The organism is Bradyrhizobium sp. HKCCYLRH3099, assembly GCF_051167855.1.
GTDB lineage: Bacteria > Pseudomonadota > Alphaproteobacteria > Rhizobiales > Xanthobacteraceae > Bradyrhizobium.
This window is the reverse complement of record NZ_JBNPTW010000002.1, coordinates 499,439-554,987: the sequence shown is the minus strand read 5'-3', so window position 1 is coordinate 554,987 and position 55,549 is coordinate 499,439. Positions and strand designations below refer to the sequence as shown.

General features: G+C 63.4%; 54 protein-coding genes (2 of these 54 cut by a window edge). 20 read left to right on the top strand and 34 right to left on the bottom strand.

The features are described 5' to 3' along the window. Together ACQR1Y_RS07990 and ACQR1Y_RS07985 are read left to right on the top strand one after the other, a co-directional pair. Positions 1–399: the 3' end of an SDR family oxidoreductase gene (locus ACQR1Y_RS07990; protein ID WP_434876390.1), read on the top strand. 606 nt of this gene lie to the left of the window's left edge; only the last 399 of its 1,005 coding nucleotides appear in the window; its start codon lies beyond the left edge, outside the window; it ends in the stop codon at positions 397–399. A gap of 87 nt (positions 400–486) precedes the next feature. After that, complete coding sequence (locus ACQR1Y_RS07985; RefSeq protein ID WP_434876391.1) at positions 487–849, top strand: VOC family protein; 363 nt, start codon at positions 487–489, stop codon at positions 847–849. A 1-nt stretch (position 850) separates the two neighbouring features. Here ACQR1Y_RS07985 and ACQR1Y_RS07980 read toward each other — a convergent pair whose 3' ends face one another. The 6 genes from ACQR1Y_RS07980 to ACQR1Y_RS07955 form a co-directional block, all read right to left on the bottom strand. Beyond that, positions 851–1,720 carry a GNAT family N-acetyltransferase gene (locus tag ACQR1Y_RS07980; protein WP_434876392.1) on the bottom strand — a complete coding sequence of 290 codons (870 nt, stop codon included), beginning with the start codon at positions 1,718–1,720 and terminating at the stop codon, positions 851–853. Positions 1,721–2,442: 722 nt separating this feature from the next. Then, complete coding sequence (locus tag ACQR1Y_RS07975; protein ID WP_434859404.1) at positions 2,443–3,222, bottom strand: enoyl-CoA hydratase/isomerase family protein; 780 nt, start codon at positions 3,220–3,222, stop codon at positions 2,443–2,445. A gap of 72 nt (positions 3,223–3,294) precedes the next feature. Further along, positions 3,295–4,032 (bottom strand): esterase/lipase family protein, encoded by a 738-nt coding sequence (locus ACQR1Y_RS07970; RefSeq protein WP_434859403.1) that lies wholly within the window; start codon positions 4,030–4,032, stop codon positions 3,295–3,297. Next, positions 4,032–7,457 (bottom strand): acyl-[ACP]--phospholipid O-acyltransferase, encoded by a 3,426-nt coding sequence (locus ACQR1Y_RS07965; protein ID WP_434876393.1) that lies wholly within the window; start codon positions 7,455–7,457, stop codon positions 4,032–4,034. The genes ACQR1Y_RS07970 and ACQR1Y_RS07965 overlap by 1 nt, the downstream gene beginning before the upstream one ends. A gap of 386 nt (positions 7,458–7,843) precedes the next feature. Continuing rightward, entirely contained in the window at positions 7,844–8,110 is a 267-nt protein-coding gene (locus ACQR1Y_RS07960) for a hypothetical protein (RefSeq protein WP_434876394.1), read from the bottom strand. Positions 8,111–8,280: 170 nt separating this feature from the next. Beyond that, the gene (locus tag ACQR1Y_RS07955; RefSeq protein ID WP_434876395.1) at positions 8,281–10,368 is read right to left on the bottom strand and encodes a molybdopterin oxidoreductase family protein; all 2,088 of its coding nucleotides are present in this window, start codon (positions 10,366–10,368) and stop codon (positions 8,281–8,283) included. Between the two features lie 341 nt (positions 10,369–10,709). Between ACQR1Y_RS07955 and ACQR1Y_RS07950 the strand changes: the two genes are divergently transcribed. Then, on the top strand, positions 10,710–11,396 hold the full coding sequence (locus ACQR1Y_RS07950; protein ID WP_434859398.1) for a GntR family transcriptional regulator: 687 nt from the start codon (positions 10,710–10,712) through the stop codon (positions 11,394–11,396). 14 nt (positions 11,397–11,410) lie between these two features. Beyond that, positions 11,411–12,454: a TRAP transporter substrate-binding protein gene (locus tag ACQR1Y_RS07945; RefSeq protein WP_434876396.1), complete on the top strand. Its 1,044-nt coding sequence runs from the start codon at positions 11,411–11,413 to the stop codon at positions 12,452–12,454. A 77-nt stretch (positions 12,455–12,531) separates the two neighbouring features. Here the strand turns inward: ACQR1Y_RS07945 and ACQR1Y_RS07940 are convergent, their stop codons facing one another. Further along, positions 12,532–13,263, bottom strand: coding sequence for a Crp/Fnr family transcriptional regulator (locus tag ACQR1Y_RS07940; protein WP_434859396.1), 732 nt, complete (start codon positions 13,261–13,263; stop codon positions 12,532–12,534). A 551-nt stretch (positions 13,264–13,814) separates the two neighbouring features. Next, positions 13,815–14,528 (bottom strand): helix-turn-helix domain-containing protein, encoded by a 714-nt coding sequence (locus ACQR1Y_RS07935; protein ID WP_434859395.1) that lies wholly within the window; start codon positions 14,526–14,528, stop codon positions 13,815–13,817. A 144-nt stretch (positions 14,529–14,672) separates the two neighbouring features. Between ACQR1Y_RS07935 and ACQR1Y_RS07930 the strand changes: the two genes are divergently transcribed. Beyond that, positions 14,673–14,990 carry a c-type cytochrome gene (locus ACQR1Y_RS07930; protein WP_434876397.1) on the top strand — a complete coding sequence of 106 codons (318 nt, stop codon included), beginning with the start codon at positions 14,673–14,675 and terminating at the stop codon, positions 14,988–14,990. A gap of 19 nt (positions 14,991–15,009) precedes the next feature. On the opposite strand, the gene ACQR1Y_RS07925 is transcribed toward ACQR1Y_RS07930, so the two are convergent. The 3 genes from ACQR1Y_RS07925 to ACQR1Y_RS07915 are packed head-to-tail and all read right to left on the bottom strand — an operon-like array spanning position 15,010 to position 18,033. Then, positions 15,010–16,110, bottom strand: coding sequence for an ABC-type transport auxiliary lipoprotein family protein (locus ACQR1Y_RS07925; RefSeq protein ID WP_434876398.1), 1,101 nt, complete (start codon positions 16,108–16,110; stop codon positions 15,010–15,012). A 3-nt stretch (positions 16,111–16,113) separates the two neighbouring features. Beyond that, complete coding sequence (locus tag ACQR1Y_RS07920; RefSeq protein ID WP_434876399.1) at positions 16,114–16,893, bottom strand: ABC transporter ATP-binding protein; 780 nt, start codon at positions 16,891–16,893, stop codon at positions 16,114–16,116. Positions 16,894–16,896: 3 nt separating this feature from the next. After that, positions 16,897–18,033: an MlaE family lipid ABC transporter permease subunit gene (locus ACQR1Y_RS07915; RefSeq protein WP_434876400.1), complete on the bottom strand. Its 1,137-nt coding sequence runs from the start codon at positions 18,031–18,033 to the stop codon at positions 16,897–16,899. 160 nt (positions 18,034–18,193) lie between these two features. On the opposite strand from ACQR1Y_RS07915, the gene ACQR1Y_RS07910 reads away from it, so the two are divergent. Then, positions 18,194–18,457, top strand: a complete 264-nt coding sequence (locus ACQR1Y_RS07910; RefSeq protein WP_434876401.1) for a hypothetical protein — start codon at positions 18,194–18,196, stop codon at positions 18,455–18,457. Then, on the top strand, positions 18,458–18,958 hold the full coding sequence (locus tag ACQR1Y_RS07905; RefSeq protein WP_434876402.1) for a phage holin family protein: 501 nt from the start codon (positions 18,458–18,460) through the stop codon (positions 18,956–18,958). Between the two features lie 25 nt (positions 18,959–18,983). Here the strand turns inward: ACQR1Y_RS07905 and ACQR1Y_RS07900 are convergent, their stop codons facing one another. Beyond that, entirely contained in the window at positions 18,984–21,677 is a 2,694-nt protein-coding gene (locus tag ACQR1Y_RS07900; protein WP_434876403.1) for a bifunctional acetate--CoA ligase family protein/GNAT family N-acetyltransferase, read from the bottom strand. Between the two features lie 229 nt (positions 21,678–21,906). Here ACQR1Y_RS07900 and ACQR1Y_RS07895 point away from each other — a divergent pair, with 229 nt between their 5' ends. After that, positions 21,907–22,896: a zinc-dependent alcohol dehydrogenase family protein gene (locus ACQR1Y_RS07895; protein ID WP_434876404.1), complete on the top strand. Its 990-nt coding sequence runs from the start codon at positions 21,907–21,909 to the stop codon at positions 22,894–22,896. A 25-nt stretch (positions 22,897–22,921) separates the two neighbouring features. Continuing rightward, positions 22,922–24,466, top strand: a complete 1,545-nt coding sequence (locus tag ACQR1Y_RS07890; protein ID WP_434876405.1) for an AAA family ATPase — start codon at positions 22,922–22,924, stop codon at positions 24,464–24,466. Positions 24,467–24,511: 45 nt separating this feature from the next. Here the strand turns inward: ACQR1Y_RS07890 and ACQR1Y_RS07885 are convergent, their stop codons facing one another. Together ACQR1Y_RS07885 and ACQR1Y_RS07880 are read right to left on the bottom strand one after the other, a co-directional pair. Further along, positions 24,512–26,185 (bottom strand): PHA/PHB synthase family protein, encoded by a 1,674-nt coding sequence (locus ACQR1Y_RS07885; RefSeq protein WP_434876664.1) that lies wholly within the window; start codon positions 26,183–26,185, stop codon positions 24,512–24,514. A 212-nt stretch (positions 26,186–26,397) separates the two neighbouring features. Continuing rightward, the gene (locus tag ACQR1Y_RS07880) at positions 26,398–26,760 is read right to left on the bottom strand and encodes a hypothetical protein (RefSeq protein WP_434876406.1); all 363 of its coding nucleotides are present in this window, start codon (positions 26,758–26,760) and stop codon (positions 26,398–26,400) included. A gap of 160 nt (positions 26,761–26,920) precedes the next feature. Here ACQR1Y_RS07880 and ACQR1Y_RS07875 point away from each other — a divergent pair, with 160 nt between their 5' ends. Then, entirely contained in the window at positions 26,921–27,649 is a 729-nt protein-coding gene (locus ACQR1Y_RS07875; RefSeq protein ID WP_434876665.1) for a CBS domain-containing protein, read from the top strand. 57 nt (positions 27,650–27,706) lie between these two features. Here the strand turns inward: ACQR1Y_RS07875 and ACQR1Y_RS07870 are convergent, their stop codons facing one another. The 5 genes from ACQR1Y_RS07870 to ACQR1Y_RS07850 form a co-directional block, all read right to left on the bottom strand. Continuing rightward, the gene (locus tag ACQR1Y_RS07870) at positions 27,707–28,168 is read right to left on the bottom strand and encodes a CoA transferase (RefSeq protein WP_434876407.1); all 462 of its coding nucleotides are present in this window, start codon (positions 28,166–28,168) and stop codon (positions 27,707–27,709) included. A 4-nt stretch (positions 28,169–28,172) separates the two neighbouring features. Then, on the bottom strand, positions 28,173–28,613 hold the full coding sequence (locus tag ACQR1Y_RS07865; RefSeq protein ID WP_434876408.1) for an SU10 major capsid protein: 441 nt from the start codon (positions 28,611–28,613) through the stop codon (positions 28,173–28,175). A gap of 432 nt (positions 28,614–29,045) precedes the next feature. Beyond that, positions 29,046–29,495, bottom strand: a complete 450-nt coding sequence (locus tag ACQR1Y_RS07860) for a hypothetical protein (protein WP_434876409.1) — start codon at positions 29,493–29,495, stop codon at positions 29,046–29,048. Between the two features lie 492 nt (positions 29,496–29,987). Further along, on the bottom strand, positions 29,988–30,287 hold the full coding sequence (locus ACQR1Y_RS07855; protein ID WP_434859360.1) for a hypothetical protein: 300 nt from the start codon (positions 30,285–30,287) through the stop codon (positions 29,988–29,990). After that, positions 30,280–31,914: a portal protein gene (locus tag ACQR1Y_RS07850; RefSeq protein WP_434876666.1), complete on the bottom strand. Its 1,635-nt coding sequence runs from the start codon at positions 31,912–31,914 to the stop codon at positions 30,280–30,282. Before ACQR1Y_RS07850 ends, ACQR1Y_RS07855 begins: the two co-directional genes overlap by 8 nt. 135 nt (positions 31,915–32,049) lie before the next feature. On the opposite strand from ACQR1Y_RS07850, the gene ACQR1Y_RS07845 reads away from it, so the two are divergent. Next, complete coding sequence (locus tag ACQR1Y_RS07845; protein WP_434876410.1) at positions 32,050–32,355, top strand: hypothetical protein; 306 nt, start codon at positions 32,050–32,052, stop codon at positions 32,353–32,355. A gap of 92 nt (positions 32,356–32,447) precedes the next feature. On the opposite strand, the gene ACQR1Y_RS07840 is transcribed toward ACQR1Y_RS07845, so the two are convergent. Further along, positions 32,448–33,062 (bottom strand): hypothetical protein, encoded by a 615-nt coding sequence (locus tag ACQR1Y_RS07840; protein WP_434876411.1) that lies wholly within the window; start codon positions 33,060–33,062, stop codon positions 32,448–32,450. 244 nt (positions 33,063–33,306) lie between these two features. Between ACQR1Y_RS07840 and ACQR1Y_RS07835 the strand changes: the two genes are divergently transcribed. Continuing rightward, complete coding sequence (locus ACQR1Y_RS07835) at positions 33,307–33,615, top strand: hypothetical protein (RefSeq protein WP_434859357.1); 309 nt, start codon at positions 33,307–33,309, stop codon at positions 33,613–33,615. Positions 33,616–33,830: 215 nt separating this feature from the next. On the opposite strand, the gene ACQR1Y_RS07830 is transcribed toward ACQR1Y_RS07835, so the two are convergent. The 7 genes from ACQR1Y_RS07830 to ACQR1Y_RS07800 form a co-directional block, all read right to left on the bottom strand. After that, on the bottom strand, positions 33,831–34,430 hold the full coding sequence (locus ACQR1Y_RS07830; RefSeq protein ID WP_434876412.1) for a portal protein: 600 nt from the start codon (positions 34,428–34,430) through the stop codon (positions 33,831–33,833). A 118-nt stretch (positions 34,431–34,548) separates the two neighbouring features. Further along, entirely contained in the window at positions 34,549–35,847 is a 1,299-nt protein-coding gene (locus ACQR1Y_RS07825; protein ID WP_434876413.1) for a hypothetical protein, read from the bottom strand. Between the two features lie 9 nt (positions 35,848–35,856). Next, positions 35,857–36,318, bottom strand: a complete 462-nt coding sequence (locus ACQR1Y_RS07820) for a hypothetical protein (RefSeq protein ID WP_434876414.1) — start codon at positions 36,316–36,318, stop codon at positions 35,857–35,859. A 189-nt stretch (positions 36,319–36,507) separates the two neighbouring features. Beyond that, positions 36,508–37,794: a PBSX family phage terminase large subunit gene (locus ACQR1Y_RS07815; protein WP_434876415.1), complete on the bottom strand. Its 1,287-nt coding sequence runs from the start codon at positions 37,792–37,794 to the stop codon at positions 36,508–36,510. Between the two features lie 309 nt (positions 37,795–38,103). Next, complete coding sequence (locus tag ACQR1Y_RS07810; protein WP_434859352.1) at positions 38,104–38,712, bottom strand: hypothetical protein; 609 nt, start codon at positions 38,710–38,712, stop codon at positions 38,104–38,106. A gap of 40 nt (positions 38,713–38,752) precedes the next feature. Further along, a complete protein-coding gene (locus tag ACQR1Y_RS07805) occupies positions 38,753–39,217 on the bottom strand; it encodes a hypothetical protein (RefSeq protein ID WP_434876416.1) in 465 nt (154 codons plus the stop codon). Positions 39,218–39,534: 317 nt separating this feature from the next. After that, positions 39,535–39,798, bottom strand: coding sequence for a hypothetical protein (locus tag ACQR1Y_RS07800; RefSeq protein WP_434876417.1), 264 nt, complete (start codon positions 39,796–39,798; stop codon positions 39,535–39,537). 656 nt (positions 39,799–40,454) lie between these two features. On the opposite strand from ACQR1Y_RS07800, the gene ACQR1Y_RS07795 reads away from it, so the two are divergent. After that, positions 40,455–40,640, top strand: coding sequence for a hypothetical protein (locus ACQR1Y_RS07795; RefSeq protein WP_434859349.1), 186 nt, complete (start codon positions 40,455–40,457; stop codon positions 40,638–40,640). A gap of 21 nt (positions 40,641–40,661) precedes the next feature. On the opposite strand, the gene ACQR1Y_RS07790 is transcribed toward ACQR1Y_RS07795, so the two are convergent. After that, on the bottom strand, positions 40,662–41,600 hold the full coding sequence (locus ACQR1Y_RS07790) for a hypothetical protein (protein WP_434876418.1): 939 nt from the start codon (positions 41,598–41,600) through the stop codon (positions 40,662–40,664). A gap of 99 nt (positions 41,601–41,699) precedes the next feature. Beyond that, positions 41,700–45,494, bottom strand: a complete 3,795-nt coding sequence (locus tag ACQR1Y_RS07785; protein WP_434876419.1) for an ATP-binding protein — start codon at positions 45,492–45,494, stop codon at positions 41,700–41,702. Positions 45,495–45,714: 220 nt separating this feature from the next. On the opposite strand from ACQR1Y_RS07785, the gene ACQR1Y_RS07780 reads away from it, so the two are divergent. Together ACQR1Y_RS07780 and ACQR1Y_RS07775 are read left to right on the top strand one after the other, a co-directional pair. After that, entirely contained in the window at positions 45,715–47,019 is a 1,305-nt protein-coding gene (locus tag ACQR1Y_RS07780) for an NRAMP family divalent metal transporter (protein ID WP_434876420.1), read from the top strand. A 190-nt stretch (positions 47,020–47,209) separates the two neighbouring features. After that, entirely contained in the window at positions 47,210–48,841 is a 1,632-nt protein-coding gene (locus ACQR1Y_RS07775) for an NAD-dependent malic enzyme (protein ID WP_434876667.1), read from the top strand. A 58-nt stretch (positions 48,842–48,899) separates the two neighbouring features. On the opposite strand, the gene rocF is transcribed toward ACQR1Y_RS07775, so the two are convergent. After that, positions 48,900–49,874: an arginase gene (rocF, locus tag ACQR1Y_RS07770; protein ID WP_434876421.1), complete on the bottom strand. Its 975-nt coding sequence runs from the start codon at positions 49,872–49,874 to the stop codon at positions 48,900–48,902. 210 nt (positions 49,875–50,084) lie between these two features. Here rocF and ACQR1Y_RS07765 point away from each other — a divergent pair, with 210 nt between their 5' ends. After that, a complete protein-coding gene (locus ACQR1Y_RS07765) occupies positions 50,085–50,345 on the top strand; it encodes a hypothetical protein (protein ID WP_434876422.1) in 261 nt (86 codons plus the stop codon). 5 nt (positions 50,346–50,350) lie between these two features. Here ACQR1Y_RS07765 and ACQR1Y_RS07760 read toward each other — a convergent pair whose 3' ends face one another. After that, entirely contained in the window at positions 50,351–51,505 is a 1,155-nt protein-coding gene (locus tag ACQR1Y_RS07760; protein WP_434876423.1) for an OpgC domain-containing protein, read from the bottom strand. A 375-nt stretch (positions 51,506–51,880) separates the two neighbouring features. Here ACQR1Y_RS07760 and ACQR1Y_RS07755 point away from each other — a divergent pair, with 375 nt between their 5' ends. The 3 genes from ACQR1Y_RS07755 (at position 51,881) to ACQR1Y_RS07745 (ending at position 52,964) form a co-directional block, all read left to right on the top strand. Beyond that, entirely contained in the window at positions 51,881–52,126 is a 246-nt protein-coding gene (locus ACQR1Y_RS07755) for a hypothetical protein (RefSeq protein WP_434859595.1), read from the top strand. Positions 52,127–52,408: 282 nt separating this feature from the next. After that, positions 52,409–52,543 carry a hypothetical protein gene (locus ACQR1Y_RS07750; RefSeq protein WP_434876424.1) on the top strand — a complete coding sequence of 45 codons (135 nt, stop codon included), beginning with the start codon at positions 52,409–52,411 and terminating at the stop codon, positions 52,541–52,543. A gap of 106 nt (positions 52,544–52,649) precedes the next feature. Next, positions 52,650–52,964, top strand: a complete 315-nt coding sequence (locus ACQR1Y_RS07745; RefSeq protein WP_434859341.1) for a c-type cytochrome — start codon at positions 52,650–52,652, stop codon at positions 52,962–52,964. 89 nt (positions 52,965–53,053) lie between these two features. Here the strand turns inward: ACQR1Y_RS07745 and ACQR1Y_RS07740 are convergent, their stop codons facing one another. From ACQR1Y_RS07740 to ACQR1Y_RS07730, 3 genes are all read right to left on the bottom strand, one after another. Then, complete coding sequence (locus ACQR1Y_RS07740; protein WP_434876425.1) at positions 53,054–53,407, bottom strand: phasin; 354 nt, start codon at positions 53,405–53,407, stop codon at positions 53,054–53,056. An 89-nt stretch (positions 53,408–53,496) separates the two neighbouring features. Further along, positions 53,497–53,796 carry a hypothetical protein gene (locus tag ACQR1Y_RS07735; RefSeq protein WP_434859339.1) on the bottom strand — a complete coding sequence of 100 codons (300 nt, stop codon included), beginning with the start codon at positions 53,794–53,796 and terminating at the stop codon, positions 53,497–53,499. A gap of 202 nt (positions 53,797–53,998) precedes the next feature. Then, on the bottom strand, positions 53,999–55,018 hold the full coding sequence (locus ACQR1Y_RS07730) for a GlxA family transcriptional regulator (protein WP_434859338.1): 1,020 nt from the start codon (positions 55,016–55,018) through the stop codon (positions 53,999–54,001). A 64-nt stretch (positions 55,019–55,082) separates the two neighbouring features. On the opposite strand from ACQR1Y_RS07730, the gene ACQR1Y_RS07725 reads away from it, so the two are divergent. Further along, a protein-coding gene (locus tag ACQR1Y_RS07725) for a hypothetical protein (protein ID WP_434876426.1) crosses the window boundary here: on the top strand, positions 55,083–55,549 show its 5' portion. 241 nt of this gene lie beyond the right edge of the window; the window shows 467 of its 708 coding nt (coding positions 1–467); the start codon lies at positions 55,083–55,085; its stop codon lies off the right edge, out of view.

The following is a 55,549-nucleotide window of genomic DNA, read 5'->3' as shown; positions in this document are numbered from 1 at the left end:
GCGCACACGCCGCGGCCGATGGGACGGCCGGTCGAACCCGAGGTGATCGCGGACGCCGTCTACCGCGTCGCCGATGGCGGCTTTCGCGAATATTGGATCGGCTGGCCCACACTGCTCACGATCCTCGGCAATGCCGTCGCGCCCGCTTTGCTCGACCGCTATCTTGCCGCCAAGGCGATCGCCGGGCAGCAGACCGATGTGCCGCTGGTGCCCGACCGCACCGACAATCTCGACCACACGGTCACGCGCCTGCACCGCACCCGCGGGTCGTTCAGCCAGGGTGCGGCCCAGCAGGCGATGCTCGTGCCGGGCGACGTCGCGCGGGCCGCGACGGTCGCGATCGGGGCCGCGATCTTCTTCGCGCTCGGGGCCACAATGACCCGGCGGCGGTGGCGTTAGGCCACGTGCCGCAATGCTGCCCTTGCGCGACCCCAGTCAAATGCGTTTCTCTGTTCCGCGGCTTCAAGTCCGGTCCGGAGAGTCTCCATGACCATCGAGAGCATCAGCGCGATCACCATCGCCACCCACGACATGGCCCGCGCGGTCGCCTTTTATCGCGCGCTCGGCTTCGACGATATCCCCTATGGCGGCGCGGAGTCGCCGTTCACGACCTTCCGCGTCGGCGCGGGTTATCTCAACCTGATCACGATGCCGGAGGACAAGCAGTGGAGCTGGTGGGGCCGCATCATCTTCCATGTCTGGGACGTCGACGCCATCTATGCCAAGGCGCTGGCGGCCGGCTTCGCACCCTCGACCACACCGCGCGATGCGGAATGGGGCGAGCGCTATTTCCACCTCACCGATCCCGACGCTCACGAGCTGAGCTTCGCGCGTCCACTCGGCACATGAGTTAGCCGAGCTCGAACGTCGTTACGCCGAACACCCGCTCGATCCGCAGCGGCGCGATCGGCCCGGTGTACATGCGCGCGGTCTCGAACACCGGCTTGAGCCCGAGGCCTTCGGCGAGAGCCACTGCCTCCGCATTGATTGCGGGCACGTCGAGGAACACCTCACCCTCGCCCGTCGTGTGCAGCAGCGCAGCAACGACAGTCTCGGCATCGCTGCGACGATCCGCAACCAGCGGACCAATCTTGTAGCCTGTGCGACAGGGGCGGATCACGCCCCACGCCACCAGCTCACCGCCCCTGACCAACGCCCGACCGACGTGCTGGGGCGTGCCGATCCAGGTCTGCAGGAACGCGCGTCGCTGCGCCGGAAACACGGTCGCGTCCGAGGCTTCGATCTGCGACATCGGCACGTCCGCCAGCGCGACGAGATCTGGCCCGACCGTGGCCGGTCTGGCGGAGGGCCGCCCGCCACAGCGGATGTTGGCATAGGCGTAGCCGAAGCCTGACTTGCGATAATTGTCCTGCTGAGCGATCACGCCGTCGAGGCCAACGACCCGCGCCCCCGCATGCGCCATCGCCGCCTGCCACAGCCGCAGACCGTATCCCCGCCCGCGCATGTCCGAACGGACGATGTAGAAGCCGAGAAAGGCAAAGCGATCGTCATAGTTCACACAGGACACGGTCGCCACCGGCTCGCCCCTGAGCTCGGCGACGAGGAAGCCCTGCGGATCGACCGCCGCGAAGCAGGCCGCGTCGGAGAGACCCGGATTCCAGCCTTCGGCCGCAGCCCAGTCGACCGCGAGAGCAATCTCGTCGGCGCGCATAGGGCGAATGGCTAGGCCATCGCCGTCGAATGCAAGATGTGAGGTCATGGCGTCATGGTAGTCCCGCCCCACGCAATCCGCAGCAGGAAATGCTCACGCAGTGAGACTTTGCCCGTCGGGTTACTATGTCGCACCCTCCGGGCCGTTGTGTCGTCGGGCAAATCAGGCGCACATTTTCCGCTGTCACGGCCCACGAGAGGGGCGCCTCGCGATCGTCACGAGCGTTGGACCGTTGATGCGATGGCCGTCGCGGCATCAGGCGCGTTTGCGCAAGACGACTGGTGACGTGGCGGACGGCGAAATCGTGTGGTCCTGACATCCCGACGCTGATGTCAACTCACGACGAAGCTTGGCTTCGCGCGAGGATGGTGGCCAGAAAGCCCGGCGCACCAGGGAGATCACGTATAAGCCGTAAGCCCATCGCGCAGGGAAGGCCGGAAGTTGCGGCCAAACCTGTGGTGACTGCCGCCTGCTTTTCTTCCTGCAGGCGGGCCATGGGGGCGGCGAGCTCCCGGCCTTCCCTGCGCCCTCTTCTTCAGAGGGCGGATGTCAGATCAACAACTCGGGCGCGACGCGCCGCGAGATCGCGGATGTATGTGTTCAGTTTGACGACAGCAAAGATGTTGGGAACGCTCGGGCATCTCAACCGGCGTCATTCCGGGACGCGCCTGAAAGGCGCGGGCCCGGAATCCATAACCACGATCGGGCGTATGGTTTCCGGGCTCGCGCTGCGCGCGCCCCGGAATGACGCCGAATTGATAGTGGCGAGACTACTTACCCGGCCAGACCGGCTTGCGCTTCTCGGCAAACGCCTTCAGCCCTTCCTTGGCGTCCTCGGTCATCGCGAGCAGCGCGATCTGGCTTTCGAGATAGGCGATGGACTCGTCGAACGACATCGAGGCGATCGCGCGCATCGCATATTTGCCGCGGCGGATCGCCGTCGGCGATTTGTCGACGATGCGGCCGATCAGCCAATCGACCTTGGCGTCGAGCTCGGCGGCCGGGACGACGTGATTGAGCAGACCTGCGGACTGAGCGGCCTTGGCGTCGAACGGCTCACCCGTCAGCGCCCATTCGTTGACGAGCCGCGGCGGCGCCATGCTCTGCAGCAGGCTCAGCACCTGCATCGGGAATACGCCCACCTTCACTTCCGGCAGGCCGAAGATGACGTGATCGGCAGCGACCGCCATGTCGGTCATGCACAGAAGGCCCATGCCGCCCGCCATGCAGACGCCGCCGACGCGCGCGATCGCCGGCTTGGTGGCGTTCTGCGACAGCCTGAGCAGATCGGCATAGTCGACATTGGGGCGCGAGAAATCCATCGCGAAGGCCGCGCCCGAGTTCTGCAGGTCGGCGCCGGCACAGAAGGCCTTGTCCCCTGCCCCCGTCAGCACGATGACGCGTATCTCAGGGTCCTCATGCGCCTGGCGATAGCCGCGCGAGATCCCGGCGATGACGTCACCGTTGAGGGCATTGCGTTTCTCCGGACGGTTGATGGTGATCCAGAGGGCCTGCCCGCGCTTGTCGAGAATCACGCTGTTATCGGTCATCGCCTTGCCTGTCGCTTGCTGTCGAATGCGAGATTGTCGCGGGATAGCGGCGGGGAGCAAGGAAAACTTGCGTCAGGAGGCCGCGCGGCGGCCGATCTCGGCGATGGCGTCGCGCAGCAGCGGGCGCACCGGTTCGAACTGGCCGTCGCGCAGGAACGCGATCGTCTGCCGGACCGAGGTGGGGTGCACCAGCAGGCCCATATGCGACGCCTTGATCACCGTGTAGTCGGTCATCTCGGCGAGCTTGCAGCTCTCGACCGAGACGCGGCCGTCATTGGGCCATGGCAGCAGAAACAGTCCGGAGATCGGATCGAGGAAGCGGCTTCCGGCGATCACGCCGATCTCGTAGTCCGCCGGCGGCAGCGATGCGAGCGCTGCGCTTTTTGTCGTCACCAACTGCAGGCCTGCAGGACCGAAATAGGCGCGGTAGAGCCCGACATTCTGCAGCCGGTCGGCGAGTTCGCTACCGCCATTGGGCGTGCCCAGCATGACGACGCGGCCGAGCCGCCGTGGACGGTGATGGGCGATGGTGACGCGCGCCAGCAGCCCGCCCATCGAATGGGTCACGAAATGGATCGGTCCGTCGAGGCTGTGGGCAAAGTCGCTGATGGCGGGATGGATGTCCTCAGCCAGTTCCTCCAGCGGCTTCTTGCGGCTCTCATAGTCGAGGTTCAGCGTGGCGAAGCCCGCGCGCTGCAGTCGCTTTTCCAGCGGGCGCAGCATCAATGAGCGGCCGGCGATGCCATGCAGCAGGACGACCCCCGCGTCGCGGGGGCCATGCTCCTGGCGAAATCGGCGCGGCGATGCCATCACGCCACTTCTCGTTCCTCGGGCTCGCGTTCCGGAGCCGCGGCCTTGGCAGTCTCTTCGGCCAGCGCCTTGGCGCCGACATAGTCGGTCTTGCCCGAGCCGAGCAGCGGAATCTTGTCGACCACCATGACGACCGCCGGAACTGCAAGCTCGGGCGCGCCCTGCGCCTTGGCCTGGCGCTGCATCGCCGCGCGCTCGGCGTCCTTTTGCGTCGTGATCAGTACGATGCGCTCGCCCTTGCGCTCGTCGGGGATCGACACCGCGACGGAGGCGGCCTGCGGCCACAAATTCGCGGCGATCTGCTCGACCACCGTGAGCGAGACCATCTCGCCGGCGATCTTGGCGAAACGCTTGGCGCGGCCCTTGATCGTGATGAAGCCCTGCTCGTCGATGGTGACGATATCGCCGGTGTCGTGCCAGCCCTCGGGCAACGCTTCGAGCACGCCGGGATTTTCGGCACGGACATAACCGAGCATGACGTTGGGACCGCGGACCGACAGCCGGCCGCCCTCTTCGATGCCCGGCACCTTGTCGAGCCGGTACTCCATCAGCGGCGACAGGCGGCCGACGGTTCCGACGCGGTTGGCCATCGGCGTGTTCATCGCCAGCACCGGCGCCGTCTCGGTGACGCCATAGCCTTCGAGAACACGGATGCCATAGCGCTCCATGTAGATCTGCCGCGTACGGTCCTTGACCGGCTCGGCGCCGGCGATGACGAGCCGCAGGGTGCGGAAATCATAGGCATGAGCGGATCGTGCGTAGCCGGTGAGAAACGTATCGGTACCGAACAGAATGGTCGCGCCGGTCTGGTAGATCAATTCCGGCACGATCCGGTAATGCAATGGCGACGGGTACATATAGATCGGGATGCCCGCCAACATGGGCATCATCATGCCCCCGGTGAGGCCGAAGGAGTGGAACACCGGCAGAACGTTGAACACAAGATCGTTAGCATTGGCATCGACCCGCGCCAGCGCCTGGGCAGCATTGGCCAGGATGTTGCGGTGGGACAGCACCACGCCCTTGGGCGTGCCCTCCGAGCCCGAGGTGAAGAGGATCACGGCCGGATGATCGGCATTGCGGGCGACGCGCGGCTTGGTGCCGTCGAGGATGCCCTTGAGCTTGTCGACGGCGCTGACGGATGTCTTCACATCCTCGAGGTAGACGAGCCGTGCCTGCCCCTCGATCGCGGTGATCAGCTTGTCGAGCTTGCCCTTTTCAATGAAGGCGCGCGAGGTCAGCACAGTCGTGACCTGCGCGGCCTTCATTGCCGCAAGCACGTTCACAGGGCCGGCCGAGAAGTTCAGCATCGCCGGCACCCGGCCGATCGACTGCAGCGCCATGAACACGACGGCGACTCCGGCGGAGTTCGGCAACAACACACCAATGTTCTCGCCGACCATGGTGCCATGTTCGAGCTTGCGGCTGAGGAACTGCGCGCCCAGCAGCAGCTTGCGATAGGTCAGCTTGGTGCCGAGCGGATCCTCGATCATCACCTTGCCGGTGTCGTGGTCGCGATGGGCATGGGCCAGCGCCTCGAACAGCGTGCGGTCGAGCATCGCGTTCTTGACCATCGCCTCGATCATGACGTCCTGCAGCGCGGCGCCGGCGGCGTTGCGGCGGGTCTTGCCCTTCAGCGATGCGTCGACGTTCAGCTTCACCGGCGGCAGGATCGTCACCGTCACCTTCGGGAACCACGAGCGCTTGATCTGGCCGTCCTTGAGGTAGCTGAGATGCGAGCGCTGCGCGCCCTCGATGCGCACGGGCACGACGACGGCGTCGGCCTTGTCGGCGATCATCGCGGTGCCGTCATAGACCTTCATCAGCGAGCCCGAGACCGTGATGCGGCCCTCGGGGAAGATCACCACCGGCTCCTGGCTCGCCACCAGCTTGATCAGATCACGCGCGCCGAGCGGCTTCGTCGGATCGATCGTGATGTGGCTCACCATCTTCAGGAAGATCTTCGCCCACCAGGCCTTCGAGATGCCGGTGTCAACGGCGAAGGTCGCATCGATCGGCAGCACGGCGTGGAGCAGCGGACCGTCGATCAGGCTGACATGGTTCGGCGCGATCAGCATCCGGGTGCCCACCGGCGGCAGGTTTTCCAGGCCGCGCACCTCCGTTCGGAACAGCGCACGGAACAGCATCGCACCGAAATCGCGCACGCCTTCGCGGCCCCACTTGGTCAGTACGAACCAGACAGCGCCGAAGCTTGCCAGCGCGAGGCCGAAGAAGATCCAGGCGATCGAGACGCCTGCGGCCTGAAGACCGGCCACGCCGAGCGAGCCGACCACCATGAACGCGGCCTGCAGCACATTGCCCGCAGCGATGACACGGGCGCGTTCGTTGGGCTCAGACCAGGCCTGGACGGCTGCGAATGCCGGCACCACGAACAGGCCGCCGCCGAAGGCGAACAAGGCAAAGTCGATCAGCATGCGCGCTCCGGCCCAAGAGCCGATGAAGCCGAGCGGCGCGACATCCTTCGCGGTATCCGTGGTCGCAATCGCCCAGGACAGATCGAGACCAAGCACGCCCATGACGATCGCGCCGATCGGCACCAGAGCCAGGTTGGGGCGAGCGTGGCTGAGGCTGGCGGCGAACAGCGAGCCGATGGCGATGCCGATCGCGAAGATCGCGAGGCACAGCGTGACGACGCCCTCAGTGCCGCCGACGACATCCTTGACCAGGGCCGGCAGCAGCGACAGCACGACGGCGCCGACCAGCCAGAACCAAGACACGATCACCATGCCGTCCCACAGCCGCGGGGCGGCATACAGCGACTTGAGAAGATGCGAGGTCGAGGTCCAGGGATTGGCCGTGATGCGCAGTTCGGGCGCCGACGGCGCGGTGTGCGGAATGCGCGAGGCCGAGGCCCAGGAGATCACGGCAAGCCCGATCACTGCGAGCGCGACCCATCCCATATGCGACGAGCCGGAGACCAGCTGGCCGCCGGCGATCGTGCCGATGAGGATGGCCATGAAGGTGGCGCCTTCCACCAGCGCATTGCCCGTGGCGAGCTCGCCGACGGTCAACTGGTCCGGCAGCATCGCGTATTTCACCGGACCGAACAGCGCCGCGATGACGCCGAACATGCCGAGCGCGACGAACAGCAGCGGGACCGAATGCAGGAAGAAGCCCAGCGCTGCAAAACCGGCGGCGAAGATCTCCGCAAATTTCAGCCGGCGTGCGACGACGCCCTTCACATAACGATCGGCCAATTCGCCGCCGAGACCGGACAGGATGAAGAACGGGAAGATGAAAACTGCACCGGCGACCGTCACGAGCGCATCGCCATGCGACGCAACGGCGCCGTAGAGCAACATGATGACCAGCGCGTTCTTCAGGACGTTGTCGTTCAGCGCCGACGCGAATTGCGCCCAGAACAGCGGAGCAAAGCGGCGCGACGACATCAACTGCTTGATCATGGTCGTTTCCTGCTGTGTTGCGGCGCATGTGCCGCCGATAGCGCGAGGTTGAAAACTTGCTGCTGAAATGGACACTCGTCCGACACGGGCGCGGCGTTACGCGCCGCTCCGTCCCGGTCTGCCGTATCGGCCGCTCCGCCGCGGACGCCGCGACAACAAAGCCATCGTGTCGGCCAGCGTGAAGGAGGACCACACCAGCGCCACGAGCCCCGCCGCGTGGCGGCCAGTCGAGCGGCAACGCAACGCTGCCAGCCCCGACCAGCACGAACGATATTGCGAAGGTCATGTGCAAAAAGCTTATCCGGAGCGAGGACAGCTGCACGCATGAGGTGAGACGTGAGGACATGGTGACCGCTTCGTTGCGCAGGAGCCGGGGATTTGAGCCGTCAACTCAGTTCGCGGAGGTAGTGAAAGCAACCGAACAGGCTGCTGCGGCGGAGCCAGCGCCCTTCGCGGCCGGCGGCGCGATAGAGCTGGTTGCCGGCTTTCCACCGTGTGCGTCTTGCCGCCAGCAGGCCGGCGACATCACAGGCGTTGGCGATACGCTCAATGCGCGCCACCATCAGGTGAGACGCTGCGCGCGCCAAACCGTTCATCAAGACTTCCGACGAGGTCGACAAAAATCGCGGACTGGAGAGGCTGAGGACCGACATTGAAAACTTCCCGTTTTGAGCATCGCTCAAAACGAATACCTCGGATTTGAGCGGCGCTCAAGAAAAATCCGCAAGGGAGCCCGCCGGTGGGTAAACGAAATCTTCCCGGCGCGCGAAAGCAGCGCGCACCGGGACATCAAGAATTTGAAGTTATTGGTGTTTTCTGACTGTTACGCGACCGACTTCCGCAGCCAAACCTTGTTGTCATGGAAGGCCGCGCCGCCGATCGGTGCGACGGTATCGGCGCCCGTGAGCGTATTAATGCCGCGGCCGCCGGCATGAGCGCGGTTGGGATGGATCGATTCGGCGATCAGCACCCCGCGGCGAACGCCATCGAACAGCCGCGCCGTCAGCGACGTCTGCCCGCGCGGACTGCCGAGCGTCACCAGGTCGCCATCGACGATGCCGAGTGGCGCGGCATCGAGAGGATGGATCATCAGCGACGGCGTCCCTTCCCTCGCCTGAGAGGAAGGGGTCTCGTTGAACGACGTATTGAGGAACGATCGCGCCGGGCTTGTGGCGAGGCGGAACGGATGCTCCTGATCGACCTCCTCCGTCACGGCCCAATGATCCGGCAGCGAAGGCATGCGCTCAGGGTTGCCCATGACCCGGCCGAATGGCGGGTGCGCCCAATCCGCCCTGAAGTGGAACTTGCCGTCCTGATGCGCGAAGCCATCGAGATAATGCGAGGTGCGGAAATCGGGCTGCAGATCGCGCCAGACATCGGCTTCGAGCGCGGCAATATCGCCGTGACCGCTCTTCTTCAGCGTCGCATCGATGAGTTCGCGCGGCGTCATCTCGAAACCCGGGTGAACCGCACCAAGCCGGCGCGAGAGGCCCTGCAGCACCTCGTGGTTGGAACGGCATTCGCCCGGGGGATCGATCAGCTTCGGGCCAACGGAAATATGCTGGTGACCACCGCCGTAATACAGGTCGTCGTGCTCCATGAACATCGTCGCCGGCAGCACGATATCCGCCATCAGCGCCGTCTCTGTCATGAACTGCTCATGCACCGCGACGAACAGGTCCTCGCGCGCGAAGCCCTCCCGGACCCGTTCCTGTTCAGGCGCAACGGTCATCGGATTGGTGTTCTGGATCAGCATCGCCTTGACCGGGGGGCCGCCGCACAGCGCCTCGCGATCACCGGTCAAGATGCGCCCGATCTGCGACTGGTCGAGATAGCGGGTCGAATGATCGATCGCGTCATGTCCCTCGATGATCGACTCGTCGAAATGCCACAGCGCGGCATTGTTGAAGAAGGCGCCACCGCCTTCATACTGCCAGGCGCCGGTCACGGCGGGAATGCAGGACGCTGCATGCATCTGCGTCGCGCCGTTTCGACTGCGCGTGAAGCCATAGCCAAGGCGGAAAAAGGTTCGCTTGGTCTCTCCCACCAGCTTCGCAAAGGCCTCGATCTCGGCTACGGGAACGCCGGAGACCTGCGACGCCCATTCCGGCGTTCGTGTCTTCAGATGCGCCTCGAGCTCATCCGGACAATCCGTGTACTTCGCCATGTAGGCGCGGTCGGCATGCCCGTCGCGAAACAACACATGCATCACGCCGCAGGCAAATGCGCCGTCGGTGCCGGGACGCAGGATGATCTTGATGTCAGCCTGCTTCATCGTTTCGTTGTCGTAGATGTCGACCGCGGCGATCTTGGCACCCCGCTCCTTCCGCGCGCGCGCGGCATGGGTCATGACGTTGACCTGGGTGTTCACCGGATTGGTGCCCCAGATCACCACCAGGTCCGACAAAGCCATCTCGCGCGGATCGACACCGGCAATCTTGCCGGTCCCGATCGCGAAGCCGACGCGGGCGACATTGGCGCAGATGGTCGAGTAGAACCGCGAGTACTTCTTGACGTGGGTGAGACGGTTGAGGCCGTCGCGCATGACGAGGCCCATCGTGCCGGCGTAGTAGTACGGCCAGACCGACTGAGCACCAAAATCCCGCTCGGCCTCCGAAAACCGCATGGCGGTCTCGTCGAGCGCCTCATCCCAGGTGATGCGCGCAAATTGCCCCGAACCTTTCGGGCCGACGCGACGCATCGGATGCATCAGGCGGTCAGGATGATGAATGCGCTCGGCGTATCTTGCGACTTTCGCGCACACCACGCCGGCCGTATAGGTCTGTCGCTTCGAGCCGCGAACGCGGCCGATCGTCTTCTCGTCGATCACCTCGACGTCGAGCGCGCAGGCCGAGGGACAATCGTGCGGACAGGTGGAGTGGCGGATATTGAGGCGGGTCTGCTGGTTCATGCGGGATTGGTAACACCAAACATGTCTCTCGCCGAGAGCATTCGCGAGGCATTCGCATGAACAAGATTCGTGCGCCGAGGGATAGCGCGGGAGCAGGCGAACTCGCTGCACCACCGATGTCCTCGGTCGCAGTCACCGCGAGAGAAGGCGAAGTCTTCCGCACGATCGAGCGAAAACCCGCGATCCCGGCTTTGCAACGCAGCACAAGGACTCGTCGAGCAACGGGCCTTTTGGGTTGTCAAACCGGTTTCATATACTAATATATCAATCTTAGGAAACGCCAGATGCCCAGTCGAGGCCCAAGGAAATTGGCCCCTGTGCCACGCCCTGTGTCGGCACGTGTGCGCCGCAGCAGCCGGCCTCGCGGCGCGACAGTTGCATCGCGCATCTATGCCGATCTCAAGGTCGAACTCGTGTCGCTTGTGCGCCTGCCCGGCGAGCCTGTCTCAGAAGCCCGGATCGCGTCCGCCTATGGCGTCAGCCGAACCCCGGTCCGCGAGGCCATCCTGAAACTCGCGGATGAAGGACTGGTCGAAATCTTCCCTCAGTCCGGTATTTTCGTCTCGCGCATTCCGGTCGCTGCGCTCCCCGAGACGATCATCATCCGAAAATCGCTCGAAGAGACCACGGCCCGCATGGCGGCCGAGCATGCCACGTCGACCAAGCTTCTCGACCTCCATACGACCCTCGAGCGCCAGCGCGATTCCTGCGCTGCCAAAGACCGCGAGGCCTTCCATCAGGCCGACGAATCGTTCCACGCTGGAATTGCCGAGGTTGCCGGTTATCCCGGGATCTGGAAGCTGATCCAGCAGGTCAAGGTGCACGTCGACCGTTATCGGCGGCTAACCCTCCCGCAGATCGGACGGATGGCTGAAGTGGTTGCCGAGCACGAGCAGATCTTGCAAGCGATCGAGCGGCGCGACCCGGAGGGTGCCCGGGCGGCGATGGCAAGTCATCTCGAACGGCTCCTCGGCGACATCTCTGAAACTCAGACGCTGAACCCGGAATACTTCGCTCAACCAAGCTAACAGGCAGCCGCGCCTTGGCCGCGGTCGCAGCACATGCCAATGTCCGTGGGAGCGGCGCCATGAAGAGACGCGACTTCGTCAAATTGAGCATGGGCTTTGCGGGCCTTGCGAACCTGCCGACCGTCTCGAATGCGCTCGCGCAAGCAACGGCCGCGTTCAAGGCGGCCGATGTTCAGCCGCCGGGCTATCCCACTGTGGTCGCGACGGAGAATCTTGGCAGGAAGCTCACAGCCTCGACCAATGGCCGGCTTTCGATGCAGATGTATCCGTCCGCCCAGCTCGGCGGCGAGAAGGACACGATCGAACAGACCCGAACCGGGGCTATTCAAATGCTGCGTGTCAGCGCCGGCTCGCTCGGACCAATCGTCGACGACGTCAACGTCGTCAACATGCCGTTCCTGTTCAGGAGCATCGCGCACTCTGAAAAGATGATGGACGGTCCGATAGGTCAGGACCTTCTCGATCGTGTCAGCACCGATCCCAATGCCAATTTGGTCGCGCTTTGCTGGATGAATTCGGGTGCACGCAGCATCTACAACACCAAAAAGGCGATCAGAAGGGTCGAGGACGTCAAGGGTCTCAAGATCCGCGTGATCAGCAATCCGATCTTCATCGATATGATGAATGCGCTTGGCGGCAACGGCGTCGCGATGAGTTATGAACAGGTCTTCAGCGCGCTGCAGACGGGGGTGATCGACGGAGCGGAGAACAACTTACCGAGTTACGTCTTCAGCAATCAATACACGGCGGCGCGATACTACTCCCTGACGCAGCATCTCGTGATCCCGGAGCTGCTCGTCTTTTCGAAGCGAGCCTGGGCGACCTTGTCGACCGATGATCAAGCGCTGATCAAGAAGTTCGCGCGCGAAGCCCAGGTCGAGGAGCGCGACCTCTGGAAGGCCTATGAACGGGAAGCGATGGAAAAGGCGAAGGCTGCAGGATCCGAGATCATTGAGATCGCCGACAAAGCGCCGTTCCAGAAGGCCGTCAAGCCGGTCTGGGACAAGTATGGTCCGAAGTACCAAGAGATGATCAAACGCATCCAGGACATCGCGTAGGCCGAATCGGGCCGGCGGGCGCCCTGCCCTGCTCCGTCACCAGACAGCGACACACTTGGCGCGGTTCAGAAGCAGCCCTACTCGTCCTCTTGCTGGGCGGCTTCCGCCAAGCCGCGGAGCGGCTCTGGATTGAGCAGGACGATCGCCCCATGCTCGAGCCGCACCCAATCTCGCGCGGCCCAGGCACGCAGCTGCTTGTTGATGCTCTCGCGGGTCATGCCGACCATCTCGCTGATCTCCTGCTGCGTGATGGCGATGGTGCGGCTGGCGGGGTCCAGCTTGCGCTTCTCCGTCAGGCCGAGCAGAGCGCTGGCCAGACGACGTGGAAGGTCTTGGAGGATCACCTGCTCGACCTGATCGCTGGTCCAGCGCAGCCGATCGCAAAGCAGCTCGATGAACTTCATCGCCAGGACGGGCTGGCTCTTCACGAACGGCAGAAACTCGCGGCGATCGATCACCAGGATCTCGCAGTTCGTATTGGCGGTGGCGTCCGCCGTCCGTTCCCTTCCGTCGAGCACGGCGACCTCCCCGAAGAGCTCGCCTGCGCTGATCAGGTTCAGGATTGCGTTGCGGCCGTCCGGCGACGAAACACTGATTTTCACGGTCCCGCTGATCACGGCATAGAGGCTCGAACCGGGATCGCCCTTCGAGAAGATGGTGGCGCCACGCTTCAAGGAGGTCGGCTTGGCGTAGCGGCAGAGCTGATCGAGGGCATCGGCCTCGAGTTCGCGGAACATCGGATGCTGCCGCAATACGGACAGCTTGCCGCTGCTGGACGAACGAACGCTGCCCCTCTTCTCCTCAGTCACACCGCATCTCCCAGGCGTCCGCATCCCCCGGCGGCCAAGGGGTGGCGTCGCAAGCTGGTGGTGCGCCCTCGATGTCGGAGGACGACGGTCGCGCCGACGTCCACCGGCAAGGACGATCCCATCGGCTTTCGATAGCCGGCCCCTCGATCTCCGCTCACCTTCCGAATACGGCAGATCGGCAGATTGTCCAGGAAAATGCAACGCCGGGCGTCTCGGCAGAAGTCAAAACGAGACGTCCCCCGACGGCACGTGGTCCGGCGGGGAGTCTGAACGCCTTATTGCAGCGCGGCTATGCCCGCTTGGTCGAGAGGACCTGTAGGCCTGCTCGGGAAGCTGCGGCTTCATGCACGGTGCTTTGTCTGAGAATCAGCCCACAGCAGAACGGCAGCGAAGGCAACGAAAACACCCACCACAGCAACACTGACCATCACGGCGTCGAACGGCATGTCTCTCTCCCCATTTTTGAGTTGGAGACATTCTTCCCGAGCACCCGCGCGTCCGTCTTTGATCCAGATCAATGCCGAGGCGCGCCCCACATCCCGCGGGGATGGTCAGGCGGCAGCCAGCGCCTCGGCGCGTGCGGAATCGCGCAGCGATACGCCGCCGGGAAGGATGGCGATGATCCCCTCCCGCTCCAGCTTGGTAAAGGTTCGACTGACCGTCTCGATTGTGAGGCCGAGATAATCCGCGATATCCTGACGAGACATCGGCAACGGCACGATGTTGGAGGGGCCGCGCAGCTCGACCAGCCGGTCCCGCCAGCCGACCAGGAACGTAGCGACCTTTTCCTCGGCCGACCGGCGCCCGAGAAGAACCATGTGGTCGCGCGCTTGATTGAGCTCATGCACGGCCAGTTCGTTCATCCGGCGCAGGAGGTTCGGCTTGTCCTCGGCAAATCGGCCGAACGGTCCCCTGGCGAATTGGCACACGGTGACGGGACCAATCGCATCGGCGGAAAATCCATGCCTTTGCTCGGTCGTCATGCCGACGAAATCGCCAGGAAGCGCGAAGCCCACGATCTGTCTGCGGCCGTCGGGCAGAAGCTTGTACAGCCTCATCACCCCGTCCAACACATTGTAGAAACAGGACGACATGTCTTCCTGTGAAAAGATCGTCTCGCAGGTCGAGAAGTGCGCTCTGCGGCTGAGCTGTTCGAACTCACGCATTTCGAACTGGTCGAGCGACGCACAGACGCTGAAACCGCGCACGGCACAATCCGCGCAGGCTTGGCCATGGAAATCGACTGCAACGAGAGACGTCTTCATACAGGGGCTCCGCAGGGCCAAGCGCAAGAGGAATGGCCGCATTCTAGCGGATGCGCCAAGTTCCGATTGATTCAAATCAAACGAACCGACAATGCGGGCCCTATCGTGACCAATAACAGCAGCCTCCCTATGCGGACATTTTGAATGCAACGCCTCGTTTGGTGTCATCTTCTCGTGGCGATGTCGCTCGCATCGCCATCATACGCAGCTTCGACGCCGGAGCAGCGCGGGCGGGCGTTCGCAAAGGTTCATTGCGCCCGGTGCCATGCCATCGGCCGCACCGGCGACAGCCCCTTCGAGCCGGCTCCGCCATTCCGGACATTGCACCTCCGTTACCCCGTGGAAACCTTGGGGGAAGCGCTGGCGGAGGGCATCGTCACTGGCCACCCGGCGATGCCGCAATTCGAACTGACACCGCCGCAAATCAACGATTTCTTGTCGTATCTCAAGAGCCTCGAATGAGCGTTCGGACCTCCCGGGATCAGAGCGCCTGAACTGTCCATGAAAGGATGGACTTGGCGGCTCTGCCGAATGCTGCGTCGAAGGCGGCGACAGCCTCGGTGGGATTGATCTGCGCAATCGGCTGCGTCTCATCGAACAAGCGCGAAGCGACGACCTTCCCGCTCTTTTCCACCAGACGCGCCGACAGCCCGATGTCCGCCTTGGCACCGCCCTCGGTATCGATGCGGAAGCGCCGGATATCGATCACCAGCTGAACGTCCGGCTGGCCGAGGTCCGAGGCGCGCAGTGGCGCGTGGGCCACGTCATAGTTCTCAAACGTGTCGATCAGCCGGGCCTGGACGAGCTTTGGGATGCTGTCGGCCCAGAGGAATTCGGCAAAGCCGGGGACCTCCCGGATGGGTGAGAACAGCATGCGCTGCGTCTGCAACATCGCAACCGCGGTCGGCTCAGGGATCGCGAGCTGCCCCTTGATCGTCCTGCCGACGGGACCGACGTCTCGCGGCGCCGTCAGATCGTAGGTGATCTTCTGCACCGGCGTGCCGCCGCCGGTCATTTTCTCGAGCCCGGAGACGATGCCATCGAGCTTCCCGGTGTTTCTGGCGAGCCCGTCAGAGAATGTCTTGAGATTGGCGATTGTGTCCTTCAGCGGTCCGGCATTCTCCGCCAGCACGGCATCGACACGGCGCAAGGCGTCGCGGGCAGCCTGCGTCATGCTCTGACCGGCCCCCTGCTCTGCGATCAACGTTGACACCGCCGCCGCGGCGCCAGACGCCCCGCCTTCCAGGGCGATCACAGGCACGCCCGTGAGTCCCTGAAATTCGAGGCCCACCTTCGTGTCCACCCGCACCGGCGTGGCCGATGCCACCGAGATCGTCGCATTCACGCGGCGAGGGTTGTCAGGCGCCAGTCCGAGCTCCGTCACCTCCCCAACGCGGATTCCGTTGAACAGAACTGCGGCACCAACCAGCAGGCCCGGCACCGATCCTTCGAACTGAACGCGATAAGTTGTGCGCGGCCCGAGCCCACCGGTGTTGTTGAGCCAGTATACGAAACCAAAGATCGCGACGATGGCCGCCAGCACGAAGCCTCCAATGACGGCGAATGGCGCACGGGTTTCCATCTCTCAACTCACTTTCGGTTGCAGCATCTGGGATCGCTTGCCATGGAAGTAGGCTTTGACCCAGGGATGTTCGGATCTCAGAAGATCGCTCATCGGGCCGATGGCGACGATCTTTCCGCCCGCGAGCGCAGCGACACGATCGCAAACGGTGTTGAGGCTGGCGAGGTCATGAGTGACCATGAACACCGTCAGGCCAAGTGTCTGCTGAAGCGTCTTGATCAGGGCGTCGAAATCGCCGGCGGAGATCGGATCGAGACCGGAGGTCGGCTCATCGAGAAAAACGATGGCGGGATCCAACGCGAGCGCTCGTGCCAGCGCGGCACGCTTGGTCATGCCGCCCGAAAGCTCGGAAGGAAACTTGTCGCCATCCTCGGCCCGAAGACCGACCATCTCGAGCTTTGCTATTGCGATCTCGTCCATCAGGCTCTGCGACATCTGCAGGTTTTCCCGCAGCGGAAACTGCACGTTCTGCTTGACCGTGAGCGAGGAGAAAAGAGCGCCCTGCTGGAACAGGATCCCCCAGCGGGTCGCGACGTCCTGCGTCGTGCGCTCCTCTGCACCGCCGAGCTGGACACCCATCACCTCAATGGTCCCGCTACGGCGGGGAATGAGCCCGATGATCGTCCTCATCAGGACGGATTTTCCGCCGCCGGAGGCGCCCACCAACCCAAGAATCTCACCGCGGCGGACGTCCAAAGACAGTTCGTTGAGAACGACCTGCCGGCCAAATCCAACCACGAGATCGGTGACGCGGATCGCGCTGGACACGTCGAGATCATCCATCGGCTACATCCCGATCGATGCAAAGAAGACGGCGAACAATCCATCCAGCACGATGACGAGAAAGATCGATTTCACCACGGACGTCGTCGTCTGCTGCCCCAGCGATTCGGCGCTGCCTTTGACCCGAAGGCCTTCGCTGCATGCGATGATGCCAATCACCAAGGCCATGAACGGCGCCTTCAGGATCCCGACCTCGAAATGCGTGACCGAGATCGCATCATGCAGCCTGGCGATGAATATCTCGGACGCCATGCCACCGTAGAGCTGAGCCACCAGGCCCCCGCCGTACAGACCCGCCATCGAACCGATGAAGGACAAGATCGGTAAGGTCAGGATCAATGCGACGATGCGAGGCAGAATCAGCACCTCGACGGGATCGAGCCCCATCGTGACCAGGGCGTCGATCTCCTCGCGCATCTTCATCGATCCGAGTTCGGCCGTGTACGCACTTCCTGATCGGCCGGCGACCATGATCGCGACAATGAGAACGCCGAGCTCCCGCAAGACCAAGATGCCGACCATGTCGACGACATAGGATTCCGCACCGAAGCGTCGAAAGTGGAAGATGCCCTGCTGAGCGATGATCGCGCCGATCAAGAAGGTGATCAATATGACAATGGGGATCGCCTGCCAGCCGATCCGATACATCTGATAGACGAGAGAGGTGACGCGCAGCGATCGTGGCCGGCGCAAGGTGCGAAGCAAGGCAAAGGACAGCGCGGCCAGCATGTCCAGGAACACCGTCACGTCCTTGGATGCGCCCAGAGAGGAGCGGCCGAGATCGGTCAGCTTGGCAACAATCGGATTCTGCTTCGGTACCGGCTCGATCACGCGCCGGTTGACCTGCCGCACCTCTTCGACGAGGCCGGCATAGTTGTCGGCAATGCCGGTGACTTCGACCTGTTTTCCGCCAATGGTGGCGCGGCGGCTGAGTTTCTCGAGCAGCCAAGCGCCGACGGTATCGATCTCGCTGACAGCAGCGAGATCGAGCTTGACGGCCTTGGCTCCATCGATACCGCTATCTACTGAGTCCGTCAGGCTTTCGAGTTCTGTGACATTGAGGGACACCCACGATCCGCTGGGACGGAGTTCGAGCACCTCCTGCGACGAAGCAGCGGTCAGTCCCGGATGCGCACGCAATTGAACGTCTCCCTCAGTCGGCGAGCCGACGCACGCTCGTTCCTAGAACTCGCAGAACCGTCTCGCTTGATCTGCGTCAAACGGCGAGACGCTCAGGGTTGAGCGAGATCAAGCCTCTGGCACCCCCAGGTTCTACATTGAATTCGGCGGAGGACAAACCATGGTCACCGACGGGACGGCGCTCCGAAACGAGCTGCAGCACTTGACGCGTGAACTCAGCAATTTGGTGGAGAAGGCGAACGCATCTGGCGGCGGAACGAATGCACAGTCGATAGCGGGCGCGTTTGCAGCAGCGATCAGTGGTCTGGACACGAGAGACGCCGCCTCTAGAGCTGAGCACCTGATCAAGACCCGCCCGATTGCGACGGTGGCTTCAGTTTTCGCGCTCGGGATGGCGCTCGGCCTCCTGTTGAGGAGACACTAGATGGACACTGAGAACGTCGTCAAACATCTTCGCCTGCTCTGGCGCACGGACCGGGTCATCGCCGACATCAGGCTTCGCCACCTGCTCGTCGGGCTTGGCTTGCGCGCATTCGCCGCTCTGATCGCAGTCTTCGGTCTCTTGATGTTCGAGCTGGCAGCCTATCTTGGGCTCGTCCAGATCACATCTGCCGTGGTCGCCGCCGCAGCACTCGGCGGTTGCAACATCGTGATCGCGGCGCTGCTTCTGATCATAGCGTCCCGCGCGCCCTCCGGCCGCGAGCTCGAGTTGGCGAACGAGATCCATTCATCATCGATGGACGCATTGCAGCTCGAAGCGCGATCGTTTCAGTCGCAAGTCTCGAACCTGATCAACCATCCACTCAACAATCTGATTCCGTTGCTCATCGTTCCGATTGCAACGATGATCATCAAGACGCTCCGCACGCAGGGGCATTCGGAGAGTGAGGCTTCGGGGTCTGCCGAAGCCTCGCATTCCGATTGAAGGATCAGCCGCTCATCTCACCGACCTACAGCCGCAGCTTGACGTTACACAGGTCGCGTTCGGTCGGGTCGGTCTTCACTTCGAACCCGAGATTGCGGCACATCTCCAGCATGACGATGTTCTCCTGCAGGACATCTCCGGAGATCATTTTAAGGCCTTCCGCCTTGGCATATTCGATGATCAGCTGCATCAGCGCCCAGCCGAGGCCTCGCCCCTTCAGATCTGACCGCAGCAGAATGGCGTACTCGCCGCTCTCATAGACGGAATCGGAATGAATCCTCACGACGCCGACCAACTCATTGGTTGATTCATCCAGAGCAACAAATGCCATGGCACGAGCGTAGTCGAGCTGCGTCAGACGAGCGATGAACTCGTGCGTGAACTCCTTCATCGGCGCGAAGAAGCGCAAGCGAAGGTCCTCGGCCGTCACGTGCTTGAGGAACTCGTGGATGACGGGCTCGTCCTCGGGGCGGATCGGACGGGCAAAGATCCGCCAGCCATCCTTGACCTGGAGATGCCGCTCCCATTGGGTTGGATAGGGGCGCACGGCAAAGTTCGCGTGACCCGAGCCCTTGAACCTCGGCGGCACTTTCCCGACCGCGACGCGCGCGTCGACCGCCAGGACACCACTCTCATCGGCGAGCAACGGATTGATGTCGAGTTCCCGGATTTCGGGAATGTCGGCTGCAAGTTGCGCGAGCTTGACCAGGACCAACGCGACAGCATCTGGCTTCACCGCGGGAACGTCCCGATACGCCTGCAGCAGCCGCGAGACCCGCGTCCGATTGATGAGATTGCGCGCCAGATGAAGGTCGAGCGGTGGCAGGCCCAACGCCTTGTCGTTGATGATCTCGACCGCGGTGCCGCCACGGCCGAAGACGATCACGGTGCCGAATGTTGGATCATCGGCAAGACCCATGATCAGCTCCCGCGCCTTGGCCCGAAGGACCATCGCCTGTACGATCACGCCGGAGATCCGGGCGTCAGGACGCACCGCCTTGGCGCGCGCGATGATCTCGTTCGCGGCGTTCCGCACCGCCTCGGCCGTGGTCAGGTTGAGCACCACGCCGCCGACGTCGGATTTGTGAACGATGTCGCGCGAGAGCACCTTGAGCACGACTGTCGCACCTTGAGCAAACAGCCGATTGGCATAGGCAACCGCCTCATCGACCGATGACGCGGCGAATGTCGGGACCATCGCGATGTCATATGCTTCCAGCAGACGGCTGATCTCGACGGGATCGAGCCAGGTTCGGTCGTCGGCAAGCGCTGCCGCAACAATTTGGCGGGCAGTCTCGACATCGGGGGCAAACGAACTCGGCATCGCCGGCGGGACTGCCGCGAGAGAGTCGACCACCTCCCGGTGGCGCACCAGGTGCATGAAGCCTCGGACGGCGTCATCCTCGGTCGGATAGTTCGGAATGCCGCCACCGCTCAAGGTCTCGATGACCGTCTGTTCCGCACCGACCCATGCGGCCAACACCGGCTTGGCCCAGCGTCTGTGCTGCTTTCGATAGTTGCTGACGAATTCCGTCACGGCCGTTGCGATCTCGCTCGCCGAAGCGATTGCAGTCTGGACGTTCATCACGAGGATTGCATCATTGGCCTGGTCGGCGAGCAGCGCCTCCAGCGCCCGCGTATACCGCTGGGCGTCCGCATCCCCGACGATGTCCACCGGATTGGATCCGGACCAGGTCGCGGGCAGGACAGCATTCAGCTTGTCATGGACCGCAGGCGACAGCGCTGACGGGATGCCGCCGAGTTCGACCAGCCGATCGACTGCGAGCACGCCGATGCCGCCGCCATTTGTCAGAATGGCAAGCCGCTTGCCCGTCGGCGACTCCACCCGTCCCAGTGTCTCCGCGCAATCGAACAGCTCGCGCAGATCCGAAACGCGCAACACTCCGGCCCGGCGGAAGGCGGCCTCGTAGACCGCGTCTGCTCCCGCGAGAGCACCTGTATGCGTTGCCGCGGCCTTCGCAGCGATGGCGCCGCGGCCCGACTTGACGACGACGACCGGCTTGACCCTGGCCGCCGCTCGCGCGGCAGACATGAATTTCCGGGCGTCCTTGATCGCTTCGATGTAGAGCAGGATGGCCCGGGTTCCACCATCGAGCGCAAAGTGATCGAGCAGATCCGCGAGATCGACATCCAGTTGATCTCCGATCGACACGATGCCGGAAAATCCGACACCGCGCTGGGCTGCCCAGTCGACCATTCCGGCGGCAATCGCGCCGGACTGCGAAATCAGTGCAAGATTGCCCGCACATGGCATATGCGCCGAGAACGACGCATTCAGCTTGATGGTCGGCATCATGATGCCCAGGCAATTCGGGCCGATGAGCCGCATGCCATGCCGTTGTGCGGCTTTCTCTGCCTGGTCGGCGAGCGACCCTGTCCCGTGACCCAGCCCCGCCGTGATGATCAGGGCTCCGGCGGCCCCCAAGGCGCCTGCACGATCAACGAGAGCGGGAATCGACGGAGGCGGCGTCGTGATCACCACGAGTTCAGGAACGAACGACAGATCGTCGAGAGCTTTGACGGCAGGAATGTCCGAGATCGCCGGATAGCGCGAATTGACCAGACCGATCTGGCCCTCGAACCGGGCCTTGATGATGTTGTCGAGAATCGCTTTCCCTACGGAATTCGGCCGTGGACTTCCTCCGAGCAAAGCGATGGAGCGGGGCAGCAGCAGGTTCCGCAATCGGTAGGTCGACATTTTGATGATCCAAGGTCAGGCGGCTTGCCGCGTCGGCATCTTAGTTTCAATCCAACGCGGGTCTAGCGCGACTTATCACCCCAGCACCCGGGTCACGATGCATCCTGCTGCCGCAGCTTGCAGCACGCGTGATAAGCTCCTGGCCGCGATGGGGACCTTGACCGAGGTCAAGCGGCGGAAGACGTGAATGCCCTATGTCCTCCGCGCAACATGAGCCGGGAGGCTGTCGATGCACGCGATGCTGTTGCAAGCGCCTGGAACAGCCCTCCGGCACGAGGTTCTGGCAGACCCCGAGCCCGGGCACGGCGAGATTCGCATCAAGGTCAGCGCTTGCGGCGTTTGCCGCACCGACCTGCATGTCTACGACGGAGAACTTCCGAACATCTCTTATCCGATCATTCCCGGGCACGAGATCGTCGGCCACATCGACCGCCTTGGCCCTGGCGTCACCACGCACCAGCTGGGCCAACGTGTCGGGATTCCCTGGCTCGGCCACACCTGCGGTCGCTGCACGTTCTGCAAGCACGGGATGGAAAATCTCTGCGATGCGCCCGCCTTCACCGGTTATACGCGCAATGGCGGGTACGCGACTCACGCTGTTGCAGACGCAGACTTCGCATTTGCGCTCGAAGGATTCGATGACGAGGTCGCCGCCGCCCCGCTGTTGTGCGCCGGCCTGATCGGCTGGCGATCCCTGGTCATGGCGGGCGAGGCGGAGACGCTCGGGCTCTACGGATTCGGCGCAGCCGGACATATCGTCGCCCAGGTCGCACGCTGGCAGGGTCGCAAGGTCTATGCTTTCACCCGAGAGCATGATCAGTCCGCGCAGGATCTCGCCTACGAGCATGGTGCCATCTGGGCTGGAGGCTCCGGTCAGAGTCCTGATGTTGCACTCGATGCGGCCATCATCTACGCGCCTGCCGGCGAGCTTGTTCCCGCCGCGCTCCGGGCGGTCCGAAAGGGCGGCCGGGTCGTCTGCGCGGGCATCCACATGAGCGACATTCCAAGCTTCCCTTATTCCCTGCTGTGGGGCGAACGTCAGGTGATATCCGTTGCCAACCTCACGCGACAGGATGGTCTCGACTTCCTGCGCGTCGCCAAGGATGCACGAATTCGAACTCATGCCACCGCCTATCCGCTCTCTGATGCCAACGCCGTTCTGGCTCGCTTGAAGCAAGGTCACATCGTCGGCGCCGCGGTCCTGGTCCCCGATTTCTGAAGCGCAGCACGACGGCAACAGCGTCATGAACTCATCGTCTGACCAGGACCCCGTCTTCTCGTTCTTGGGCGATACCCGGCGCTTTCCGGAAGTTCGCCGGATCGATACACACGCGGCTTCCGTCTTTCTGGCCGGGGACCGAGCGCTCAAGGTCAAGCGAGCCATACGGCTGCCATTCCTTGACTATTCCACCCTCGCGCAACGCAAGGCTGCCTGCCTCAAGGAAATGGAGGTCAATCGTCCCTTTGCGCCGGACATCTATCGGGGCGTCGTCGCAATCACGTTGACCCCGGAGGGATCGTTCGCCATCGACGGATCCGGCACACCGGTCGAATATGCCGTCGAGATGCGTCGCTTCGATGACGATCAGACACTCGACCATCTCGGGTGCCGCCATCACCTGCCGCCCGATCTCGGCGAGCGGCTGGCAGAAGCCATCGCAGCATCTCATCAGGCCGCCACCTGCCCCTCCTCCAACGAATGGATCGAGTGCCTCTCGACTTGGATCGATGCGTTCGCGGCCAGCTTTCGTGCCGGCGGGCGCTTCGATCCGACCGAAATCGACGAGCTTCGATCGGCTTGCCATGCCGCGTTGGCGCGTCTCCGGCCCTTGCTCGAGCAGCGCGTGCGCGCGGGAGACGTGAAGCGCTGTCATGGCGATCTCCACCTCGCCAATATCGTCCTGATCGACGGCAAACCCGTCCTGTTCGATGCCATCGAATTCGACGATCGGATCGCCACGGTCGACGTCCTCTACGACCTGGCTTTTCCCCTGATGGACCTTCTGCATGTCGAGGAGACGGCGGCGGCCAACCATGTGTTGAACCGCTATCTCGCGATCGCCTCGCCCGACCAGACCGATGGCCTGGCCGCCCTGCCGCTGTTCATGGCAATGAGGGCCGCGATCCGGGCGCAAGTGTTCCTGGCAAAGCTGGATCGCGACGCATCCGAACACGCAAGCCCCGGTCCTTCGGCAAACTTCGAGGTCGCCAAGAGCTACTTTCAACTGGCAAAAGAGCTGATCCGCCCCGTCGCTCCCATGATGATTGCCGTCGGCGGCCTTTCCGGAACTGGAAAATCCGCGCTGTCCCGAGCGCTTGCTCCCCATTTGGCCCCTCCGCCTGGAGCGATCGTGCTACGCAGCGACGTGCTGCGCAAACGTCTGTTTGGGATCAAGGACACCGAGCGCCTGCCGGCAGCCGCCTATACGCCTCAGTCCAGCGCGACAGTCTACCAGGCACTCGCAACGCACGCCCATCGCGTGCTGTCTCACGGCTTTACGGTCGTGGTCGACGCGGTCTTCGCCCGCGCGGACGAACGGAATGAGATCCATGCGCTGGCGAAACGGCTGAACCTGCGCTTTGCCGGACTGTTTCTCATCGCCGACTTGCAGGTGCGGCAGGACCGGATTCAAAGTCGCGTCGGCGATGCGTCCGATGCCACCGTCGCTGTCGCCAAGGACCAGGAGAGCTATGATATCGGCGCGCTCGACTGGTGGCAGGTCGACGCGTCTGGAACACCCGAGGCAACCCTGGCTCTGGCCTTGTCACGCCTGTCGGGCAAGACCTGACGCGAGTTGCGCTCGAATTCTGTCAGATTTAGCTCCGCGCTCAGTTCACGTATGAACGTACTCGCCCGGCGCGGGTCCGAGATCGTTCGTCCCATCAGTCCCGAGGCGAGGCGGCCCACCCGCCGCGCCGGATCGCTGGCCAAGCCAGTCGACCCAGGTCGGCCACCATGACCCTTCGATACGCGGCGAGATGCTCTGCCACTCGTCGGGTCCGAGGTATGGAGCGTCGGCAGCCTTGGTACGGACCTGATGCGAGTGCCCCTGTTCGCCCGGCGGTGCGACAATTCCGGCATTGTGGCCGCCGCTGGCGAGCACGAAGGTCACGTCGGCATCGACCTCATAGTGAATCTTGTAGGTCGACTTCCACGGCGCCACATGATCGCGGAGCGTCCCGACGACGAACATCGGCGTGTGAATATCCGACAACGCGACCGGCTTGCCGTTGACGCGGTAACGGCCCTCGGCGAGATCGTTGTTCAGAAACAGCTTGCGCAGATATTCGGAGTGCATGCGGTACGGCAGTCGCGTCGCATCGGCATTCCACGCCATCAGGTCACTCGGGGCCGCCCGTTCCCCCAGCAGATAGTCACGAGAGACCCTCGACCAGATCAGATCGTTGGAGCGCAGCAATTGAAACGCGCCGGCCATCTGCGTGGTGTCGAGATAGCCGCGCTCCCACATCATGTCTTCGAGGAAGGCAACCTGGCTTTCATTGATGAAGAGCGTGAGCTCCCCGGCCTCGGTAAAGTCGGTCTGCGCCGCAAACAGCGTGATCGTCTTGAGCCGCTCGTCGCCATCGCGCGCCATGGCTGCAGCGGTGATCGAGAGCAGCGTTCCTCCGAGGCAATAGCCCGCGGCGTGAATCGGCTGATCCGGAACAATCGTTCCGATCACGTCCAGTGCAGCCATCACACCAAGCGACCGGTAGTCGTCGAAAGCAATGTCCCGGTCCTGCGCTTCGGGATTGCGCCAGGAGATCATGAACACGGTGAAACCCATGCCCGTCAGGAAGCGGACCAGCGAATTGCGCGGTGACAGGTCTAGGATGTAGTACTTCATGATCCAGGCTGGCACGATCAGGACCGGCTCCGGCCGAACCGTCTCGGTCGTCGGCGCGTACTGGATGAGCTCGATCAGCCGATTGCGATAGACGACTTTTCCCGGCGCGGTCGCGACCGTCTCGCCGACGACGAACTCCGATTTGCTCGTCGGACTCGTCGGCTGCAACACCTGCATGAGATCGGTGAGCCAGTTTTGCCAGCCGAACACGAGGTTCTCGCCGCCGGTCTGAAACGTCTTCTCCAGGACTTCCGGGTTGGTTGCCGCGAAATTCGACGGTGCGTAGATATCGAGTAGCTGCCGAAGCGAGAAGTCGACCACGGCCTCATTGGCTGGGTCGACACCCCGAACGCCCGTCGTCGCCTTGTGCCACCACTCTTCCCCTAGCAGGAACGCCTGGGCGAACAGGTTGAAGGGCTGCGTCGTCCATTGCGGCTTTGAAAACCGGTGATCGTTGGCCTGCGGCTTGATCAGATCCCAGGAAGCGCGATGAGGATCGGCGAAATGAACGGATCGTTCGACGACCTGCCGCATGCCATGCCAGGCATCCCGCGCAATCTCGATCTGGCGCTGAGGCGCAGCCGCGAGGTGACAGGCCCAATCCAGATACGCCATCGAAAGAGCCGCAGGCGAGATACCTCCCGTCACGCGCGCCAGCATGGCGCTGAACGCTCTGTCCAGCTCGTGGTCCTCGCGCTGAAACTCTCCAGCGCCCGGATGCCCCTCCTCCGCGAGCTGCTTTGTCGCAGGTGCTACCAAATGGTGATCTGGTCCCACCACGATCGGCTCCCCGGAACGACCAGCGTTGGGCTGCTCGAAGCCGCTTGTTGCTTCATGCTGCAGCTCAACCGGCAGCGACGCTCCGGCATTCTTCAGTTCTGCCACCTTTGCCCCACGAGATTCACGCCGGCATCGATGAGGCGCTGCCCATGCTTGAACAGCCGATCGCAATCACGCCTCATGAACTCGATTTGATGCCGGCCACACTCCTCGACCATGGCCTGGATCCCTTTCACGGAATGCACGCCGGCGAGCTTCGACACGAATTCGGCGAGCAGATGGGTCTCGGTCCGCGCGCGATCCAGAGCCTCATTGCTGGCAAAGAGAACCTCCTCCAGCATGATCTGCTGCGAACCGATCAGCAACTCGAGCGCATGCTTGTTGGACAGGGCAACACGTTCGGACAGTTCGGCCGTCTCGTCGGCGATGACTTTGGCCCCGGAGAGCTCAGACATGGCACCTCTCCTCTCGCTGGAAGAGGCCCTCCTTAGCAGATCCCCGGGCGGAAAACCTTGCGCTACATCAATGACGCGGTCACCTCGCCGATTGACCTTCGTCAAGTCGCAACCTGCGCGACATATTACCGTCAGTCAGCCTTTGACATTGGAGTTCGCCATGCGCGCCCATCAGATCATGACCCGTCCCGTCATTACCGTCACGCCGGACACCTCGATTGTGGATGCGGCCAACATCATGCTGCAGAAGCACGTCAGCGGCCTGCCCGTGGTCGATGCCGCCGGCAAGCTGGTCGGCGTGGTCTCGGAAGGCGACTTCATCCGCCGCACCGAAATCGGCACTGGACGCAAGCGCGGCCGCTGGCTGCGTTTCATTCTCGGCCCCGGGAAATCGGCCGCCGACTTCGTCCATGAGCACGGCCGCAAGGTGTCTGAAGTGATGACGCGGTCTCCTCTCACGATCACGGAAGATGCCGCATTGGCGGAGATCGTGGAGCTGATGGAAAAGAATCACGTGAAGCGGCTGCCGGTGGTCAAAGGTGATCAGGTGGTCGGCATCGTGTCACGGGCCAACCTGCTGCAGGCCGTCGCCACCCTCGGACGGCAGGTGCCGGATCCGACCGCCGACGATGATCACATTCGCAATCGCGTGATCGACACCCTCGAGAAGAACGACTGGTGTCCGTTCGGGCTGTCGGTCATCGCCAAGGACGGCATCGTCCATCTGAGCGGCGTCATCACCGAGGAGCGTTCCCGCCAGGCGGCCATTGTTGCGGCCGAGAACGTCGCCGGGGTCAAGAAGGTCCACGACCATCTCTGCTGGGTCGATACCATGTCCGGCATGTATCTGAACTCGCCGGAAGACGATGAGCTGGCCAAGGCCAGCTGATCTGACGAAGGACTACGACCGGTGTCGCGAATCCTCGCCGACGGTTCTGGCGGAGGCTCACACTCGCGAGGCCGGCTCACCCTCTCCAAACGCGCCAGCCCGGCGCGAGCGTTCGATATCCTGCTCCGAGTATCCGAGCCGATCCCGCAGAATAGCGGCCGTATGCTCGCCAAGGCGCGGAGCGGCTGAGGGCTCGACGGTCGGCGTCAACTGCATGGCAATAGGCGGCTCGATATTCGGGATCGTGCCCGCCGTTGCGTGTGGGAGGCGACAGACGCGCTGTCTGGTCCGGACCTCCGGCGCATTGAAGGCCTGCTCGACTGTACGGACGCGTCCGACCGGAACCGACGCCGCGTTCATCCGTGCGATCCAGGCGTCCATGCTGTCGGAGGCGAAGATGTCGGCAATGATGCGGCGGAGCTGAGCGCGGTTGATCCATCTCGCCTTGCGCGTCGCGAATCGCGGGTCACTCAGGAGGTCGGGACGGCCGAAGACCTCCGCCGCCAGCCGTTGATACAACCGATCATTCGCGCACGCCACGTACAGCGGGCCGTCTGATGCTTCGTAGAAATTTCCATTGACTCAGCTCCAGGTCGCGCTTGAGCTCGAGGCCCTTCAGCATTTCCTGATAGGCGAGCTCGTTGTCGCGGCCGGCATGATCGACCGCCTGCTGGGTGCCGGAGACCCGCGCGACCTTGTAGGAGATCTGGCACTGGTTGCCGAGGCGCACGGTCGGCGTCGTGACGTTGGTGTTGGGGTCATCGCCTTCGAGCTGAGCATTGCTGCCGTCGGCCGGCGCCAGCGCCTGGGTCTGCCATTCATGGTTGACCGCGGTCGCCTTCTCCTTGTCGACGCCGCTCATGAACGGCGTATCGACCGGGTCGATCCGGTAGATCATGTCGCTGAGATCTTCGCGGTTGCCGACCGCCTGGTAGGTGACGAAAGTAGACGTAGGTGTGGTCATCGGTGATCCCTTGATGATCGTTGCCCAGCGCAGAGCGTTCGTCCGCCGCGTCGCCCGCAAGCGGACGACACAAGCGCGACGCGCCGCCCTGCGGCTGCGAATATCTGAAGATGGACTAAGTCGTTCAGGTCCCGCCGGCCCGATGGCGCGAGAGGTCAGTCTCGGTTCGGCTCATGCGGAACGTCGATGCCGTGGCGCCCGGGCGAACCGAGGTCGGCGGAGCTGCATTCAGCAAGGTCGCCTCGAGACACATTGTCTCAAGACGAACAAGTCTCAAGACGAACAATCCCGGATTGATGACATGCTTCGGATCAAAAGACATCGTGACGCAAGTCAAACATGCGCCCAAGAAAACGCCCGCGCCAAGCGGTCGGCCGCGGGCATCTTCGAATTCTGTGATGATACATTTATCGTGGTGATTTGCCCGACGTGTCAACGAGTGATTGCTGTCGCTCGCCGGAGCAGGAGCTTGGCGATGCCGTGGAACGACACGGTGATCAAAGTCGAGACGAACGTGGTCGATGCCAGCAATAGACCCATGCGAATGCCGCCTCCTAGGCCACTTCCAAGGGAGAACAGCAACGTCATGACCATGCCGAAAATGGCGCTGGCGCAGACGATTTCTACAAGGGCCCGAAATACCGGATGCAGCGTGATGAATTGCCAGGGAAGCAAGGCCGCGAGCCTCGCCCCCATGATCAGAAACGTCACGGTCAAAACCGCCATCGCGGCAGCGACGATAGCGAAGTAGATGACGGTCTCGATCCCTCCCGTGATGATCATGCCGAGTGACACAAGGACGGCGCCACCGTACAGCAGCAGAAACTTGATGATGGCATCGACGATGAAGACGGCATACCACCGCTTTATGAGGCCGCTCATGAGACAGCCTCGCCGGCCAAATTGGGATTGAGAACGATGGGGCGAGAATGTGATGAGGTCTTGTCGCTCAATTGAGGACTCCGACAACAGTCATTTTGTGAAAGATCAATCCAGCGATTGATGATCAAGCATCACGCTGCGGACTCCAAGCGGACGGCCAGTGCAGCCCCTATCTCAATCGTGTGGCGGCTTTTCTCAAGGGCCGGGACGCTCATGGCCATCTCGCGCTTGCCGCCATTGCCGCTCAAGGCAAGGCAGGTTCTGGGCGACTTGGCTGACCACGGACCGGCAATGGCGCAAGCTCAACGAACCGTCGAGGCAGACGATCGTCCGGTCGAAGCTGATCGACCTCGCGTACAAGCGTTAGAGACGGTCGGCACGCCGGACCGATGCACCTTCGCATTCTGACCACCGCCAGCCGTTGTCGTTTAAGAGCATAAGGAACAAATAAAGAACAAGTCAACAGCTTTCGTGGTCTTCTGTGCGGCCCGCTTACAGCACGCCAAATCGCTTTCTCCGCTCCGCGGTCTGCGCCAACTCCTTCAGCTCCGCCTCGGCCAGCTTGCCGTTGGCGACGATCGCACCGAGATGGTCGCGCACCTTGCTGACGATGTTGATGGCGAGAAACAGTTTCTCGCGGCCGGCGACATCGTCGATCAGCGTCTGACGCCAGGCCGCGCTGTAGCTCGCCTCGAGCGTAGCGAAGGCGCCGGAGAGCAGCTCATCGTCGAGCAGGGCCCTCGCGCGCACGCCCCGTGCCGCCGTCTGTTGCAGAAGGCTCTCGTCAGTCATCGCGCCGCTCCATCTTGGTGTCAGATCCGCCATCGATGTGCGCAGCGGCGGCTGCGAGGCCGACCGCCGCTTCAGCGATCTTCATCTCGTGAGCCGAGTGCGCCTGCTCGCGCTTTTGCGCCGCCTCGACCGACTTGAGATGCGCATCGAGCAGCGCGATCTTGGCATCCAGGCCGGCCTTGATCTTGGCCAGCTCGATCTCCGCCTGCATCTTCACCTGCTGATGGACCAGGTCATTGTGCGCCTGCTGCTGCGCCAGCTGGGCCTTCTTCGCGGCGATCGCCTGTTCGGTCTGCACCCGCGCCTGCGCCGCGATGAGCTTCGGATCGGGCGGTGGCTGCGGCGGCGCCGGCGGCGGATGCAGCAGGCGGCCGGACCGCGGGTCGACCGCGGCCGGATCGTTGAAGAAGCGGCCGGGATTCTTGTGACCCATGATCCGGGTCAGTTCGGCCGCCGTGTTGTAGAGCTCGCGGTCGCCGACCAGGTTGATCTTGCCGGCCATCGCCAGCTCCTTCTGCACGTTGGCGATCGCCATCGTCTGCGCGAACTGCTGCGCCTTGCCGCCGGAGCCGAGCCCGACCTCGATCGTCATGTCGTCGCGCGTCTTCCAACTGCGCGGATCGACCTGGACCCAGGCATTGCGCAGCCGCACGGTCTGGCACTGCTGGCCGTGCTTGCGGATGGTGGCATGCAGCAGGCCGAACATGTCGCGAACCCCCTCGGCCATGATCCGCGCGATCAGCTTGATGCGCATCTGCGACGCCGAGAAGACCTGCGCGACGGCCGTCGCAGACTGGTTCTGCAGCGCGTTGGCGTCGATGCCCTGCGCCTGCTTCGACAGGCCCGAGCGGCTCTCGAGCTCGGCATCGATGTATTGCAGCATCGGATAGATCGAGCTGGTGATATCCGGCACCACCTGCCAGTTCAGGCCGCCCGCGGTCTTGGTGCGAACGACGCCGCCGGGGCGCGAGACCAGGAGATCGTCGAGCGTATTGGGGCCGGCGTTCTGCTCGGCGACTTCCACGCGAGGATTGTTCTGCAGATAGAGATTGTCCAGCGCTCCCCGCTTCAGCGCCGTCTTCTCCCGCTGCAGCGGCATCACCAGGTCGGCGATCGAGCGGCCGAAGAAGCGGTGCGTCATCGGCACCGGCGTGGTTGCGGCGAACGGGATCGCATCGAACGGAGTGATGCAATCCTGGCCATCCTTGCGCAGGATCTCGCACTCGTCACCGCCGGTAACGATCTGGTACAGGCACGGCCTGCCCTCGCCTTCATAGTCCATCCGGAGGTAATGCTCCGTGATCCGGACCAGCCGGGTGCCCGCATTGGACACGCTCGATGACGTCGGCGAATGCTCGTCGACCGTATCGCGGGCCACGGTTTCCACGCGCGTGGTCCCGGTAGAGTCGCCGAGCGACCTGATCTGCGCCGCGTCAAATCCTTCGGCAATGAGCTGCGCCTCGGTCTTGGTGACGATGTCGTGGAAACAGTAGTTGCAGTCGCGGATCGAACGCGCACCGCGCTCGATCCCGAACTCCTCGGGCGGCACGCCCATCACCCGCGCCTGGGCGTATCTTCGCGTGGTGACGATGGTGACGTCGTGCGTGATCGGCGGCACCGGTTGCATCGGCGACACAGAAATTCCGTCTGCGCGCAAATGTCCATTCTTGTTGACCGACAAATCGTTCTCCATGTCTTGTAAGAATCGAACGTGTGGTACTGCGTGCAGCTCGCGGTTGCGGCATTTACGAGGGATCGAGCCGTGATAAGCCCTTTTCTCGATTTACTCGTGCTCGGCTGGTTGGCTGGTGTTGTCGGGATCGCCCACAGAGCGCGTTCGCAGCTCAGTGTTGCCCTCAAGCATCCAGCGCCGGATGCGAGTTCTGCGGACTTTCGCCGATTTGGTCTGACCAAACCGGCGATCTACATCGACCCGGCCAAGCTGTCCGAAGCTGGTCGCTCGCTCCTGTCGCGAGCGCAGTGGGGAGAGCGATTTCTTTTCGTTTGGATCGTCGATGTTCCGCTGCTCGTCTTGATCCCGCTCGTCTCGCCCCCTTTGCATCCGTGACCCAGCACAGCGGCGCTGGCGGAAGCACCATGGTCATGACGGCGGATTCGTTGCGTGACGGATCAACAGATCAGAGCAGCGTACGGCTGCTATCAATTCGAACCGGGACGGTCCCGGAGGTAGTCCTGGATCATGCCGAGAAGACCGCCGGCAGATTCCACTTGCCCGGTGGCTCCCGAGCCGCCACTCACAACGGAAGCAGCCAGATCCGCGGGAGCTCCGAGACTTGCGCGCCCGTCTTTGATATAGGGAATGACCGACGCACCATCGAAGAGCACACGGTCGGGAGGGCCTCCCGAAACGGCGCGAGCTGGAGGCGCATGGACGTCAGCATAGTCGGAGAACCAAGGAGAGATCCCGGACGCGAATGGCTCGCTGCCGGCCGAATGTCCCGCATAAGGCACGGGCCGCTCAGCGCCGCGCTGAATTCGGATCGGCAGACTCTGGGGCATGTGGCCAGGCGCCGCGGACTGATCTGTCAACCCCATGATCGGGGTCAGCACGTATTTCCTGATGAAAGCGGCGATCTGCTCCGGTGTCGCCGTAAAGTTCGCGCTGACACCGGGAAGTCCAGCTCCTACTCCGATCGACGATACTTTCGCCTTCCAGGGCAGCGGAACGCCGGATGCGTCCGGAATGGTTGCGTTGAGATTGAACGATGGCACGTTGACCGACGCTCCGTACCTGAGAGTATCTTCGGAGGACATGCCTCGTCTCAGGTGGATGAGGTGCACCCCGCCTCCTCCCTTGCCTACTCCTCCTGTCACCGTGATCCTCGGCGCGGACGGCGCCCCCGGATTCCAATAGTATGTCGCTCCAAGCCCGTACGGCAGCTCCAAGGAGATGCCGTCCGGCCGAAGATTGCCTTTCTCATTGACCGACATTAGACTACCTATCATCTATGACAACAACTCGATCAGGTTTGATCGGCACCTCATCAGCTCCGCGGACATGTCCTACACGGCAATCGGCATCCTCTGTGTTTGGGCGATCGCAGGCCTGCCGTTGGGGGGACTATGGCTGAATGATATCCGCGTCATCCACAACCATATTGCCCCGAGCGCCTCGGACATGCGCTACCAAAAGCCGGGCTCTTGGTTTTGGACGTGGGCCGGCTTTTACTTCACGGCAATGGATCCCGCGAAGCTGACCGAGCCCGGTCGAGAACATCTGAGACTCGCGATCCGGCACGAGTGGATGCTGTGGGGATGGATTGTCGGATCCGCGCCGATTATCGTCGCTATAGCCATGCTGGGCTGATGCATTCGAACAAATGCGATGCGATAAGCCCTGCGACTTCCTGACGATACTAAAACGGTTGTTCGTCCCGAGGTCCGGTGAGCCTTGCGCAGTCCGGCTCGCGGGCATCGCTGCCCTCATTGGATGAGCATGCTCGCTGTCGGCTCAGCGCGGCCCTCGAGGCCGCCGTCCGACTTGATCCGGCGCGTTCGAGACGATCGTCGCCCTCACCCGCGTCAGCTAATGTGGCGGGCTGCCGCATCGTTGTCGGCTCCGCGCAGATTGACGCTCTGCTCCGGGCCACGCATCGTATGCGCCACGATCCGCATCGCGCCGTCCGACTCCATGACGGACTGCGCCAGCAGCGCGAACTGGTCTTCGGTGAGATCATAGTAGGTCTCCCGGCTTTCCTCCTCGCGCTCTTCCCACCACACCTTGACGATGCCGACCTTGGAGAGAAGCGCATCCTTGATAAACGAGTAGAGGATCATGAAGCCCGGGTTCTGCTGCATGAAGACGTGGTTGACGTAGTCGGTTTCCTGCGACGCTGCGGCCTCGTCCTCGGGACCGACCGGCTCGAACCGCACAACCTCGTCGGAGCCCGCGAAGATGTCCATCAGATGCGGCATCAGGCCCTCGACCGTATCGGCCACGTCGGTCGAGACGGCGCGCGAGCGCCCCTCCTGCGCCGGCATGTCCTTCTTCATGTTTCCGAGATAGTAGTCCATGGCATCGGCGCGCTCCTCGGCGAGCCGCGCCGCCGAGATGGCAGCGAGCGCATCGGCCTTCTCGGCGGCGAGCATCGTCTTGAGGTCGGAGTTCGACATTTTGGGCATGATCGGAACCATATCGTTGGCAAATGGCGTTCACTGAAACAGGATTTGAATGCTGACGTTGACGGTGACCCGGACCGACGATGGGCTCATCACCGCAAACAGGCACCGGTGACGACTATCAGCGCGATAGATTCCACGGCAAGCGGGCCACCCAAGATCCGGGCCACTCTTCATCAGCGGGCCCTGAGTCTCCGAACTCCGGAAGCGCGAACGGATCTCCCTGCATCTCGGCTCCAGTGGGCCGCCCGATCGGATCCGCAGACCAAGGCATCGGCGTGAGTTGCTGATGACGCCAGAGTGGCGCGCTCGCACCGTCCGTCGATCCCCAGCGGCCGAAACGGTCGTCAAACAACGGCGCCTGATCCGCGGCGGATGATTGCACGGGCATCGCCTGAACGGGCATCGTTGCTGTCGACTCTGGCATCACCGGAGGTAACGGCTGGTCTGCACGACGGGAGCGCAGCATACGAATAGGCGCCCTGCTCCCATCGGGCGCCATTGCGCCGCCGCCCTCTGCCGCCAACGACGACTGCTGTCCAGCCACAAGCTGGGCAGGCGACGAAGAGCCGTCGGGCAAGACGGTGCGCGTTGCAGTCACCCCGCCACCGCGAAGGCGAGCGAGTTCGCGCAAGAGCGGCGCCTGCGGCATCTCGGCGTTGCCTGCCGCCGACGGCCAATGGCCGAAGCGCTCCGCCCACCCAGCAGAAACGCCATCAGCGATGGTCGTGTCTCGCTGTCCAGCCCGATCCCCTCGCTTGCCCGGCACCGACTGTCCGCCCTCGGCCGGATCGTCGGTGACCTCAGGCGCCGACCAATCATCCTTTTCCCATGCCTTCGCCTCGAACGCGCGCTTGGCATAATACGGCGTCGACTTGGTCTCCTTGTTCACATAGGTTCGATCGTGCGACAGGCCGTTGTAGAGCGCGTAGATGTTCTCCACGCTTGGATCATCCAGCCGCTTGGCGATTGCCGCGATGAGCCTGGCCGTGAGCTCGATGTTGTCTCGCGGCTTGTGAACGTCGGAACCGGGAATGAGCTTTTCCCAGCTCGGATCGAGGTTGCCCGGAAGAATGGTCTTGGACAGCAAATCCTTAGGGAGCGGCAGCGACCATCGGATCACCCGATCCACCGCTTCAGCGGCGTAGCCGTATGCACCCCGCGAGATTTCGGTGTAGATGACGGCTCTCACCAGATCGGGATCGAGAGCATTGCGCTTGGCAGCGTCCTCAATCAGCGCATTGTATTTCTGGATCTCCCGAGCTGCGACACCGTGCGGCTGATAACGATTGTTGACCGGCGGTCGCCTCTCCTTCGGAATGTCCGAAAACTTCTGACTTTCGAACTCGAATTTGGTGTCCGGAAGATCTTTCAGGATGGCCTGCCTGCGGTCCTCAGCACGTCGCAAATATGTCGGCATGGAACTCCTCTACGAACGTCCATTCATGAACTTGATGGAAAGACTCGAAACAATCAGGATGGCGTAATACACTGCGGCGACGAAACCAGTTCCGACCCACATCCTCTCCCAGCCGTAATTTGGAATGTAGTTCAACATTGGAACGACCAGCAGATCCCACCCGCAGGTCCGGCACTGATAATACGTATTGTGCTGAATTCCCCTGACGATCATATAAAAATTGACAGGCGCAGCAATCAGCGCCGGCACGAGCACCCAGAACCATCGGCTCAGACTCGATGTCAGTTCGACTCCAAGCCTCGCCCCCACAGCCGTCAACAGCAGAAGAAACACCGCAAGCAGAAATCCGGTCGTCACGACGGCCAGCACGAATTGCGCGACGCCCACCACGAATAGATATTGAACAGGAAACCAAACGGCGAGTAGGACGATCACGGAGATATATTTCAGGCGGTTCAGCAGATCACGCATCGTGCGAGCCATTCCAGAGCGGGTTGAGGCAACAGCAAAGTCCGCGGCCATCTACAAACCGCATCGTCGCGTCATGCAATCGCGCCATCCGCGGTCATGTGGGTTGACAACAATGTACACGATTTGTTCTGGCTGCACCATCGCTTTCCGATTGCAGGACCCATGGAGTTTAGCCATCGCCGCCGCAGGTCACCGCCACCCTGCGTCCTGGTATCGGATCGGTCGGTTGAAGCTCATGATGCGCCCCGGCGCTTCATAGCAGACCGCCATCATTCCGAGCGCGTCGGCGGCGTGTGACGACCAGTCGTGCTCGGGGCCGAGCCCGACGTTGCGCGTCTCGTCCTTGCGCTCGTGATAGAAGCCGAGCGCTTCGCGTCCGGCCTCGGTCGTTGCGGCGTTGAACCACAGTTGTGGCCCGAGACGGCGCAGCGCCTCGATCCGCATCATGGCGGCTCCCCTGCCCTGGTTCTTGAGCGGCGGCTCGACCGCGAAGCCGGCATCGCGCAGATGATCGGCATAGCGCTTGCCCGTCACGGAGTTGGTCGCCAGCCCGTCATGCGGAAGATGGATGATGGCGCTCTGATAGCCCCGCGCGCGCAGCCAGTTGACATGGAAGGCCAGCACCTGGCCGACAGCCTCGTAGTAATCCAGCACGCGGATCTCGTTGCCCACCCACTGCACGACCCAGATGGTGAAGGCATCGGCGGTCGCGCCGGCGCCGCCGATGTCGATGAAAGCGCGCAGCGGTAGCAACGGATCGGCGGCCACTTTGCCGATGCGCCCGTCACGTTTCGCCTGCGCCAGCAGATCAGCGTAATAGGCTCCTTCGAACGCGCGCACGTAGTCGCCCTCCCAGATGTGCTCGTAGCGGTCCGGATAGAGCGAAAGGTCGAGTCGCCGCTCTTCGTCGAGCACCGCCGGAAACCACGGATTGTCCCGCCAGCTCGCCTTGATCACGACGGCACCGTCCGGCTTGCGGCCGCGCAGAAAATCGTCGACGGCATCCGACTTGCGGCGCGGATTCCAGCTCGCCCACAGCTCCGAGCGCGGCGCACGGATCGTCGGCCGCAGCAACGACAACGACCGCGCGCTCAAGGTCTGCGCTTCGTCGATCCAGGCAATCCGAAACCCCTCGAGCGACTTGATCGATTCCGCCGTATGGTCCTGCATGCCGCGAAAGATGATCAGCCCGTCACCGGGAGTGGCGATGCGATCGCTGAAGGAGCGAAACCCCTGACCGAGGCCGAGGCCTGCAATCTTGGCCTCGATCAGCCGCTTGGACGATTGAGCCAGCGTGCGTTGCGCCTCGCGAATGCAGACCGCGAGCGTGCCACGCTCGGACTGGCAGGTCTCGACCAGGAGCTCGCCGAAAAAGTGCGACTTGCCCGAGCCGCGGCCACCGAACGCGCCCTTGTAGCGTGCGGGGGCAAGCAGCGGCTCGAACACTTTCGCGGTGGGGATCCTGAGGGTGGACAATGACGGCCCTCGCTAAGGTCGGGTCCGGGAAGCTGCTTCAGCGTGAAAGATTTCGCTTCGACGGAAGACTGTTTTCAGAGCTATCACGCCAGCCGTGTTGATCCATTGCGGACACAATCGTGCGTCCGGGCAGGACGCGCCCCTTTGCCACGTCAACGACTACAGCTATTGGATGGAGATTGGCCGGTAGTTGCCGGTTCCGGGCGCCCTTGCCGGATACATTGCTTCCGGATATCTGCGATGCAGCCGCGTCCTGCTTAGCAATGACTCGCGCGGGACTCTTATCCTGGTCGAACGACCTTTGCCTGGTCAAACGGTCGGACGGCTTCGCAGGTACCGCAGAGGCACGCCATCGCGCTGCAGTCGGAAGGTGGCCAGAGTCGTCGATGGGGCTCGGGACGCACTCTGCCCGGCACCGTTATTGCTCGCTTCTGGCCGGCCAACTTCCGCCGAGACATTGAGGTCCTTTTTCGGCTCTCTCCACGGCATACGCGGCGCGAACGGGCCACCAAACGGATCGATCTCTATGTTGTTCTGATCCAGCGTCTTCGGAGCAAGCTCGGGTGGCAGTTCGATTGCCTTGTCCCTTTGCATGCTCGGATCACTCCATTTCGCCATCGGAGCGAACGCGCCATTGAATTTCCTGAGTTCGTCTAGCACGTCCCCCATAATATTTGTCGGATCATTCAACTGCCGGCCCAGTTGCTCGACAGAGCTATAGAACCCCGTCAGATCATCCAACAAGGCATCCGGCTCCTTCTTGGTTCCGTCGGGATAGTACGATTCAGGCCCATTTAAGATAGCATCGAGCTGCTTCCCAATGATCCCGAAGATGCGCGATCTGTCGCCATGCTCAACAGTCGGAGCACCCGGCGGGGGGAGCGGAGCCCTTTCGATGAAGCTTCTTTCGTTTGCCATGTCCGATCTTTCCTCTCAATCTATTGCTCGACTGCTTCGCCTAATTGGTCTTCAGAAAGCGAAGGTGGATCGTCCCCTCTCGTTCGTACTGAACGAATGCGCTCCTTACAAACTCGTCCCTCCCTATCTCGACACGCCGATAGATCGCGAACCGCACTGAACCGGCGTCAAGGAATGCATGAAATTGCTGATCACCATCAACGCTGAAGCAACATCCGAGCGCCCCTCGAGCCCTCATGTCTATCGTCGAAAGGCTCCTTGTTCCTCGATGGAAAATCAACTCGATAATCAGATCGGCAGCTTGGATTTCGCAAATGCGCTCGTAGTCGCATGTCGTCAGCTTTCCTGTATCGATCGTTCCCTTGGCCTCGACCGCATAGGTGAGGACGAAATCGCTCGCGGAGGCCTCGTTCCATGGAAGAATGAGCAGCAAAATCAAAACCGCCACGGCCGCCGGGACGAGGTGTAACGCGCGCTCCTTCTGAAGGCGTAACTCTGCTATCATGTGGACCAACCTGCAATTCGTGAGTCTGTGGCCAATGCGCCTCTTCCATTCATTTGCCGCTAGGGCACTTCGAAGCTCCTCCCGCGCCGCCTTCTCTGCATCAAGAGTGGGCCTGTCGCGGAATCTGCGGTTTCACCGACTAAGCGAATAGACGAGAGCGAAACTCACTGGTCAGATAGACGGCAGAGGATCAGATCACCACTTCCACTATTGCATGGAATTGGAACAAATCAAGAACTTTGTTCTGGGGCGTTTCTCATTTGCAGACGCCAGTCGTCCGATCAAACCATGCGCTCACAGCACACTCGCATCCAGGATCATTCATCCTCCTGCGCCTGGTCCTCTTCATCCGGATGCACGATGACGCGCTCGATGCGATGGATCAGCTCCAAAGCGCCGTCCTCGCCATTCTGCAGCGCTTGCGGCGCCTTACCCCAGCCGCGATCGAGGATGGCGTTGGCAGCCGACACGCGCGCCGCGTGGGTCGCCTTCGGCGAGCGCATCACGCCGACCAGCGTGTTGATCGCCGTCTGGGTATGTCCGCGGGCGATCGAGCGGATTTCAGTGATGGTCTTCGACATGGCCGTCTCCGGAAGAATGCGAGATCACGACAGCGCGTCGGCAGACGCCACCGCGATGAGAGCCAGCAAGGCGAGCGAGATCAGATAAGCGGTCATCCTGGCTCCAGATCAGATGAAGGAAAAGGCGCGGCAGATCGCGGCCAACGCGATCGTTTCGGGCGCGAACCCTATCCCCTCCACGAGGGACCGCAGCAGGCGCGGCGACGGTCGCCGCGCGCGCAGACCGTCCCGTTCGCGCGGGACGGCCAATATCCGGAAGACGGCAACGACGCGCGCGGTCGCGCAGGCTGGCGATCGACGGCGTCAGGCAAGAGTGCAGCTTTAACAACAGCCGTCAAACACCCGCGTGCGAAGCGCCGCGGACTGCCGATGCTGCGATTTCGGAAATTTCGATGCTGGCAATATGCCGGTGATTTGCCCGACGTGTCAAATTTGATCAAAAGGTGGCAGTCGCAACCTTCGACTTCGCTAACCGCGCGAACAAGTCCCGCCGGGGACCAACAAAAAGCCCGCTGCCGATTTCGCGGCGCGGGCTCTATGATTTCTTCGATGGTGGCAGAATGAGGCTGATTTGCCCGACGTGTCAAGCGTCGCGGCGAATGGCGATTGTCACCGATCGAGAGCTCATCGGATCAGCTGAGAAGGAGGTTCCTCCGATGTACGTCGTCGCGGCCGTTCTGGCTGTCTTGTCCGCATTGTTCTATGCCGCCGGGCAGCATGAGCTCGGTGCTGTCAGCAGCGATGTCTGTCAGGTCGGCAGCCTGTTCTGCGACAAGCCGCATTACGTGATGGCGGGGGCCGTGCTGGCAGGACTATGGGGCAAGTTCGTCAGCATCCGCTGACCGTATATGGCGCGCGCTCGATCAGTTCCTGATCGCGTAGAGTGGCGTTCTCACGGTCAACTGATAGACCGGCTTCGGAGCCCACGCGATCTGCGCGGTGATGCCGAACAGCCGGTTGTCGTCGTCGTCCATGCGATCGAGATCGAGCCGGACCAGGGGCTGCGTGTAGGACGGGATCGGCGTGGCGACGAGCAGCTGCGCGCCGGCGAACGACTGGAGCCCGACGCGCGCGGAGAGCTTCCAATTGTTGTCCCACTGATAGAAGCCGCCGACATAGCCCGCCGTCGTGCCCCCGACCCGCGCCAGCGTGGAGTCGACCTCGACATGGGTGTACTGGACGCCCGCGAGCCAGCCTCGCGTCTCCTCAGGATCGAGGGCGTATTTGGCCTCCACGACCGTGTTGAAGGAGGTGGTGGCCAGCGGCGAAGCCGGCACCGATCGCGTCATCGTCGACTGCAAGGTCAGCGTCGGAAACAGCCCGCCGTTCTGCTGGTAGACGTCGGCCTGGAAGCCGAGAAACCAGCTCGTGACGGCCACGTCGGACCATCCGGAAAGGCCGTTGTAGGAGGCGCTGCCGGTGAAGCCGGCATAGAGCGACAGGGCTTCGCCAAGATCCACCGTCAGCGGAATATCGACGCCGACGCCCTGGTTGGTGGGCACCGAAAGCTGCGGCCGTCCCGGCAGGACGGGACGCTCCAGCAGCCGCCGCAACGTCGCGATCTGCGACAATGTCCCGAACAGCGACGTGTCGCCAAGGCCGGTCGATAGCGCTCCACCGGGCACATAGGCGTAGTTCGTGCGGAAATCGATGTAGACGTTGGCGAGGCCCGGCTCGGGCTGGTCATCATCCTCGTCCTTGGCAAGCGCGCTGCCCGCCGCGACCAGTGCCGCCCCGACCACCAGAACGAACAGGCTTCGCAGCCCGCGCCGGCAGCCCGGCAACCATTCCTCGTCCGTCATCACGCGCCCCCCGCGCCCGAAACTACGCCGGACGGGCCCGCCCCTTCAAGGGCGGATCAGGACGGGAGCGGCATCGTCAGGGGACAGCTGCGATGAGCATCATGGCGACGCCGGCCGCGTGGCTGCGCCGCGTGCGGCCATGACCTGGCGCAGCACGCGTGACAGCTCGTCGACCGAATACGGCTTCTGGATCAGGCTGAAGCCATGACGGTCGCCGTCAGCGAGCACGTGGCTGTAGCCGCTGTTGAGCACAATCGGGATCATCGGCAGGCGGCGGCGGATCTCCTGGCCGAGCGTCACCCCATCCATGCCCGGCATGACGACGTCGCTCAGCACGAGATCGAAGCTGTCGGGCTTCTCCTCGATCATGCGCAGCGCGTCCGTTCCGCTGCGCGCCAGCACCGTGCGGTAGCCGAGGTCCTCGAGCAACTGGGTGGAGAATTCACCGACCTCGGGGTTGTCCTCGACGACGAGCACGTTCCAGCGCGCGTCGGGCGCTTCCGCCCTGCGCTCGCTTCTTTCCCCGGGACCGAGCGGCTTGTGGGTCAGTGGCAGGAGCAAGGTCAGGGTCGTCCCCCGGCCGAGCTCGCTCTCCGCCAGCACGCGACCACCGGACTGATGAACGAAGCCGTACACCTGGGACAGGCCAAGGCCCGTGCCGCGCCCAACCCCCTTGGTCGTAAAGAACGGCTCGAAGATCCGGTCGATCTGTTCGGGCGCGATGCCGCATCCGGTGTCGCTGACGGAGATCGAAACGAATTGCTGAGACCCGTCATCGGGTAGCATCTCGCCCCGGATGGTCAGCACGCCCTGGCCTTCCATTGCATCCCGCGCATTGGCCACGAGGTTCACGAGCGCGGTCTCGAACTGGTTGATGTCGACATCGACGGGAAGCGGCCGCGAGCGGAGGTCGAGGTCGATCATGGCCGGCGCTCCGAGCACCGTCTGCAGCATTTCCGAAATCTGCTCGATATGCGCTGCCGCATCGAAGACGCGGCGCTCCATCGGCGTGCGGCGCGCGAAGGCGAGCAATTGGCCGGTCAGCTTGGCGGCACGGTCCGCCGTGTCGGAGATCGCGTCCACGTAGCGTCGCATCCGCTCGGGCGGCAATTGCCGGCGGCGCAACAGGTCGGCCGATGATCGGATCACGGTCAGCAGATTGTTGAAGTCATGCGCGACGCCGCCGGTGAGCTGGCCGATCGCCTCCATCTTTTGCGCCTGCCGAAAGGCCTCCTCGGCCTTGCGCCGCTCGGTCAGTTCGACCGCCTCCGGGACGATCGCGACCACCTGCCCGTACTCGTCGCGCACGGGACGCATCTGGAAGTCGAACAGGCGCAGGCCGCCGACCGGAAGCTCGAGCTGAAGTTCCTGCCGCGCCTCGTCACCGCGGGCCACGGCCTCCACCAGAGATCTGATCGTGTCGGGCATCTCGGGGGTGCTGGCGAACCACGGCGTCTCCCAGAACGCCATCCCCGCGACCTCGTGCAACGGCGCCGCGATCGCCTCGAGCGAGGTGGCATTGGCGTCGAGCAGCGTGCCGTCCGCCGACAGCAGCGCCTGGAACGTGTAGCTCGCCTCGAAGATGGTGCGCAGCCGCGCCTCCTTGGCCCGCAGCTCCGCCGTCCGCGCCGTGACCTGCTCTTCCAGCCGTTCATTCAATCCACGCAGCGCCATCTCGGCCTCGCGCCGGACCCGCGACATGTCGATGTTGGCACGCACCCGCGCCAGCAGTTCCCGCGCGCTGAACGGTTTGCTGAGATAGTCACTGGCCCCGGCGTCGAGTCCTTCGACCTTCGCCTCCTCGCCGGCGCGCGCCGACAGCATCACGACCGGAATGTCGTGCAGCTTCGGATCTGCCCGCAGCGCCAGCAGCAAACCAAAGCCGTCGAGCTGCGGCATCATCACGTCGGTGAGAACCAGATCCGGCCGGCTCCGCCGGATCGCTTGCAGCGCGGCGCGACCGTCGGCGACCGCCTCGACGTCATAAGTGTCCCCGAGCAAGCGCCGGACGTAGTCGCGCATGTCGGGATTGTCGTCGGCGAGCACGATGCGATCGCGACCGGGCACGGCCGCGATCGGCACATCGAGATCATCGGAGGATGATGGGTGGGGCAGATCCTCGAGATCGTCGCCGCTCAACCAGCCCAGCGCCTCGTCGACATAGGCCTGCGCTCGCGTGGTCGCGACAGCCTGCCCCCGCGGTCTCCCAAGCTGATCGGCAGGCAGGTGAGCCGATCCGGGCGGCAGCCGCACGGTGAACGCCGAGCCGCGTCCGAGCTCGCTCTCGGCGGTGATCTCACCACGATGCAGCTTCACGAGCTCCTGCACCAATGCGAGGCCGATGCCGCTGCCTTCGAAGGAGCGGCCGCGCGCGCCTTCGATGCGGCGAAAGCGTTCGAACAGATGCGGCAGCTCATCGGCGGGAATTCCCGTGCCCGTGTCGCGGACGGTGAGCTCGGCGTGGCGTCGATCCGATGACAAGCCGATGGAGACCGTGATCTCGCCCTCGAACGTGAACTTGAAGGCATTGGAGACGAGATTGAGAACGATCTTCTCCCAGAGGTCGGGATCGACGTAGACGGGCTTGGGCAGATCGCCCGCGCGGATGACGAGTCCGAGACCGGCGCGGTTCGTCGCCGAACGAAAGTTGGAGACCAGCTCCGTCGTGAACGAGGCCAGGTCGACCGGCGCAAATCGCGCGGTCATCCGTCCGGCCTCGATCCGCGAGAAGTCCAGCAGCGTGTTCACGAGCTTCAGCAGACGAATGCCGTTGCGATGCACGAGGTCGAGAACCGATCGCGTGTCGCCGGGCAATTGGGTGGCGTCGCGACCGAGCAGGTCTTCGAGCGGGCTCAGCATCAACGTCAACGGGGTGCGAAACTCGTGGCTGATGTTGGAGAAGAACGCCGTCTTGGCGCGATCGATCTCCGCCAGCGCCTCGGCCCGACGCCGCTCCGCTTGATAGGCACCGCCATTGCTGACCGCCGCAGCGATCTGCCCGGCGACGAGGTCGAGGAAGCGGGCATAGCTCTCGTCATACAGCCGAAACGGATTGAGCCCTGCGATGACGAAACCGCCCTGTCCTGCTTCACCGGACGAGGGTATCGGCAACACCACCGCTTGCGTCGGTGGTTGCCGCCAGCCCCCGGTCGGAAAGGGCACCCCGAACAGATTCGCCAGATCGCGAACAAGTACCGCGCCCTGCCGCCGCAATGCCTCCGCAAGCGGCCACGCTCCTTGCGGCCCGATGTGCAGCGTCCCCTGCACGGCCGGATGCTCGCGCCCGATGCCGGTCACGGACTCGAGATGTGCCGTCTCGCCGCCAGGTTCGATCATGTAGATCATGACGAAGGGGAGATCGAGCGAGTGCTGCGCCAAGGCGGAGGCGCAGCTCGCGCAGGCCTGCTCGATGCTGCGCGCCTCCGCGCCGGCATTCGCAAGCGCACGCAGCAGCGACAGCTGGCGCTCGCTGATCACCCGCAGCGTATCGTCCGTGTTCGCACAGAAGATGCCGCCGGGCGATCCGTCGTCATCGGGAATGGGGCTGTAGGAGAACGTGTAGTAGGTCTCCTCGGGAAACCCGTTGCGCTCCATGATGAGGAGCTGCGCCTCGACATAGGTGCCCTGATCGCCGCGGCTGGCCTTGGCCAGCAGCGGTCCGATGTCCTCCCAGATCTCGTGCCAGACCACCGACGTCGGGCGGCCCAGCGCCTGCGGATGCTTGCCGCCGATGATCGCCTTGTAGGGATCGTTGTAGAGATAGGTCAGCTCCTTTCCCCAGCCAATCCAGATCGGCTGCTGCGACGTGAGCATGATCCTGACCGCCGTCTTCAGACTTTGCGGCCAGCGCTCCGGCGGCCCGATGGGCGTCGCGTCCCAGTCCAACCGCAGCATCAAGCCGGCGAGCTCGCTGCCTCCGGAAAAGAGCCGTTCACGCTCGGCAACCGCCTCTCCCTGATCGTGCCCTGCTGGCACCTCGTCCGGCACGCGCTCCCCCCCTGGTCAAAACACGACGTGATAGTCAACGCCGGTACTCTCCTACGGTTCCAGAGACCGGAACAAAAGCGGCCCGTTTCGACTTCGAATGAGATACGTCCGCCTAGGACTGCTCGCCATGACCATCGCCGTCGAATCTGAGCCGAACAAGCCGAAGAAATCGGCAAGGAGCATCCTTCGACTCCTCGGGCCGGGCCTCGTGACCGGTGCGGCGGACGATGATCCCTCGGGAATAGCGACCTACTCCCAGGCCGGCGCACAGTTCGGCTACGGGCTGTTGTGGACGGTCTTCCTCACCGCGCCCTTCATGATCGCGATCCAATTGGTCAGCGCGCGCATCGGCCGCGTCACCGGCCAGGGCCTTGCCGCAAACATCTCGAAGCTGGCGCCGCGATGGATCGTCTTCGGGCTTGTTGCGCTGCTGGTCGGCGCGAACACGTTCAACATCGCGGCCGACATCGCGGCCATGGCCGAGTCGCTGTCGCTGGTGATCGGCGGCCTCAATCATGAGCATGCGCTGATCTTCGCGGCGCTGTCGACGCTGCTCCAGGTCTTTCTGCCCTACCGCCGCTACTCGCCCGTGATCAAGGTGCTCACGCTGAGCCTGTTCGCCTATGTGGCGACGGCGCTGCTGGTCAAGGTGCCCTGGGGCACGGCGCTCCTCGCAGCGGTCTGGCCGAGCCCCTCCACCGATGCGGACTACCTGTTGACGGTGGTCGCCGTCCTGGGCACGACCATCAGTCCCTATCTGTTCTTCTGGCAGGCGTCCCAGGAAGTCGAGGAGATGAACCAGGGGAAGGTGGATCGCCCGCTGCGCGAGCTCTCGAAGCAGGACCATCCAGACCTCCGGCGGATCAGGATCGACACCACCATCGGCATGATCTTCTCGAATACGATCGCCTTCTTCATCATCGTAACGACGGCCACCGTCCTGCACGCGAATGGTGTCACCAGGATCGACTCCGCCACCCAGGCGGCCGAGGCCCTGCGCCCCCTCGCTGGCGACTTCACCTTCCTGCTGTTTGCGCTCGGCATCATCGGCACCGGCATGCTGGCCATCCCCGTGCTGGCGGGATCGGCGGCCTATGGCGTCGCGGAGATCTTCGGCTGGCACGCGACGCTAGAGGCCAAGCCGGACGAAGCGGTCGGGTTCTACAGCATCATCGCCGCGGCCACGATCATCGGCTTCGGGCTCGGCTTCACCGGGATCGACTCGATCCACATGCTGGTCTGGAGCGCCGTGCTGAACGGCATCGCCGCAGTCCCGATCATGGCGATGATGATGGTCATCGTCTCCAATCGCGGACTGATGGGGCGCTTCCGCGGCCGCTCATGGCTGATCGCCTTGGGGTGGATCGGCACAGGGATTATGGCGGTCGCTGTGCTGGCATTGCTGTGGTCATTCGTCACGGGGCGCGGCTAGCGCCCCTCGCTGTCCCGCAAGGTCCGCAACGCAGTTGCACAACGTCATTGCTGCAACGCGGAACGTAAACTGTGTTAACAGTCCGTTCCCGCCAATCCGCCGCGGTTGATCCCGATCAACGCCGATGCGCTCCGGTATGGCGAGGCTCGAATGAAGGACCTTGGAGACCGCCTTGACCCAACCGCAACGCATGAGCGCACCGACGCTGTCCACCTACTCCCCGCGCGGGCTCGCGCTGCTGCGCGATCCGCTGCTCAACAAGGGGACCGGCTTCACCGAGCAGGAGCGTGATGCGCTGGGACTGCGCGGCTTCCTGCCTGCCGGCGTGCTGTCGATGCAGGCCCAGGCCGAGCGGATCCTGGTCAACCTGCGCAGCCTGTCCAACGATCTCGAAAAGTATGTCGCGCTGAACGCGCTGCACGATCGCAACGAGGCGCTGTTCTTCCGCGTGGTCTGCGACAACATCGACGAGATCCAGCCGCTGATCTACACGCCGACAGTCGGCCTGGCCTGCCAGAAATACGGCCTGATCTTCCAGCGGCCGCGCGGCCTGTTCATTTCGGCCAATGACCGCGGACGGATCGCGGAGATCCTCGCCAACTGGCCCTATCGCGCCAAGCTGATCGTCGTCACCGATGGCGAGCGCATCCTCGGCCTCGGCGATCTCGGCGCCAACGGCATGGGCATCCCGGTCGGCAAGCTGTCGCTGTACTCGGCCTGCGCCGGCATCCACCCCGAAGAATGCCTGCCCGTCATGCTCGACGTCGGCACCAACAATGAAGAGCTGCTGGCAGATCCCTATTACATCGGTCTGCGCCAGAAGCGGCTCACCGGCGACGCCTACGACTCGTTCGTCGACGAGTTCATGACGGCTGCGCGCGCGGCGTTCCCCGGCGTGCTGATCCAGTTCGAGGACTTCGCCAATCACGCGGCCTTCAAGCTGCTGCACAAATATCGCGACGAGGCCTGCGTCTTCAACGACGACATCCAGGGCACCGCGGCCGTGGCGCTTGCCGGCCTGTTCTCGGCGCTCCGCATCACCGGCGGCAAGCTGCGCGACCAGACCGTGCTGTTCCTCGGCGCCGGTGAGGCGGCGACCGGCATCGCCGATCTCGTGGTCTCCGCCATGATGGCCGAAGGCCTGCCAGAAGCCGAAGCCCTGCGGCGCAACTGGCTCACGGACTCGCGCGGCCTCGTCATCAAGGGACGCGACAATTTGCACGGCCATAAGCTGCGCTATGCGCATGAGCAGGCGCCGATCGGCGACTTCCTGACCGCGATCAAGACGCTCAAGCCGACGGCGATCATCGGCGTGGCTGCGGTCGGCGGCGCCTTCACCCCTGAGGTGTTGCAGACCATGGCAGAGCTCAACGAGCGTCCGATCATCTTCGCGCTCTCCAACCCGACTTCGAAGGCCGAGTGCTCTGCCGAGGCAGCCTATCGCCATACGCAGGGGCGCGCGCTGTTCGCCTGCGGCAGCCCCTACGATCCGGTCAAGCTCGACGGCAAGACCTTCGTGCCGCGCCAGGGCAACAACTCCTACATCTTCCCCGGCGTCGGCCTCGGCGCCATCGCAACCGGCGCGCGGCTGGTGACCGATGAGATGTTCATGGCCGCCGCGCACACGCTGGCGAACTGCGTCACCGGCGCCGATCTCGATCAGGGCAGTCTGTACCCTGCCCTGCCGCGCATCCGCGAGGTGTCGGCGCAGATCGGCGCAGCCGTTGCCGGCGTGGCCTTTCAGAACGGACTCGCCGCCGGACCGGCCCCGAACGACCTGCTCGGCTTCGTCGAAGCCAAGATGTACGACGCGCGCTACTGATCACGCGCGCTACTGATCATGATGGTCCGGATGCCTCGCGTGACGCGAGGCATCCGCTCTATGGCTCCGGAACGATCGCGTTGGTCGGCGTCGGCCGGTCCGTGATCTGCTGACCGAACAGGCTGGCGACCAGTTCGACCGCGACCCGCGCGGTCTTGCCGCGTTCGTCGAGGAACGGGTTGAGCTCGACGATATCGACCGAGCGTACCAGGCCGGAATCGTGCAGCAGCTCCATGATGAGATGCGCCTCGCGATAGGTGGCGCCGCCCGGCACGGTGGTGCCGACTCCCGGAGCCACCTCCGGATCGAGAAAGTCGACATCGAAGCTCAGATGCAGGACGCCGTTGCGGGCCCGGACCTTCTCGATCAACCGCCGCAGCAGCACGCCGACGCCGAACTCATCGATGGCGCGCATGTCGGCGATGCTGACGCGCCGCAGCCGCAGCAGCTCCTTCTCGGCCTTGTCGACCGAGCGGATTCCGAACAGCTCCAACTGGTCGGGGCTGATGCTCGCGCGCGCTTCGTCGCCGAGCAGGCCGTCAAGTCCGGCCTCGCCGCACAGAAATGCGGCGGACATTCCGTGCATGTTGGCGGTGATCGTGGTTGCCGGCGTATTGTAGTCGGCATGCGCATCGAGCCAGAGCACGAACAGCTCCCGGCCGCTGTCGCGACAATGGCGCGCGACGCCGTTCACCGATCCCATCGACAGCGAGTGGTCTCCCCCTAAGAACACCGGGATCGCGCCGGTCTGCGCCAGCTCATAGCTGCGGCGCGTCAGGATCCGTGACCAGCGCTGGATCTGCCGATAATGCTTGGCGTTTCCCGGAGGCTCGTCGCTGAGTTCGCCGATCTCGGCAATGCCGACATCGCCATAGTCGATGACGTCGAGGTTCAGGCTTTCCAGCACGGTGACGAGGCCCGCCGTGCGCAAGGCCGCCGGCCCCATCAGCGTGCCGCGTACGGACGCACCGAGATCGATCGGAGCGCCGAGGATGGCGATGCGTTGCGGCGGGGCCGGGTTTGAGCGATCCATGAGCGATCCTTTTTGATCGGGCCGACTCTAGCGGTTTCGGCGCGCGAATGCCGTGCGCGACAACACCGATCCACCGGATTCCGCACCATGCACCTCCGGCCGAGGGAACCAATCGCCCGAGCCAGCATTTTCCGGAGCGTCACGTCTCCCATTGGCCGGAGCGAGACTGGTGAAGCAATCCGGCCGATCAGCGTCGAGAAGGCTACCAAAGTGAGCAGCGAAACGTTCGAAACTCCTCCGCAGCCGGGCGTCGCCGAACGCGCGCTCGATACCGCGACGGACATGTCACGCACCCTCGGCGAGGTGGTCGGCACCTTGAGTGCGGCCGTGGACCGGCTGAGCGAAGTCGCCAGGGACGCGCGACGACCCGGGACCGTGCTGTCGACCGTCAGCGCGGTCACGCGCGAAGCGCCGATCGCGAGCCTGTTCGTCGCCTTCCTGTTCGGTGTCGCCGTCGCCCGCCGGCGCTGACGTGCTCAGAACAGCCGCGGCCCGCGCCGATCGAGCTGGGATTCCCAGGTCAGCAGCGTGGCCGCGGCGATCATCATCGCAATTCCGACCACGCTGATCGCGCATTGCATGGCAAAGCCGCTCGCCACGTCGGTCAAGATGACTTGCCCGAGAAAAGCCAGCAGGACTCCCAGACAGTAGATCGAAAGCGAGTTCTCGCCGCATCTGATCATCGCGGTCATCAGCGGCCGGATCGGACCTCGCCATTCCGGCGGCGCCAGACGCGACACCACCAAGGCCAGCGCCAGAAAGTGCAGCAACCGGACCGGCGCGAGGTGGCTCTTGTAGATTGGATAGATCAGACCGCTTACGGCCGACGGAATCAGGCTCTCCAGCACCTTGAACTCCCAACTCAGGGCCATGAAGAGGCTGAAGGCGAGATAGGCGAGCGCGGCAACCAGCAGTGTCCGCGAATCGAGGATCGGACGCAGGCTCCTGGTCCCGACAAAGCCGTACCAGGCGCCGATCACGAACAGGAACTGCCACGCGAATGGATTGAAATAGAGCTCGCCGCTCGGCCACGCCGGGACCTGCCAGCTGAACAATTGCACCATCATGTACACGACGAACGAGAGGGCGAGCGTCAGCGTCGCGCTGCTCATCATCGCGAACAGCACGATGGGAAAGCAGATGTGCAGGATGGCGAACGTCAGGAGAATATCCGTGTTCACCGGTGCGAACTGCAGCATCGCGACGTGCAGCAGGGTCGGCCCGGGCTCGCGAAAGAAGAAGCCCGTGTTGGTCTCGTCGACGAAGCGCGTGCCGCCGCCGACCGCCCAGACCAGCGCGGCATAGGCGAGCAGCAGCACCAGGAATGCCGCGTAGATCTCCCAGGCGCGCCGCAGCGCGCGCACCACCGTCGTCGCCCAGCCCTGCGTCGGCAGCGCCCCCCCATAGGCCAGCATGCAGGTATAGCCGGAGATGAAGACGAACACTTCGGACGTGTCGCTGAAGCCGTAGTTGCGCAGCGTCAGCCAGGCCAGCGAATTATCGGGCACGTGGTCGATGAAAATGAACCACAGCGCGAGCCCACGACACGCGTCGAGCCTGAGGTCGCGATGCACCTTGCCGGTTTCAGAGACGCGATCCGCGGTCGACGGCTCTCGATGCGCGACACTCAACAGCGGCCTCTTCCCGTCGAGCGAACCGTCTTTGCGAAGCTCATTCTAGACCCCTCGTGAGCGACGGCCACCCTGCACACTGCATCGGCAGCGTACATCGTTCAACCGTCTGGCCCGCTGCGCAGCGCGCGCCCGCCGGCGCGGCGCATCCTGCAATCCTCCAGCACAATCCGACCTGGTATTCCACCGGTGCACAAAACCGGGAATCCAGGAATGACGCACGTCATCCGCGCAACAGCGGAACATTACCGGGACCGAGGTGTTAACCAATTTGCCTTTGCGGCTCTGGCAATTGTTCCAGTCCCGTAGTTGCCCGGATTGATTGTAGGTTCGGAAGACGTTGACTTGGAGTGGAAGTATGAACAGGGGGGTTCCGTGATCCACCGAGGTGTCCAATATACGGTCGTGGCGACTGCTGAACCGGACATTTGGGAATGGCGGTACGAGTTCGGTGACCAGATCAAAACCGGACGCACCCAAACCAGGCTCGCCGCGCTCGCCGCGCGCCGCGTGAAATCGAAGATCGATGCCGCCCTCCGCGCGGCCCAGACCGGTTCCGTTACGCCGGTCAATGTGGCGGAACGTTTGGATCTCGCCAAGGCGTCGCACGGGCTGACCTGACACATCCCTCTCCGCCTCCTTAGGGCCAGCGCACCCGCGCCGGCCCCATTCGTCTGTTGAGACAGATCAAGGCGTGAACGCCCGGGTTTGTCATGTTCAGGCGATGGAAACTCTCGTTTTTCGCTGCTCCCAGACGGGATCGAACGTGCAGATCGGATTGGCCGTCCCGGCCATGGCCGACGAGTTCGACGCCTATGAAGCGGTCGCGTGCCCCGCGTGCGGCCGCATGCACCTCGTCAACAGGCTGAGCGGAAAGACGCTGAGCGACAGGGAGGGCCGGACATGTCCTACATTGCCGAAGAACTGACGGTCGTCCCCGTGCCGGACTCGTCCTGGCTTCGCCGGCTCCGCATGCTCCTGAAAGCGATCGTCAGCAAGATCGACCTGTCGCACTTTCCTAAGTCGTGCTGCAACTAACGTCGATACGCTCCTCGGCGGGGCGAACGTCCGCCCCCATGAGATGCCCGCGTGCGCAGCCGACACGATGTCCATCATCCAACAGACCAATGATCGGAGTGTCTTGATGCGCGCCCTGGTGACGAGAGTTATGGCGATCGCGGTCGCAACCGCAGTGACGACATCGGCAAGAGCCGCTGATGCAGATCACGGGGCCGATCTCGCCCGTCGCTGGTGCGCCTCGTGCCACCTGATCGAGGGAACGCAGAAGCAGGCCAGCGCCGACGTCCCGTCCTTCGCCCAGATCGCGCAGAAGGCCGACTTCACCCCGGAGAAGGTTGCCTTCTTCCTGCTCGATCCGCATCCGAAAATGCCGAGCTTCCCGCTCAATCGGCTGGAGGCGGCCGACATCGCCGCCTACATCGGCACGCTGCGAAAATAGCGCGCCTCATACCTGTCGTCGTGCCGGCGGCTGGCTCGCCGCCGATCTCCATCGCTGCGGGTCCCGGTTTCGAGACGGGCGCTTGAGACTCAGCTCTTCGGCTCGGTCGCCTTGGTCGCGGCCGACATGATGCTCGACGTGATCGTCTTCATGTGCTCGCCGGCGTTGGTGAACTGACTGCGCAGAAACTCGGACTGGATCCGCATCGCCTCTTCGAGCTCAGTGGCGTGCACCAGCTTCCGGGCGTGCTCGAATGCCGTCTTGATGTTCTGCTCGGTCAGGGTAAGCGCCTGCTTGGACATGTCGGCGGCGGGTCCCGGAACCGTACCGATCGACTTGCCGGCGGCATCGAAGAACATCTCGAAGGCCCTCTCGGCCTGGGCAATCGTCTTCTCCGCAAGGTCTCGCAGCTCCGCGGGCACTTCCAGTTTGGTTTGGGTCATCGTTGCGTCCTCCACGAGCGACCCAACTACCACATTCGGCTTTCGGCGTCCCCGTGCAAATGCACAGGTCGGGCACACGGCAAAGGACCTCAGAGCGCTGACAGCCGCTCACGCGCAATCTGCAGCGAATACTCGATCGAGGCGAGATGACGGTCATAGATCCGGCGCATGCGCTCGTCCGTGACCATGTCGGACAGTTCTCGCGCATGTTGCAGAGCAAGGTCGAGCAGGATCACCGTCTTCCTGATATCCTCTCGACACTCCGATGTGCCGGAGTGAACGACCTCGAGCCGAACGGTGCTGGCAACCGCGACCGCAAGCTCCCGACGAGGTACCGCGACGTGTGGCGACGGCACGATCTTCTTGCGGAAGGGAACGATGTTCGTCATTGGCCTCTCCCCGCTTCACGCAAGGATTTGCATCTAATTTTCCACTTTCATACGCGCAGCATTTTACGGAAGCCTTAGAGCGATTGCAGACGGCACGGCCGTTCCGGTCCGACCGTGGGCGCCTCGATTAACCGCAATGCAAGCCGAAAGCCGCGAACCGCGGCGAAACGGCTGAGATATCCCGGAATCGGGGACGACGCCCTCAGCTCGAGAACCGCCGCCGATACTCCGACGGCGACACACCGAGATGCCGCAGGAACGCCCGCCGCATGCGCTCGTCGTCGCCGAAACCGGCCCGCTTGGCTACCTCGACCACGCTATCGACCTGGCGGCTTTCCAGCAGAAGGCGTGCCGTCTCGACCCTGAGCGCCTCGACGCCCTGGGCGGGCGTCATGCCGGTTCGCCCGACATAGGTGCGGGCAAAGGTCCGGGGCGTCATGCCGGCCTTCGCCGCCAGCGTCTCGACGCGGAGGTCGCTGGCGATGTTCTCGATGATCCAGGCATGCAGCGCACTGAACCGCCCCTCGACGTCGGACGCCTGCGCGGCGAGCACGGTCGAGAACTGGCTCTGACCGCCGGGACGCTTGAGAAACACGACGAGGCGGCGCGCCACGTCGAGCGCGATGGTGTGACCGAAATCCTCCTCGATCATCGCCAGCGCGAGGTCAATGCCGGCACTGACGCCGGCTGACGACCAGATCCGGCCGTCCTGGACGAAGATGGCGTCCGGCTCGACCTTGACGTTGGGGAAGCTGTCCTGCAGCCGCGGACAGTAGCGCCAATGTGTCGCAGCCCGCTTGCCTTCGAGCGCCCCCACCCACGCGAGGGCAAAGGCGCCGAGGCAGACTGAGGCGATCCGCCGCGCACCCGGGAGCACTTCGCCGATCCAATGCATAGCGGCTGTATCCTGCCGCAGCTTCCAGATGCCAGGGCCGCCCGGAATGAGCAACGTATCCACCTCGGTCGGCTTCAGCGACGAGATCGGCGCAGTGTCGATCATCAAGCCGACATCGGTCGGCACCAGCCCGCCATCCCTGGACACGTAGGTCAGCGCGTAGCCGGGCGCCGGCAGCTCGATCTCGCTGAGTTCGGCGAAGACCTGCGCGGGACCGGAGACATCGAGCAGAGTCACGCCGGGAAACGCGAAGATGGCGAGCCGCCGCTCCGCGCCGTCGCGGCGCACCGCAAAACGCCGAGCTGAGTTGGCAGATTTCGAGGGCATATTGTCCTTTAAGCCATCGAATAGCGGCCTGTATAGCTCGACGTGCAGTGCTGGAGTTCACGCGATGTCGCGAAACCTGGATGGCCGCTATCCGACCATCGCCTCGCCCTGGGACGACTACACCGTCTACAGCTTTCACGACGCGTCGCAGATCCAGGCGCCGGATCGGCAGCCGATCATGGATGCGATGAATTCGATCATTGCTATTAACTGGAAAGCAATCGAACCGCACTGGACCGCCGCCTCTTCGCCATTCGACAGCAAATACAGCCTCGTTCTCGTCTACGATCATATCGGCTTGGTCGCCTTCTCCGTCTATCGCGTGATGACCGTCGCGGGACGGCTGGCGATCTATCGCAGCGGGACCGAAGTGCTGCCGGCGCATCAGGGGCGTGGCCTGTATGGATTCTTTACGTCGCAGATCCTCAAGCATCCCGGTGCTGTGAGCGATGAAGGCATTCTGTACGGTTGGCGCACACGCAATCCGATCGTGTGGGCCGCCAACGCCAAGATCTGCGAGAAGGTCGCCCC

What these genes read in the sequence shown, in the direction of transcription:
- ACQR1Y_RS07955 (WP_434876395.1), bottom strand. Translation starts at nt 10,368, where the DNA reads ATGAACCAGCAGACCCGCCTCAATATCCGCCACTCCACCTGTCCGCAC.
- ACQR1Y_RS07785 (WP_434876419.1), bottom strand. Translation starts at nt 45,494, where the DNA reads ATGCTGCGGTTGGACTGGGACGCGACGCCCATCGGGCCGCCGGAGCGC.
- ACQR1Y_RS07880 (WP_434876406.1), bottom strand. Translation starts at nt 26,760, where the DNA reads ATGTCTGAGCTCTCCGGGGCCAAAGTCATCGCCGACGAGACGGCCGAA.
- ACQR1Y_RS07825 (WP_434876413.1), bottom strand. Translation starts at nt 35,847, where the DNA reads ATGCCGACATATTTGCGACGTGCTGAGGACCGCAGGCAGGCCATCCTG.
- ACQR1Y_RS07875 (WP_434876665.1), top strand. Translation starts at nt 26,921, where the DNA reads ATGCGCGCCCATCAGATCATGACCCGTCCCGTCATTACCGTCACGCCG.
- ACQR1Y_RS07850 (WP_434876666.1), bottom strand. Translation starts at nt 31,914, where the DNA reads ATGCAACCGGTGCCGCCGATCACGCACGACGTCACCATCGTCACCACG.
- ACQR1Y_RS07730 (WP_434859338.1), bottom strand. Translation starts at nt 55,018, where the DNA reads ATGCCCTCGAAATCTGCCAACTCAGCTCGGCGTTTTGCGGTGCGCCGC.
- rocF (WP_434876421.1), bottom strand. Translation starts at nt 49,874, where the DNA reads ATGGATCGCTCAAACCCGGCCCCGCCGCAACGCATCGCCATCCTCGGC.
- ACQR1Y_RS07960 (WP_434876394.1), bottom strand. Translation starts at nt 8,110, where the DNA reads ATGTCGGTCCTCAGCCTCTCCAGTCCGCGATTTTTGTCGACCTCGTCG.
- ACQR1Y_RS07750 (WP_434876424.1), top strand. Translation starts at nt 52,409, where the DNA reads ATGTCCTACATTGCCGAAGAACTGACGGTCGTCCCCGTGCCGGACTCG.
- ACQR1Y_RS07835 (WP_434859357.1), top strand. Translation starts at nt 33,307, where the DNA reads ATGTCCTACACGGCAATCGGCATCCTCTGTGTTTGGGCGATCGCAGGC.
- ACQR1Y_RS07830 (WP_434876412.1), bottom strand. Translation starts at nt 34,430, where the DNA reads ATGCCCAAAATGTCGAACTCCGACCTCAAGACGATGCTCGCCGCCGAG.
- ACQR1Y_RS07775 (WP_434876667.1), top strand. Translation starts at nt 47,210, where the DNA reads ATGAGCGCACCGACGCTGTCCACCTACTCCCCGCGCGGGCTCGCGCTG.
- ACQR1Y_RS07855 (WP_434859360.1), bottom strand. Translation starts at nt 30,287, where the DNA reads ATGACTGACGAGAGCCTTCTGCAACAGACGGCGGCACGGGGCGTGCGC.
- ACQR1Y_RS07930 (WP_434876397.1), top strand. Translation starts at nt 14,673, where the DNA reads ATGCAACGCCTCGTTTGGTGTCATCTTCTCGTGGCGATGTCGCTCGCA.
- ACQR1Y_RS07905 (WP_434876402.1), top strand. Translation starts at nt 18,458, where the DNA reads ATGGACACTGAGAACGTCGTCAAACATCTTCGCCTGCTCTGGCGCACG.
- ACQR1Y_RS07800 (WP_434876417.1), bottom strand. Translation starts at nt 39,798, where the DNA reads ATGTCGAAGACCATCACTGAAATCCGCTCGATCGCCCGCGGACATACC.
- ACQR1Y_RS07860 (WP_434876409.1), bottom strand. Translation starts at nt 29,495, where the DNA reads ATGAGCGGCCTCATAAAGCGGTGGTATGCCGTCTTCATCGTCGATGCC.
- ACQR1Y_RS07975 (WP_434859404.1), bottom strand. Translation starts at nt 3,222, where the DNA reads ATGACCGATAACAGCGTGATTCTCGACAAGCGCGGGCAGGCCCTCTGG.
- ACQR1Y_RS07910 (WP_434876401.1), top strand. Translation starts at nt 18,194, where the DNA reads ATGGTCACCGACGGGACGGCGCTCCGAAACGAGCTGCAGCACTTGACG.
- ACQR1Y_RS07865 (WP_434876408.1), bottom strand. Translation starts at nt 28,613, where the DNA reads ATGACCACACCTACGTCTACTTTCGTCACCTACCAGGCGGTCGGCAAC.
- ACQR1Y_RS07840 (WP_434876411.1), bottom strand. Translation starts at nt 33,062, where the DNA reads ATGTCCTCCGAAGATACTCTCAGGTACGGAGCGTCGGTCAACGTGCCA.
- ACQR1Y_RS07985 (WP_434876391.1), top strand. Translation starts at nt 487, where the DNA reads ATGACCATCGAGAGCATCAGCGCGATCACCATCGCCACCCACGACATG.
- ACQR1Y_RS07900 (WP_434876403.1), bottom strand. Translation starts at nt 21,677, where the DNA reads ATGTCGACCTACCGATTGCGGAACCTGCTGCTGCCCCGCTCCATCGCT.
- ACQR1Y_RS07965 (WP_434876393.1), bottom strand. Translation starts at nt 7,457, where the DNA reads ATGATCAAGCAGTTGATGTCGTCGCGCCGCTTTGCTCCGCTGTTCTGG.
- ACQR1Y_RS07970 (WP_434859403.1), bottom strand. Translation starts at nt 4,032, where the DNA reads ATGGCATCGCCGCGCCGATTTCGCCAGGAGCATGGCCCCCGCGACGCG.
- ACQR1Y_RS07745 (WP_434859341.1), top strand. Translation starts at nt 52,650, where the DNA reads ATGCGCGCCCTGGTGACGAGAGTTATGGCGATCGCGGTCGCAACCGCA.
- ACQR1Y_RS07980 (WP_434876392.1), bottom strand. Translation starts at nt 1,720, where the DNA reads ATGACCTCACATCTTGCATTCGACGGCGATGGCCTAGCCATTCGCCCT.
- ACQR1Y_RS07810 (WP_434859352.1), bottom strand. Translation starts at nt 38,712, where the DNA reads ATGGCAAACGAAAGAAGCTTCATCGAAAGGGCTCCGCTCCCCCCGCCG.
- ACQR1Y_RS07735 (WP_434859339.1), bottom strand. Translation starts at nt 53,796, where the DNA reads ATGACGAACATCGTTCCCTTCCGCAAGAAGATCGTGCCGTCGCCACAC.
- ACQR1Y_RS07795 (WP_434859349.1), top strand. Translation starts at nt 40,455, where the DNA reads ATGTACGTCGTCGCGGCCGTTCTGGCTGTCTTGTCCGCATTGTTCTAT.
- ACQR1Y_RS07935 (WP_434859395.1), bottom strand. Translation starts at nt 14,528, where the DNA reads ATGAAGACGTCTCTCGTTGCAGTCGATTTCCATGGCCAAGCCTGCGCG.
- ACQR1Y_RS07925 (WP_434876398.1), bottom strand. Translation starts at nt 16,110, where the DNA reads ATGGAAACCCGTGCGCCATTCGCCGTCATTGGAGGCTTCGTGCTGGCG.
- ACQR1Y_RS07820 (WP_434876414.1), bottom strand. Translation starts at nt 36,318, where the DNA reads ATGCGTGATCTGCTGAACCGCCTGAAATATATCTCCGTGATCGTCCTA.
- ACQR1Y_RS07920 (WP_434876399.1), bottom strand. Translation starts at nt 16,893, where the DNA reads ATGGATGATCTCGACGTGTCCAGCGCGATCCGCGTCACCGATCTCGTG.
- ACQR1Y_RS07790 (WP_434876418.1), bottom strand. Translation starts at nt 41,600, where the DNA reads ATGACGGACGAGGAATGGTTGCCGGGCTGCCGGCGCGGGCTGCGAAGC.
- ACQR1Y_RS07805 (WP_434876416.1), bottom strand. Translation starts at nt 39,217, where the DNA reads ATGATAGCAGAGTTACGCCTTCAGAAGGAGCGCGCGTTACACCTCGTC.
- ACQR1Y_RS07740 (WP_434876425.1), bottom strand. Translation starts at nt 53,407, where the DNA reads ATGACCCAAACCAAACTGGAAGTGCCCGCGGAGCTGCGAGACCTTGCG.
- ACQR1Y_RS07885 (WP_434876664.1), bottom strand. Translation starts at nt 26,185, where the DNA reads ATGCTGGCGCGCGTGACGGGAGGTATCTCGCCTGCGGCTCTTTCGATG.
- ACQR1Y_RS07890 (WP_434876405.1), top strand. Translation starts at nt 22,922, where the DNA reads ATGAACTCATCGTCTGACCAGGACCCCGTCTTCTCGTTCTTGGGCGAT.
- ACQR1Y_RS07780 (WP_434876420.1), top strand. Translation starts at nt 45,715, where the DNA reads ATGACCATCGCCGTCGAATCTGAGCCGAACAAGCCGAAGAAATCGGCA.
- ACQR1Y_RS07895 (WP_434876404.1), top strand. Translation starts at nt 21,907, where the DNA reads ATGCACGCGATGCTGTTGCAAGCGCCTGGAACAGCCCTCCGGCACGAG.